Below are 56593 nucleotides of genomic sequence, written 5' to 3'. Positions count from 1 at the left end.
AACCGCCTCAAACAATGGCGTGGCATCGCAACCAGAAGCGACAAAACAGCACGCAGCTACCTCGCAGGCGTGACCCTGGCGTCGACCCTGATCTGGATCAAATCAGGGCTTTAGCAACACGTCCTAGCGCAAAACGATGTCCACCGGGTTCGCTTCCGAGCGCCAAGCTCCTTCTTCGCCCGGCCGCGGCCGGATGACCGGAGCCGTCAGCACGCCCGAACGGTTCGTGCGCTTGTCGCGGAGGATCTCCGTGACCGAGCCAAGATGCCGGGACAGGTCGATGACGTTTTCAGGGGCGGCCAGCAGCAGCTGGAACCCGAATTCGTGCAGCGCCTTGATTCCGGCGCCGGCGAACTCCTCGGATGCCAGCACAAAGGCCTCGTCCATCATCACGGTGCCGTACGTGGTGAAGCCCTGCTCTGCGATGCCCAGCTGGTAGCTCAGTGCGGCGGCCATGATGAAGGCCGTGAAGCGCTGGCGCTCGCCCCCGGACATGGATCCCGTGTCCGCGTGCATAAAGACCTCGGTCTTCTTTGCCCCGCCCTTTTTGCCCGGCCCCGTCCCGGCGACTTCCCGGTGCTCCTTGCACTGAATAAACAGGTGCCCGCGCACGTCCAGCACCTCCGCCCGCCACCGCCGGTCCTCCGGCGCCTGCGATCCCAGCCGCTTGACCAGGGTTTCCAGGGACTTGTAACGGGCGGAGAGTTCCGCGTCGTCGTCCCTTTCCCCGTTGGAGTCACCGGACCTGCCGCTTTCAGGCTTCGCCGGCCGCGTGTGCCGGGCCTTGAGCGCGTTCTGGATGGCGTCCTTGAACTGCTTGGCGGAGGGAGGGAGCGTCTGCTTGATATCCAGCTCCAGGAAGCTGCCCTCGTGGAAGTTGACCTGCGAAAGAATGCCGTTCAGCGGGAGGATACGGCTGGTGATGGAGCGGCGTTCCTCGTCGAGCAGATGCAGCAGCGTGCTGAAGGATTCGTGGGTGCGCTGGTTGAAGAACTGCCGGAATTCCGCTTCCTGGGCGGGCAGCCCGTCGCTGACAATCGCGTGGTAGCGGGTTTCAAACTCCCCGGCAGCACCGATGGTGGTGCCATGGTCGGCCGAGATGGCGCTGCCCCACTCGCGGACGAAGCCTTCGAAGATCCGGGTAAGGCGTTCGGCGGTTGCCTGGCCCCGGGATTCCGCTGTGTGCAGTTCAGCCAGCAGGGCGGTCCGCACCCGGTTGGCGAGGTTGTCCAGCTCATGCATCTCCGTCACATCACCGAAATCGGCAAAGTACGGTTCCAGCGCGGTGACGGTAGCGTCCGACGGCGGCGCCTGGGCCAGGCGGTCCCGCGCAGCTTCCAGCAGGGAATCGGAAGCCGTCAGTTGCCGGTCCAATGCCTTGTACTCGCTCTGCAGGACAGCGGCGGCCTCGGTGCTGGCCTGGTGCTTTTGCCGCACTTCCTCGATGGTGGCGCGGAGCGGCTCGAGATCTGCCTGCGCTGCCAGGGCGTCCTTCAACCGTTGTTCGATCCTGGCAAGCTCGTCGGCCGCAACTGCCGCCGACACCTGTTCCCAAGGGCGGTGATCCTCAGCAATGCGGCGCAGGGCGTCGAGCTGCCGGCTCATCCCCTGGTGCGATTCCTCGCGGGTCTGCGCCAGTTCTGCCGCCTTGGCAACCTCCTGCCGCAGGTCCTCCACCTGGCCGGCAACCAGCTCCAGCTTGGCGGCGTTATCGAACCCGAGGACGTAATCCTGCCGGCTGATAAACCTGTCGTCCTTTTCCACAGTGTGCCGGTTGCGCTTCACCACGCCGCCCAGGCTGAGGCCCCGGTCCAGCACCGCCAGCTCGTCCGGGTCCTCCACGCACGGGTAGGCGAAGTCCAGCGCGATTCGCTCCCGGATCCAGGCCCCCGCCTCGCTCGCCACGCCCGTGGTGAGGATGTCCAGCTTGGTGAGCAGGTCGCCGTCGCGCACGTCCTCCAGCGCCAGCGCGCCCCCGGAAAGCGGCTTGGAAACGTCCACTGCCCGCAGCGCGCCGCGCACGTTGTGGTCGTTGAGGTAGCGCGTCACCGCGGCGAAGTGCTCGCCCGGCACCAGCAGCGTGGTGGCAAGGTTGCGGAGCGCGCGTTCTGCGGCGGGGCGCCACTTCTCCTCCCCCTCTGCGAGATCCATCAATTCACCGGCGAAGGGCATCCGGTCCTCGGGAACACCGGTGGCGGCGGCGATCGCAGCCCGGTTTTCAATGCTCGACGGCGGCAGCAGCGACTTGCGCGTCTTCAGCGAGACGAGCTCCTGCTCGGCCGCGGCCAGTTCCCGCTTCTTCGTTGCGTGGGCGTCGAAGGCTTCAAAGCGAAGGTCCTGCAGGGCTTGGGAATCGTCCTTGAGCTCCGCCGACCTTGCCGCCGCCTGCTCGTGCGCCTGCTCCCAGCCGCCGGCAGTCCACTCAAGCTGGAGGCCGGCGTCGGCCAGCGCCTGGCGTGCCGCTTCCTCCACCTGCTGGCGAAGCTTCAACCCCACCCGGGCGTTTTCCAGTGACTGCTCAATGGCGGAGATGGCGTTGCCGCCCTGGTTGTTGTACTCCGTCTCCAGCTGGCGCAGCTCCTTGGCCAGGCCGTCGCGGACTGCGCGCTCGGCGCCGAGCTCCTTGGCCTTCGCCTGCGCCAGCTCCTTGAAGCGGGCCAGCATCTTCTGGTGGACCGTGACGGCGAGCTGCTGCTTGTACGCCTCGAACTCCTCCCCGGCAAGGTCCCGCAACCGGTTCGCGTCCAGCAGCGCCTGCGCGTACTCCCTGTTCAGTCCGGGCACCGGGGCCAGCTGGTCCCGCTGCTGCCGGACGTCCTCCAGCCGCTGCCGGATGGACATCAGGTTGCTGAACTCCTCGACGACGTCATCCGCCGCCGTGAGGGTAGCCGGGGCATCCAGGACCTGGTCCCGGAAGAACGTGTTGACGCTGCCGCCCAGGCCCTTGCCCGCCTGGATAACGCGCAGGAGCGGAAGGGCCTGGTCCGAGTTGATGCCCAGCAGCCGGCGGAAGCGCTCTGCGAACGCCTTGTGCACATCGAACACCTGGGCGTCCGAAAAAATCGTTTCCAGCGCAGCTTTGGTGAACCGCTTGTCCGCGATGCCCTCGAGCGCCTCCAGGTCCAGCGGCTGGTGGTCAACGAGGTAGAACCGTCCGACGCTCGACTCCGTGCCGTTCTTCGGCAGGTCGAACAGTGCTGACACTGTCACCCGGGTGCCGGCCGCATTGTCGAACGTCAGCGCGACGGCGGACCACGTGGCGCCCGGCCGCTGGAAGGCACTCGCGGACCCCTCCCCCACGGCCTTGTCGCCCACTTTGCCGCGCATGTACGTGAACGTGGTCCGTTTGTCCTCCACGGGCCCGCCTGAGCGCTGGGCAGCGGCCTCGTTGGACCTGGGCCGCGCATCGAAAACCCGGAGCATGGCGTCAAACAGCGTCGACTTGCCCACCCCCGAGTTGCCCGTCAGCAGCGTGCCGTTCCGGTCCACGTGCATCGTGTGGGCTCCGTGGAACGTGCCCCAGTTGACCACCCGCACCAGGGCAAGGCGCATCTGCCCCGGGTTGGTAAGCTCGCCCAAAGGCAGCATGGTTGCAATGCTCACTCGGCATCCTCCGCGTCGGTGGCGTCCTCGGTTTCAACCGGCCCAACCGCCGGTTCCCGGTCCAGCTCTATGAGAGCTTCGGTGCCGGTGGGGTCGGTGGTGGCTGCTGCCAGGGCTTCTATGTGGGCTGGGATGTCGCCGATGTTTTCGAAGGGGAGGGCCAGGGGCAGGGCGTTGGAGATGGTGTAGACGTCGTCAAGGCCCGTGGGCAGGAGGAGTTGGCGGGCCAGGAGCTTGGTGATGGCCCTGGTGACCACGTCCGAGTCACGCAACGCGTCCTGCTGGCCTGCGGGCTGGTAGTGGGTGACCAGGTCGGCGATTTCCTCGCGGGTAATTGTTGGGTCTGTCTGCGCGGTGACGTGCCGGTCCAGCAGCAGGCGCATCCTCAGCAGGACGATGGTTTCCACCCGGCTGAGCGCACGCTGCTGCCGCAGGATGCTGGAGCGCGTGCTGCCGCCGATGGCGTCCGGATCGACCGGGCGCAGGACGGCGATTTTCCGGTCATGGTCCAGCTGCATCGTGAGGAACAGCTCGGAGAGGCGGCTCCGCAGGATGATCTGGTTGTCCAGCAGGACCGTCCAGAGTTTCTCGTCCCGGCCGCCGTCAACGTAGGGGCCCTTGAGGAGCTTCACCAGCGCCTGCCGCACCTTCATGGACAGCACGCCGGTATCGCCGGGGAAGAGGGCGGCACCGTCGACGAAGGTATCGCGCGGGGAGACCGGTCCGGGGTACCCAGCGCCCGATGCCGCCCCCGCCCCTTCGCCGCGCGGCTGATCTTCGAGCAGCTCAGCGCGCGGCTCCGACAGGCCCGATGCCACTCCCTGGGCGGCATCGGGCTCTGGGCTCGTAGCGTTTGAAACCTCAGTCATCTGAATCCTTTGCGAGCGTGACCAGCGGCAGGTAGGCCCTGCGCGTGGTGCCGTCAATCTGTTCGAAGTCCAGGGCATCCACGGCGTCCCGGTCGAAGCCTGCCCCGGCGTGCAGTGCGTGCGAGAGGAGCGCCCGGATGGTGTTGATGTGCTGCTCTTCCGGCGGCAGCTGCTGCCACGCCTCGGAAAGGGTGGAAGCACCGGCCATGGCGGAGCGGATGACCTCCGACTTGGCCTTGGCGGTCCGCGGCGAGCGCACGCGGTCCGAGTCGCTGAAGGCAATGGGGTCGGCAAGTTTTGGCGGTGCGGCGAACTCGTCCGGGTCGAAGAGCTTCACCATGGACAGCGACTCGAACCCCGCATTAAAGAGGACGGGCCCGGGGACCAGCCCCGGCCGTTCCCGTTCGTACGGAAGGGAACGGATCGCCTGCTCAGCTTCGCGGAGCACTTGCCGGAGCCGGACGGACTGGCGGAAGTCATCGCTTTGGACGTAGGTATTGAGGCTTTCGCTGAGCTTGCCGTAAATCCGCTGGATCTGGCTGTGCTGCTGGCGGAGTTCGGCCACCAGGTTTTTCAAGGTTTCCCGGTCCTCGGGCGAGAGGTCGTCCGCAAACTGCCGGCTCAGGACCTCGCCGATCGCGGACCGGAACCTGAGCTGCTGCTGCGGGTCCTCCAAAAACGCCGTGAAAGAACGGAACGTCCTGCCCTCCGGGCTCTGGCGGAGGCGTTTGTCGGCCTCCAGCACCTGCGCCATCGTGGCGCCCTTGGTCAGTGACTCCTCGATGATCTGGTTGCGCAGGCCGCCCACCAGTTCCTCGATCCGGTCACGCATCTTTTTGTAATCGGCGGGCAGGCTCGCGGCGAGGTCCAGGATGTTTCCGGCAGCTTCAACTGCCTCGTCGTCATCCAGCAGGCCGTCGAACTCGCCGGAGCTGATGTCCCGGATGAGCTGCTGGCGCTCTTCGATCTCCTCTTCCAAGGACTCGAGGCGGGCACTCTGGTCCGGATTGGTCTCGTTGGCGAGCTTCTCGACGTCTCCCAGCAGCGTGCCGAGGCGCGAACCGTTAAGGGTGGACCGCTCGCTGGAGAGGCTGTCGAGGAACGCCAGCACACGCGCGGCCGGTTCGGTGACCTCGTAGACGATCTGGCCTGACTGGTTCCGCCGCGTCAGGAACTGCCGGCGCGTCCACTCGTCGCCAAAGGCCTTCCCGTTGGCGCCGCCGCCCAGGCCGGGTTCCTGCCGGCGGAGCTCCTCAAGGAAGGAGTCGACGTCGGCATGGAACTCCTCGAGCGGCAGTTGCGGCCGGGTGCGGGTAAAAGAAGCCTGCAGCACCGCGATCACCCAGGGCGCCGAGCGCGTCAGGGCCCAGGCTGGTCCCTTGGTGAGGAGTTCGAGGTCCCGTAGCCGGGCGCTGATGGCGTCAGCGGATGACCTGGCGGAGCGGGGCACACACTCTCCTTGGGCTGTTTTAGGTGGCGGGGCAGGGGCTCCAAACGGAAAACTGCCAACAACAAGGTTAACGCAGGCGGCCGCGACCGCTCCGTGACCTACTTCGCCGTAGTATCTCGATCCAATATCAAGAGCTCTTTAAGCCCGCTGCGGCCCTGGCTGGGCAGGCCGTCTACCCCTACGCTCATGCTACTGATTTCGACCAAAGCAACGTTTCAGCAGGGGGACTCATGCAGTTCGATTTAAGCGCAGTGGAAACCGCCACCTTGGTATTCGCGGGCACGCTGGTGTTCGCCTTTATCCTGGCCGCCTTCGTCCTCACGGCCGGACTGGTGGCGCTGGTGCTGCTGGGCACGGGAAAGCTCGGGTGGACAGTGGTTTCGAAGTCGCTCCTGGCCGTGGTGCACGGCATCAACGCGGGCTGGGACCGGCTGGTGCACCACGCAGCAGCATTCGACGCCGCCGGAGACTTTCCGGGGCAGTCCTCCCCTAGCACAGGAACCTACCCGCGGGTAATCTTGAGAGACAGCTGAAGGGTTCTCCAACCCGGCGGACCTGGCTACGAAAGCTATCCGGCCAAGGAGATAACCCATGAGCTCCGCCACTGACAGCCCCTCGAAGACCACCCCTGCCAACTCCACCACCAACAGCGCGGCAACAGACGCCCCGGCGGAGGAGACCCCTGTGCCCGCGGGCAAGATCGGCGGGAGCGTCACCGCGGACGAGGCCCGTGCCGTCGCCGAGGCCGCTCGCGAAACCGGCTGGGACCGCCCGAGCTTCGCCAAGGGACTCTACCTGGGCAGTTTCGACCTCAGCCTCGTCCATCCCTGGCCCACTCCTGACCCGGCGGACGTAGAACGGGGTGAAGCGTTTATGGCCCGCCTCTCCGAATACGCGCGGACCATGGACGGCCGGATTATCGAGCGCGAGGCGAAGATCCCTGACGAATACCTTCAGGGCCTGGCGGACCTTGGCGTCTTCGGGATGAAGATTCCGGAGGAATACGGCGGCCTGGGCCTGTCGCTGGTGTACTACGGCCGGGCATTGGCCCTGCTGGGCAGCGTGCACCCCAGCCTCGGCGCCCTGCTTTCGGCGCATCAGTCCATCGGCGTGCCGGAGCCCGTGAAGGTTTTTGGCACTGCCGAGCAGAAGCGGAAATACCTCCCGCGCTGCGCCACGGGCGCCGTCACAGCGTTCCTCCTGACGGAACCTGACGTGGGCAGCGATCCCGCCCGAATGGGCAGCACGGCAACACCCACGGACGACGGCGAGGCCTACCTTCTGGACGGCGTCAAGCTGTGGACCACAAACGGGGTGATCGCCGAACTGGTAGTGGTGATGGCCGTGGTGCCGGCACGCACTGATGCGGACGGCACCAGGCACAAGGGCGGCATCAGCGCCTTTGTGGTGGAGATGGACTCACCGGGCATTACCGTGGAAAACCGGAACTCGTTTATGGGCCTGCGGGGCATCGAGAACGGGGTGACCCGGTTCCATCAGGTGCGCGTCCCGGCGGCCAACAGGTTGGGTAAAGAGGGCCAGGGCCTGAAAATCGCGCTCACTACGTTGAATACCGGCCGGCTTTCCATCCCGGGCCTTTGCGTCGGAGCAGGCCGCTGGAGCCTCAAGATCGCCCGCGAATGGTCCAACGCCCGGACGCAATGGGGCAGGCCGGTGGGCGAGCACGAGGCCGTGGGCAAGAAGATCGCTTTCATCGCCGCCTCCGCCTTCGCCCTGGACGCCGTCTTCGAACTCTCCGCCGAACTTGCCGACGCCGGCCAGAAGGATGTTCGGATCGAGGCCGCCCTTGCGAAGCTCTGGTCGACGGAGATCAGCTGCCGGATAGCCGACGAACTGGTACAGATCCGCGGCGGCCGCGGGTTTGAGACGGCGGAATCGCTGGCGGCGCGCGGTGAACGTGCGGTACCGGCCGAACAGCAGCTGAGGGACCTGCGGATCAACAGGATTTTTGAGGGTTCCTCGGAGATTATGCGCCTGCTGATCGCCCGGGAAGCCGTGGATGCGCACCTTGCTGCCGCGGGTGACCTTGCATCCATGGACGCGAGCCTGTCCGACAAGGCGAAGGCCGCCGTCGGCGCTTCCGGCTTTTACGCCCGCTGGCTGCCCAAGCTGGTGGCGGGCGCGGGCATGGACCCGCGCTCGTACGGAGAGTTTGGCCGCTTGGCCAAGCACCTGCGGTTCGTGGAGCGTTCGTCGCGGCGTCTTGCCCGGCAGACGTTCTATGGCATGGGCCGGTGGCAGGCAAAGCTGGAACGCAAGCAGGCATTCCTGGGCCGGGTGGTGGACATCGGAGCGGAACTGTTCGCCATGACGGCGTGCTGTTCACGGGCGGAGATGCTGCTCCACACTGCGCCGGAAAAGGCCGCGAGCGCCTACGAGCTCGCGGAGGCGTATTGCGAGCAGGCCCGCGTGCGCGTCGACGAGTACTTCGACCAGCTGTGGCGGAACACGGACGACGCCGACCACCGCCTGACCCGAAGGGTCCTCGCCGGTGACCACAGGTGGTTGGAGGCAGGCGTACTGGACCAGTCGGAAGGCACCGGCCCGTGGATCGCGGATGCCTCCCCCGGGGCCTCGCAAAGGGAAAACCTGCACCGTAACTACCGCTGACGCCACCGGTCACAAAATAGTAAGCATCCTTGCTATCTCCGCGGCCCGGTGATTGAGTTGACCCATGAGCAGCTCAACGGACCCAGAGAACCTGCCCCCACGGCGAGCCCGGGAGGACGCTGACCGGAGCGGAAGCTACCGTGCCGCCGCGGCTGATGATGTCACCCGCAGCTACGACCAGCAGCCCGCAGCGGATACCACGCCGACCTCCACCTACAACCGGGTGCCGGCTGGCCACACCGGCTCAGCCGGCGCCTCCGCGGAGCGCGACTATCTTCCCGCGGCCTCGGCACCTGCTGTTGATCCGAACCTGACCGACCGGCAGACCGCCGTCGCCAGGGAGAAGGAACGGTTTGGCGGCATCAAGGTGGGCTCGGCGTTCTTCGGCTGGCTGACCGCCACCGGCATGGCCGTACCGCTGGCGGCCCTCGTGGCAGCAGCCGGGACGGCCGTGGGCCTTGCAACCAACACCGACGTCAACGAGGCAGTGAACCAGGCGGCCCAGAACCAGGGCACCGTTGGCCTGGTGGGGATTATCGTGCTGCTGGTCATCCTGCTCCTCTCCTATTACTGCGGCGGTTACGTCGCCGGACGCATGGCACGTTTCAATGGTGCCAAGCAAGGCTTCATGGTGTGGATCTGGGCGCTGATCGTGGCTGTCCTCGTATCCATCCTGGGCCTTGTGTTCGGGCAGCAGTTCAACGTGCTGGCCAACCTCAACAGCTTCCCGCGCATTCCAATTAATGAAGGGCAGCTGACCACCACGAGCATCATCGCAGCCGTTGTGGTGGCGCTGGTGGCACTGGCAGGTGCCGTGTTGGGCGGGCTGGCAGGCATGCGTTTCCACCGGAAGGTGGACCGGGCAGGCTTCACTCCGGACGAGGACTACGGCGACGAGTAGTCAGGCCAGAACTTCCCCGTCCAGGTAAAACCAGCGGCCGTTTTCCCGCACGAACCTGCTGACCTCGTGGTGTGTACCGCGCTCGCTGCCGTGCCGGAACCAGGCTTTGAACTCCACGGTCCCCTGGACGTCCAGCGGGCCCCCGCGGCTGATGGAGACAATGTCCAGGCGCCGCCACTGCAGGTCCGGATCAAGGTCCAGATTGGCCGGGGCCTTGTCCGGGTGCCAGGTACGCAGCAGGTAGGGCCCGTCCAAGAGGACAAACGCGCTGTAACGGGAGCGCATGAGCTGTTCTGCCGTTGCCGCTTCTGGGGTGCCGGAGTGGAACCGTCTGCAGCACATCGCATACGGCTCGCCGGACAGGCACATGCAGTTCGTGTTGGGTGTGTCCTCCGCCATGGTGCTCCTGTTTCCTGCTTCCGGCCGCGCAGTGCATGCCGTGGTTCCACGTCCGACTATAAGCGCCCCGGCGGCCTGCCCCGTGGGCATAACAGCTTTGAAACAACCCGGGACGCACCGCTCCGGGCGTCGGCATGGCCAAGCAAAAATCCGTATGGTGGAGAAGGAGCTGTTGCTGGCGGAGGGGCGCAGGTGCAAGCTTCACGGCCGGCAGAGAGGAGAGATGACGTGGAAAATCCGGATACGCTCATCCTCAACCTGACCTTTTTGGGGACTGTGGGAATGGCTTTCCTGATGTTCCTGGTCCTCTTCCTGCTGGGGGTCATCACGCTGGTGCTGGCGGGGATCGGCCGGCTTGCAGCCGTCACACTAATGGCCTTGTTCGGCAGGCGCTCCCGCAATGAAAGCGTCCCGCTGGTCCGCCTTGGTGGCCCTTTCAGGACAGGGCCCGACGGCGGCGCTTCAGTTTCCGCTGCGGGTCCCGCCGGCGGGGGCGTGCCCGCCAAAGCCCCGAAAGCCAAGCGCCAGCGCCGGGACTGGCGCTCCGCGCTGAAGCCGGCACACGTGCGTTCGGCGCTGCGCACCGCCGTCGTACGCCACCCCGCGCTGACGGCCGCGCGCCGCGAACCCCCCGTGCTCTCGGAGGACTGGGCCTCCGCCGTTGCTGAGGCGGATGCCAGGGCGATGGCGCGGGCCCGGGCGGCTGCACCGGAAATCAAGCTGTCTGTCCGGGACCTGCCCGATCCCCGGGTGCCGGCCGACAAGGTGGTGGAGGTGGCTCCGCTCGTGGAGTCTGCCCTGGACACCCACGGCCCGGGCAGGGTGCCGCGGTCGTTCAAGAAAACGCAGGCTTCGCGGCCGCTGTCGCCGCTGGACACGGGGTCCCTAGTGTCATTGTCCGGTCCGGCGCAGGCGGTCAAAGGCACCTCTTCGAAAAATTCAACCGCTAAGGGAACCGGCGTCGACCGCCAGGCGTCCACGGGTAACCCACATAAGGGCAGACAGCCCTTACCCTGAGCAACCATCTGGGTTAGCGTGAAACCCATGGAATTCAGATACCTCGGAAACAGCGGCTTCAAAGTCTCGGAAATTACCTTCGGCAACTGGCTCACGCACGGCTCCCAGGTGGAGAACGACGTCGCTTCCCAATGTGTGAGGGCAGCCCTCGATGCAGGCATCAGCACCTTCGACACGGCGGATGTCTACGCCAACACGGCTGCGGAATCCGTCCTTGGCGAAACCCTGAAGGGCGAGCGCCGCGAGTCCCTGGAAATCTTCACGAAGGTCTTTGGCGCCACAGGGCCCAAGGGCAAGAACGATCTCGGCCTGTCCCGCAAGCACATCATGGAATCCATCAACGGCTCACTGCGCAGGCTGCAGACAGACTATGTGGACCTCTACCAGGCGCACCGCTACGACTTTGAAACGCCGCTGGAGGAGACCATGCAGGCGTTCGCGGACATCGTCCGGCAGGGCAAGGCACTATACATCGGCGTCAGCGAGTGGACGGCGGAGCAGCTCCGGGAAGGCCACGCCCTGTCAAAGGAGCTTGGTTTCCAGCTCATCTCCAACCAGCCGCAGTATTCCATGCTGTGGCGCGTCATCGAGGCCGAGGTTGTGCCGGCGTCCGAGGAGTTGGGCGTGTCCCAGATCGTCTGGTCCCCCATGGCGCAGGGCGTCCTCAGCGGCAAGTACCTGCCCGGCCAGCCCGCCCCTGACGGCAGCCGGGCCACGGACCAGAAGGGCGGTGCCAAGATGATCGAACGCTGGATGCGTGACGACGTCCTGGCCGGGGTCCAGGAGCTCAAGCCCATCGCGGAGGAAGCCGGACTCTCCATGCCCCAGCTTGCCGTCGCCTGGGTGCTGCAGAACCCGAACGTCGCTTCGGCCATCATCGGTGCGTCCCGGCCGGAGCAGATCGCGGACAGCGTGGAGGCGGCAGGGGTGCGGCTGGAGCCGGACGTCCTGAAGAAGATCGACGACGCCATCGGCTCCCTTGCCGAACGTGATCCCGCACAGACGAAGTCCCCCTCCAAGCGGGAACACTAGCCGGTGGACCCCAATCCGGAACTGCCGGACCTCGCTGTCACCGGCTCCACCGGCGGCCTGGGCGGAATGGTGGCGCGGCAGCTCGCCGCGGCTGGTTCCGCCCAGCGCCTGCTGGTGCGGGACCCGGCACGCGCGCCCGAGCTGGAGCACGCCGCGGCAGTGGTGTGCACGTACTCGGATTCAGAAGCAGCACGCCAGGCCCTTGACGGCGCCAAGGTGCTGTTTATGGTGTCCGCCGCGGAGGCCGAGGACAGGCTAGACGAACATTTCACGTTCGTTGATGCTGCTGCCGGCGCCGGGGTGGAGCACGTCGTCTACACCTCCATCTACCGCTGCGCACCGGACTCGACCTTCACCCTGGCCCGCGACCACTACGCCACGGAAGAACACATCAAGGCTTCCGGGATCGAGTTCACGTTCCTGCGGAACAACCTCTACCTGGACTTCCTCCCTCTGATGACTGGCGGGGACGGCGTCATTCGCGGACCCGCCGGCGAAGGCACGTTTTCCGGTGTGGCACGGGAGGACATTGCCCGGTGTGCTCTTGCCGTGCTGCGCGACCCCGCCATCCACAAGGGAAGGACCTATAACCTGACCGGCCCGGAGGAGCTCTCCCTGTCGCGGGCTGCCGAGGTGCTGACGGCAGGAACGGGCCGGACCGTTGGCTACCATCCGGAAACGGTGGAGGAGGCCTACTCATCGCGAGCATCCTACGGCGCACCGCAATGGCAACTGGATGCCTGGGTGAGCACCTACACGGCTATCGCGGCCGGCGAGTTGGCGGGGCTGTCTTTTGATGTGCACGGGCTGACCGGCGAGGATCCCCTCAGCCTGGCGGAGTTCCTGACCCGTCCGCAGCTGTAGTTCTCCCCACTGCCGGTGCGGGCCGTTGACGTGCTGCCGCTGGAAACCGTTGACGTGCCGGCGGGGCGGGCGTAAACCTGTGGCAAGGCATCATCCAGCCCTGCACAATCCCCGCCGAGCAGAATCGCAGCGCCATGAAGCAGATCCACGACAACCTGCAGTCCACGCCTCCAGCTGAGGGTTCCGGCGCACCGGCCGCGGTGCCGGCCGGGCCCACTACCGGCCCGCTCACTCCGGAGGAACTTCAGCTGGGCGCCCGGAACCACTCCATGCCCCTGGAAGCGCTACGCCGCGACGTCACTCCGCCGGGACTCCACTACATCCTTACGCACTTCGACATCCCCGACATCGATCCTGCCGCCTGGCACCTCCGGATCAGCGGCGCGGTGGAGCGGGCGCTGGAGCTGAGCATGGCGGCCCTGCGGAAGGATCCCGCCATCACCGTTCCCGTCACGCTGGAGTGCGCAGGCAACGGCCGGTCGCTCCTTTCACCCCGGCCAATGAGCCAGCCCTGGGTCCTTGAAGGAGTGGGCACCGCACACTGGACCGGCGTTCCCCTCGCGTACCTCCTCGGCAAGGCGGGGGTTCTGCAGAACGCCGTGGAAGTGGTCTTCACCGGTGCGGACGCCGGCATACAGGGCGGCGTCCCCCACCACTACGCGCGGAGCCTGCCGATCCGGGAAGCGCTGCGCGCCGACGTCGTACTCGCCTACAAAATGAACGGCAACGAACTGCCGCCCCAGCACGGTTATCCCCTGCGGCTTGTGGTCCCCGGCTGGTATGGCATGGCCAGCGTGAAGTGGCTGGAATCCATCGAGGTGGTCACTGCCCCCTTCGCGGGCTACCAGCAGCAGGTCGCGTACCGCTACCAGGATTCAGCGGACGACGCCGGGACGCCGGTTTCGCGGATCAGGGTACGTTCGCTGATGGTGCCGCCGGGCATCCCGGAATTCTTCACCCGCAAGCGGGTGCTGCCCCGGGGACCCGTGATGCTGCAAGGCCGTGCCTGGTCCGGGCAGGCGGCGGTGACTGCTGTGGAAGTGGGCATCGATGACACATGGCTGCCGGCGCACCTGGAAGAACCCGCGGGAGGATTCGCGTGGCGCAAGTGGACGCTGCCGTGGGTAGCTGACCCGGGCGAGCATGTGCTGGCCTGCCGTGCCACGGATGCCAGCGGCGCCACCCAGCCCCTGGAGCAGAACTGGAACTACCAGGGATTGGGCAACAACATGGTGCAGCGCATTAGCGTAAGGGTTGAGTAGCGGCCGCTATATACGCCGGGCTGCGCAGGCAGGCTTGGTTTCCGGTCGCGATACTTGTCTCCTGTGCCGGGGCGCCGGGGCTATACTCGGTGCCAGCCATGACCAGTCTTCCTTCCTCCCCCGCCAGCGTCCGCATCGATGCGTGGTTGTGGGCCATCCGGGCCTACAAGACCCGCTCCGCGGCTACGGCCGCATGCCGCGCCGGCCATGTGCGGCTGAACGGCAGCCCGGCAAAGGCCTCGGCAACACTGGTCAACGGCGACACCGTGACGATCCGGATGTCCGGTTACGAACGGACCCTCGAAGTGCGCCGGCTGATCAACAAGCGCGTCGGCGCCGAAGCCGCATCCCACTGCTTTACCGACCACACACCGCCGCGGCCCGTTGCCCCGGCGCTGGGCCTGCCGCAGCGTGACCGTGGCGCGGGCCGGCCCACCAAGAAAGACCGGCGCGAGATGGAACGCCTCCGCGGGGCATGATGCCGCCTGCCCGGACTCTGATGGCGGCCTTGCCTAGCCTTTGACCCGTGCGCGCACCAGGTTCGCGAACGGCAGGTGCCCGTACTCCTCGATGAAGGCCGTGTGATATTCGGCTTCGGCCTTGTTCAAGCCTTCGGCGGGCAGTTCCTTCCAGGCGAGCAGCAACTGCCCGGCGTCCTTGAGTTGCCAGAGCAGGCGGCCGTCCCAATGCCCCGGCGGCTTGCCCTGCCCGAAGTCCAGGAACTCCTGGATCTGCCGCCGGAGCCCTCGGTTGCCTTTGCTGCCAGGACCGGCTTTCCCCAGATAGAGCACCGCGGCGGCATCCACCCATTCGGCTGCGAGCGCCGGTTCCGGCAGTGAGGGGTCCTTCTTCTTGAAGACGCCGGCGGTGTTTTTCTTCAGGAATTCCGGCTGGAACCCTTCCGGTGCCATAACGGCGAAGAGGCCCGTACCCTGCGGGACCCGCATAACGTCCAGGTCCTGAAACGACCTGAAGCCCGCAAAGCCGTCATCTTTCAGGCCCTTCCTGGTGAACTGCATCCCTATATTGAACAGCACGCCTTCGGGCTGGGAAGCGGCGGTCCCGCCGTCGACGTCAATTACTGCTCCGCACCAAGGCCCTCAAACGTGCCCACAGAGTAGGAACGGCGGCGTAACGGCGTGGTGCGCCGCAATTTCCCCTGCCCTCCTCCATGCGCGGAAGCGTAGAGTGGCCTAAGACGCCTGATTCTGGACGCCTTGCTGCTGAGGGAGAAATCGTGACGATTGATTGGGACGAAAAGAAAGCCCTGCTACAGGAACCGAACATTGCGAAGGTAACCCAGCTTTGCGACGAACTGATGGAAAAGAAGCCGGGCTCCACCGTCCCCTACATCGACCCGGTGCACGACGAGGATGAATGCCGGATCGTCAGCCTGCAGGTCAGCCCTGGAAAGGGCACCGAATCCGGCTTCGTCTCGCACTACAACGACGACGAAGCGGCCCGCCGGGCCACCCAGATCTATGAACTGGCTGAGCTCGAACCCCGCTACGTGATGCCGTGGAACGCCTATCCGTGGGTACGCGATCCGGGTATGCCGTCGGCGCTGAGCGTGCAGGAAAAGACCGACGGCCTGCGCCCGTTCCGCCAGTTCCTGAAGATCAACTCACGCGTTTCCGCGATCATTGCCCACGGCACTGACGCTTCCACTTTCCTCACGCTGTTCGAGAAGACCTACCATTCATCGCTCAAGAACAGCGGCATCAAGGTCTATAAGGCCTCAGCTCTGGGCGGCCGGGCGTTCGCAGTCTCCGAGGCGAAGCAGGAAGAGCTTCTGGCCAAGAGCGTAGACATCTATAAGGACGCGATGCAGCGGGCAGGCATCCAGCACCTCTGACCCAGTGACGCGACCGGACGTGCTCGACTGGCTGCTCGACTCGGACCCCGCTATTCGCTGGCAGGTCCTGCGCGACCTCACCGACGCGTCGCCAATGGAAATTCAGCGTGAGCGGGAGCGGGTGGCGAACCAGGGCTGGGGCGCCAGACTCCTCGCCCTTCAGGGCACGGACGGGCAGTGGGCGGGTGGTACGTACTGGCCCGCCTACGACGACGACCCGGACAGCCAGCCCTGGACGGCAACCACGTACAGCTTGCTGCTCCTGCGCGACTTCGGCCTGAACCCCTCCGGCCGGGAAGCCCGGCAAGCTATCGCGCTGGTCCGCGCGAACTCCCGTTGGGAGGAAGGCAACCAGCCCTTCTTCGACGGCGAAGTGGAACCGTGCATCAACGGGATGACCGTAGCACTCGGGGCATACTTCGGCGAGAACGTGGACGAAATGGTGGAGCGGCTGACCCGCGAACAACTGGCTGACGGCGGCTGGAACTGCGAGGCCGGGAGAGGCTCCACCCGCTCCTCCTTCCACACCACCATCTGCGTGCTGGACGGACTTCTCGAGCACGAACGGAGTACTGGAGGCACCGTTGAATCCCGGGAGGCGCGGCACCGCGCCGAGGAGTATCTCCTGGATCGCCGGCTGCTGAGGCGGGAGTCCACCAGGGAGCTTATTAGCCGGGACTGGTTGCAGTTCTCCTACCCCACCCGCTGGTTCTACGACGTCCTTCGCGGGCTGGACTATTTCCGTGCCGCCGGCGGCGCCCGCGATAATCGCCTTGAAGAGGCGGTGGAGGTGCTGCGGTCAAAGGAACAACCGGACGGCAGGTGGCTGCTGGAAAACACCCACCCCGGCAAGGTCCACTTCCCGCTGGAGGACGGCGACGGACAACCAAGCCCGTGGAACACCCTCCGCGCCCTGCGCGTACTGCGCTGGTACGAGGGCTCGTGAGGGCATGCGCCGCCCGGCTTAGCCTTCCATCAGCCTCCGGCGGTGCTTCAACTCCTTGACCCACGCCCTGGTGACCATGTCCGGAAACGGTGAACCGCCGTCGTCGTTACCTTTTTGACCGGGCCCCTTCAAGGCACGGAAGGCAGTCCCGGCCTCCAGATCGATGATCAACGGGCCAGACGCCTTCAGCGCAATCTCCAAAACCTGGGCAGCCGCCCGGTCGGTGAGTCCCAGTTCCGTGGCCCACCCCAGGAAGTGGCGGCGCGAAATCCCGGTCCTCTTCCCGCCCATGCTCAAGGCCAGGGTCTTGTCACCGTAAACCACCGTGGAGGGGATGTCGTACACCGGCGCGATGACCCACTCCCCGTGGGGTTGCTGGACCATGGAGACATTCTTTGCATGCAGGTCTCCGTTGCCTGTCAGCCATGCGTAGGCCGCCTGGATCGCCAGGTTCCGAAGGGCGGGAAGCGGTGCTGAGCAGTAGTCCGCGAGCGCATGGCACACCTGGCCGTACCCCACGTTGTACTTGTCCGCCGGGTAGAGCTTCAGCACCTGCGCCCCGTCCTCTACAGCGAGGCGCCGCACACCGTCCGGCCCTGCCTCCGGGAGCGGCACGCGGTCGAAACGCTCCACCAACAGCCCCGGTCGGCCGGCAACATCCCGGATCAGCTGGACGCGGCTCAGCGGAATCCGAAGCCTGGCGGCGTAGCGGAACATGACGTACTCGTTCTCCACCACATGCGGGAACTCCGGCGCGTTGAGCTTCAGGATGAACTGGCGCCCGGTGGTGGCCACCGGCACGGAAATCATTCCGGCGGACAACTTGTCCTGCACACCGGCCAGGGCTACCGGATCAATCAGGTCAGGGTCGCCGAGCAACTGGTCGAAATCGACGGGCCTGCGCGGATCTAGGCGGACCGCGTGATCGTCCGGGTTCAAGGGTTCCCCGTGGCCGACGATCTGGACGTCTCCCACCGGGTTGCCGCCAGCCGCGATCAGAAGGGACAGGTCGTCGTCTGCGCTGGTCTTAATGGATCGACGCAGGGCGTTAAGGCGGCGGCCCTCGGGCAGCAGCCCGGTGAAATAGGGCGGAGCGGCCCCCGCACTGGACAGCGCAGGTTCGCTCGTAAGCGGCAGGGAAGTTGCGACGGCGGGTCCGCCGGCGCTGAGGTAGCCCGCCAGGTAGCTGAACCTGGTACCGCCGTCGTGCCGTTCAAGCCGGGCGGCGAGGACCCCTGCCTTGTAGATATCGGCGATGCGGTGCCTCACGCCTGCTCCCGCAGGTTAGCTGCCGCCGTCCCGTCGTGAAGGGCGGCTGTACGTGTCCGTGTAGTCAACTGCAGCTCCAGACCAAGCGTCCCAAGGAGCGCCAAAAGTGAGTCCAGCTGGACGCTGGGTTTCCCCTGTTCGACGAACCGCACGAAACGCTCCGACACCCCGGCCAGCTGGGCGAGATCGTGCTGCGTCAGATGTAGTGACGCTCGGCGAGTCCTTACTTCCACCGCCAGCACTTCAGAAAATGGTTGGGGCACAGCACTCCCCCCATAGGTACGATCGTGCCGTTGCGGCACTTTCAGCCCATTCTATTGCCGCTCTTCTCTAATCGAAAGGGAGGAACCGGTACGACCGTGCCGGTGGCAGACAAAAACGGAAGAGAAAGGTTCCGACGTTGCGTTGGCCAGCTACTTGCTGCTCGACGCATTTAAGGATGAGGCGGATGTGTACGTTGTATCCACTAACGACTCCGACTTGGTCATGCCCATGCGGATGGTCTCCGATGACCTTCATCGGGCTACGGGCCTGTTATCGCCTATGGAACCTAAACGCTCCAGCAACGAACTCAAGCAGACCAACCCCTCCATTCACCGACAGATCACAGTTGCGGCGCTTGCTGCCTGCCAGTTGCCAGACGTCATCAACGATGGCAAAGGCAAAGTACATCGGCCATCGAAGTGGCGCTTAAATTCCGAAGGCCCCGATCTCTCGGAGCCTTCTAACCAGTAGCCGAAGCATCTGGGGGTGTATCCACACTATAGACAGATCTGTTCGCCTAAGTACAGAAATGCACTCAAACCCCATCAAATACCACCTAGGATCTTCAAATGAGGCGAGACGGGGCGAACGCCGTCATTGAAGCCTACGAGAACGGATACGAGCGCAAGGCCCTGGTGGTCATAGCGACGGGCACGGCAAGCCGGGCACCGTACAACGAGCTCGCACCGTCCGGCCCCGACGTCCTGTTCGAGGATGACCGAGTCATAAAAACCGTTCGGGATCCTCCGCACGATCGAAGACCGCGCACGCGTCAGTTAGTCGCCCCGCATTGACAGCAGCTGTGACCCCTGCCATATTTAAGGCGTGAACCTGTCAGACAGCCGGACAGCAGGACAGCCTGCAGCCCTTCCGCTCGCCCGGCTCAGTGCTGCCGAAGCGGTATTCAATGCAATCCGGCAGGACATCGAGTCGGGACGGCTGGCAGTAGGCAGCAAACTCAGTTCGGAGGCCACGCTTTCCCAGCAGTACGGGGTAAGCCGGTCAGTGATCCGGGAGGCGCTCCGCTCCTGCACTGCCCTCGGCCTCACTGTCACCAAAACGGGCAAGGGAACGTTCGTCGTCGCCAACAAAGTGGCCAACGATCTCACCCTCGGCCAGTACTCAGCCCGGGACCTCACCGAAGCCCGCCCGCACATCGAAGTACCCGCAGCCGGATTGGCCGCGGAACGCCGCAGCGGCGAAGAGCTGGAAACTCTCCGCCACATCGTCGCCGCCATGGCCACCGAAACCGACCCGGAGTCCTGGGTCTCCCTGGACTCGAGCTTCCATTCCGCCATCGCCCGTGCCAGCGGCAACAAGGTATTCGCCAGCGTGGTGGCAGACATCCGTGGCGCCCTTGCGCATCAGTCCGAGACCCTGAACATGGTGGCGGACCGGCAGCACGCCTCAGACATCGAACACCAGGACATCCTGGCCGCCATCGAGGCAGGCTCGGCCGAGGAAGCACGCGCGGCCATGGCACACCACCTGCACGCAGTCGGCGTTGCCCTCGAATCCATCCTGAACAGCTAGCCCCAGCCAACCCCAGCCAAGGAATCCATGCTCTCCCCTGCACTTTCTCCTGCCCTCAGTGCTGCCGCCCTTCCGCGGCACACGCCGTTGGTCACTGCCATCCGCGACGGACTGGTGGAGAGCGTCCACTACGGGTCAGCTATCGCACTCAAAGCTGACGGCACAACAGCGGCGGCCGCGGGCGCTCCCCTCGCGCCGTTTTATCCCCGGTCCTCCCTCAAGCCGCTCCAGGCCGTAGCCATGGTGCGCGCCGGCCTCGAGCTGCCGGCTGACCTGCTCGCCCTGGCCGCGGCAAGCCACTCGGGCGGCGCAAAGCACCGCCAGGGAGCCCTGCGCATCCTGGAACAGTACGGGTTGAGCGTCAGCGACTTCGAAAACAGCAGGGACCTACCCTACGGTGCGGGTGAGCGGGAGGAGTGGCTGCGCAACGGGGGCCGCTCCACCCAGCTCACCCAGAACTGCTCGGGCAAGCATGCCGCGATGGTTGCCACCTGCAAGATCAACGGCTGGCCGGTCAAGGGTTACCTGGACCCGTCCCACCCGCTGCAGCAGTTGGTTGCCAGGACCGTCCTGGACCTGACAGACGAGGCACCACTCGCCGTCAGCACCGACGGCTGCGGCACCCCGCTGTTTGCCCTCACACTGCAGGGCATGGCCCGTGCGTTCGGTGTGATTGCGAAGGCTGCCGCGGACGACGACGGCGGAGCGGCTTCACAAAGTGCGGAAGCCGCCGTCGGACTCGCCATGCAGGGTCACCCGGACATGGTGGCCGGGGAAGGCCGGGACGTCACCGCGCTGATGCGCCTGCTCCCGGGCTCAGTGGCCAAGGACGGCTTCGAAGGCGTGCAGCTGGTGGGCCTGCCGGACGGTGCCGCCGTTGCCGTAAAGATTTCCGACGGCGGCGACCGCGCCAGGATGCCGGCCACGGTCAAGCTCCTCGACGCGCTGGGCTTGGACACCACGCCGCTCACGTCAATAGCAACCGCACCCGTTCTCGGCGGCGGCCACCAGGTGGGCCTGCTGCAGGCTGCCGACTTCCTGCCCCAATCATCAATGTCCATACCCGTCAACGAAGCCCTGTAAGGACCCCATGACCACGATCAACACCGCCGCGCCCGTCCGGTCGGAACACGACCTGCTCGGAGACCGCGACGTCCCCGCCGATGCCTACTGGGGCGTACACACCCTCCGGGCGGTGGAGAACTTCCCCATTACCGGCCAAAAGCTGTCATCCAACATGCACCTGGTCCGGGGCCTGGCGGCAGTAAAGCTCGCCGCCGCCCGCACCAACCGCGAGCTGGGGCTGCTGGACGCCGAACGCTCCGACGCCATAGAGCGGGCGTGCCAGGACATCCTGGACGGCCGGCTCGCCGACCAGTTCGTGGTGGACGTCATCCAGGGCGGCGCCGGAACGTCGTCGAACATGAACGCCAACGAGGTCATCGCCAACCGTGCACTGGAGATCCTGGGCCACCCCAAAGGCGACTACGCCCGCCTGCACCCCAACGACCACGTCAACCTGTCCCAGTCCACGAATGACGTCTACCCCACGGCAGTAAAACTGGGCACCATCTTTGCCGCCCGGGAGCTGCTGGACGCCTTGGCCGAGCTCGAGGAAGCCTGCGCGTCAAAGGCGCTGGAGTTCCGCACGGTGGTCAAAATGGGCCGCACCCAGCTGCAGGACGCCGTGCCCATGACCCTGGGCCAGGAATTCGGCACCTACGCCATCACCATCGGCGAGGACCGGCTCCGCCTTGCCGAAGCCGACCTCCTGATCCACGAAATCAACCTCGGTGCGACAGCCATCGGCACGGGCCTGAACGCACCCCTGGGCTACGCCGAGGCAGCCTGCCGGCACCTCGCGGACATCACCGGCCTCCCGCTGGTCACCGCCCCGGACCTCATCGAAGCAACCCAGGACGTGGGCGCCTTCGTCCACCTCTCGGGAGTGCTGAAGCGGGTAGCCGTGAAGCTCTCCAAGATCTGCAACGACCTCCGCCTGCTCTCCTCCGGGCCGCGTGCCGGTTTCGGCGAGATCAACCTGCCGGCCGTGCAGTCCGGTTCCTCCATCATGCCCGGCAAGATCAACCCGGTGATCCCGGAAGTGGTCTCCCAGGTTGCCTACGAAGTGATTGGCAACGACGTCACCATCACCATGGCCGCCGAAGCCGGGCAGCTCCAGCTCAACGCCTTCGAACCCGTCATCGTCCACAGCCTCCACAAGAGCATCTCCCACCTGGAAGCCGCGTGCCGCACCCTCACGGCCCGCTGCATCCGGGGCATCACTGCCAATACCGAACACCTCCGCCTCACCGTGGAACAGTCCATCGGCCTGGTCACAGCCCTGAATCCCCACCTCGGCTACGCCACCGCAACCGCCATCGCGCAGGAAGCACTCGCCACCGGCAAGGGCGTGGCCGAGCTCGTCCTCGAACACGGACTCCTCACCAGCACCCAACTGCAGGAACTCCTCAGCCCCGAACGCCTCGCCAACCTCAGCAAACCGGTTCCGGCCCCGAAAACGGCATCTTAGAAGGACATCTCCATGACAAATCCCCCCATCACAGACCACACAGTGCCGCCGCAGGCGCATGCTTCTGAGTCGGCGTTGCATGCCGAGGACAAGGGCTACCACAAGAACCTCAAGCCCCGGCAGATCCAGATGATCGCGATCGGCGGTGCGATCGGTACCGGCCTGTTCCTGGGCGCCGGCGGCCGGCTCAACGCCGCGGGCCCGTCCCTGGTCATCGCCTACGCCGTGTGCGGGTTCTTCGCGTTCCTGATCCTGCGGGCCCTGGGCGAACTCGTCCTCCACCGCCCCTCCTCGGGTTCGTTCGTCTCCTACGCCCGGGAATTCTTCGGCGAAAAAGCCGCGTTCGTGTCCGGCTGGTTCTACTGGATCAACTGGGCCACCACCACCATCGTGGACATCACCGCCGCGGCCCTGTACATCGGGTTCGTTCGTCTCCTACGCCCGGGAATTCTTCGGCGAAAAAGCCGCGTTCGTGTCCGGCTGGTTCTACTGGATCAACTGGGCCACCACCACCATCGTGGACATCACCGCCGCGGCCCTGTACATGAACTTCTTCGGCAACTACATCCCCTGGATGGCTGCCGTCCCGCAATGGGCCTGGGCCCTGATCGCCCTCGTCGTGGTCCTGGCCCTGAACCTGGTCTCGGTCAAGGTCTTTGGCGAAATGGAATTCTGGTTCGCCCTGATCAAGGTCGCAGCGCTGGTCGTGTTCCTCATCGTGGGCACCTACTTCGTCATCTTCGGCACCCCCGTGGACGGCCAACAGGTCGGCTTCAGCCTCATCTCCGATAACGGCGGGATCTTCCCCAACGGCCTGCTGCCCATGATCATTCTCATGCAGGGCGTCCTGTTCGCCTACGCCTCCATCGAACTCGTCGGCACCGCCGCCGGCGAAACCGAAAACCCCGAAAAAATCATGCCCAAAGCCATCAACTCCGTGGTCTTCCGCATCGCGGTGTTCTACGTCGGCTCCGTGATCCTCCTGGCCCTGCTGCTGCCCTACACCTCCTACGAAAAAGGCGTCAGCCCCTTCGTCACCTTCTTCGGCTCCATCGGCATCCAGGGCGTGGACGTCATCATGAACCTCGTCGTCCTCACCGCCGCCCTGTCCTCCCTCAACGCCGGGCTCTACTCCACCGGCCGGATCCTGCGCTCCATGTCCGTCAACGGCTCCGCCCCCCGCTTCGCCTCCCGCATGAACAAAGCCGGCGTCCCCTACGGCGGGATCGCCCCTGTCCTCCCTCAACGCCGGGCTCTACTCCACCGGCCGGATCCTGCGCTCCATGTCCGTCAACGGCTCCGCCCCCCGCTTCGCCTCCCGCATGAACAAAGCCGGCGTCCCCTACGGCGGGATCGCGATCACCGCCGGCGTGTCCCTCCTGGGCGTCCCGCTGAACTACCTCGTCCCGGCCGACGCCTTCGAAATCGTCCTCAACGTCGCCTCCGTCGGTATCATCATGACCTGGGCCACCATCGTCCTGTGCCAGATCCAACTCCACCGCTGGGCCAACAAAGGCTGGCTCAAACGCCCCTCCTTCCGCATGATCGGCGCCCCCTACACCGGCTACCTCTCCATCATCTTCCTCGCCGGGGTCCTGATCATGGTCTTCATCGAATCCCCCCTGACCATGCTCGTCACCGCCATCGCCTCCATCCTGATGGTCCTCGGCTGGTACGCCTGCCGCAAACGCATCAACGAGATCGCCCAAACCCGCGAGGGCTACACCGGCACCGCCCCCGTCATCGCCAACCCGCCAGCGGAGACGTTCAGGTAAACCACGCCTTCCGCCACCTAAAACCAGCCACATTCGAACAGCCACATCCGAGCAGCCAAAGAAAGCCCATGACACCGGAAACCCACACAATCGCATCCCCCGCCCAGCCCGCCGCCGTCGTAATTTCCGGTGAAGAACCTCCGCAAGCCGGCCATGCGGAGGTGCCCAGCACAAGAAAAAGCACAGCCCTAAAATCTGCCGGACACGTGATCGTTGATTCTCTGGTGGCCCACGGCGTGGAACGCACGTACGTGGTTCCGGGTGAAAGCTTCCTTGACGTGCTGGACGGACTGCACCACTCGGACGTCGAAACGATCGTCTGCCGGCACGAAGGCGGCGCCGCCTACATGGCGGAGGCCGACGGGAAGATGCACCAGCGGCCCGGCGTCGCGATGGTCACCCGTGGCCCCGGCGCGGCCAACGCCCACGTGGGACTGCACACCGCCTGGCAGGATTCCACTCCCATGCTGCTTTTCGTTGGCCTGATTCCGTTCGCGCACCGGGACCGCGAAGCATTCCAGGAGTTCGATATCAAGGCCTGGTTCGACACCGGCGCCAAGCGGGTTATGGTCCTGGACCATCCCGAGCGGGCGTCCGAGATTGTGGCCGAGGCGATGTTCGCGGCAATGAGCGGACGGCCGGGCCCGGTGGTGGTGGGCCTGCCGGAAGACATCATCCGGCAGCAGATCGACCCGGCATTGCATCCCGCGATTCCCGTGGCGGCGGGCGGCATGAGCAGCACGGACGCCGCAGCCCTCCAGGACGCCTTGGCGCGGTCCAGCAAGCCGCTCTTCGTCACCGGCGGCAACGACTGGACCCAGGCCTCGGCGGACCAGCTGACCGAATGGCTGGAACGGCACCACATCCCGGCAGCAGCAGAGTGGCGGACGCAGGGAACGGTGTCCTTCGACTCGCCGTCCTACGTGGGCCCGATCGGCTACGGCCGCCCCCGCCCCACATATGACCTGTTTGAGGAGACTGACCTGCTGGTATTTGTGGGGACGGTGCCCGGGGACGTGATTACTGACGGGTTCGTCTGCCGGCAGGACTGGAACAAGATGAACTTCCTGGTCACTGTTGACCCCTCGCTTCGCGGCCGCTCCGGCCCTGTTTCCCGGCAGATCCTGGCCAAGCCCGAAGCCTTTATGCGTGACCTTGCCGGTATCGACCTGCCGGTGAAGGAAGAGTGGAAGGCGTGGACGGAGCGGATGCGGGGTGAGCAGGAGCAGTTTGCCGCGCTGCCCCCGGCGGCGCCGTCGGCAGGCAAGGCCAGGATGGATACTTTGATGGCCAACCTCGTGCCGAGGCTGCCCGAGGATGCCATGGTGACCTTCGGGGCCGGTGAACATACCAACTGGGCGCACCGCTACTTCCCCACCCGCCGCTACGCCTCCATGATCAGCGCCCGCAACGGCTCGATGGGCTACTCCGTACCCTCTGCGATTGCAGCATCGCTGGCAGAACCGTCACGCCGCGTGGTCACCATTGCCGGGGACGGGGAGTTCCTGATGAACGGCCAGGAACTGGCCACCGCCGCCCAGTACGGCGCCACGCCCCTGGTCATCGTGATGGACAACCAGGAATACGGCACCATCCGAACCCACCAGGAACGGCACTACCCGGAACGGGTGTCCGGAACCCAGCTGAAGAATCCCGACTTCGGCATGATGGCCAGGGCCTTCGGCGGTTTTGGAATTACTGTGACTGACGACCGGGACGTTCCGGCCGCACTGGATGCCGCCCTTGCCGCCATCGACGATGACGGCGTCTTCGCCCTGGTCCACCTCGTCGTCGAACAGCGTGTGAAGGCCTACTGAGCCCGCGCTCAGAAGTTCAGCCAGGCAGCGCTGGCTGGGCAGCGTCCTGACGCAGCAGCGGACGACGGCGGGAGGCGCCGCCGTCGTCCGCTACGGCTGGGCTGGGGCTGCTACGCCGGCACGTTGTCCCCAACCCTGCCCTGAGGCGTAACGGCGGGGACGCCGTCGCCATCCTGCCTGCTACCCAGTTCTCGATGGGGTCGGGGTCGTCCATGGGCCAGCGGATACGGTAGCGAGGTTCTTGAGAGCTTCCTGCACGGCCGACGGATGAATCGAACGGACCCCTAGAGGTGCACCGCCGGAGTGTCCGACGCCGTACCGCTGAAGGTCTTGCGGTTGATGTCGATCAGCAGCAGGGCCACTGGGACGATGAGGATGGCAACGCCTGCGGCCCAAAGGAAGACCAGGGAGTAGCCCGCCGAGAGTGCAGCGGGCCCCGTTCCCCCGGCCGCCACTGTGGCAGAGGCCGCGAGGGTACTGAAGAGTGCTATGCCCAGCGAGCCGCCCACCTGCTGGGAGGCGTTCACCAAGGCGCTCGCAACGCCGGAATCATCCTTGTCCACACCAAAGAGGGCGAGGTTCTGCATCGGGACAAACACCAGGCCAAGGCCTGCGCCGAGCAGCAGCAGGGCGGGGAGCATATTGACCAGGTAGGTTCCGTCGGCGCTTACCCGGGTGAGCCACAGCATGGCAGCGGCAATCAGGACCGGTCCAAGGGCAGTCGGAATCCTGGCACCCAGCCGGGGCAGGTTCTTTGCGGCGATACCGGCCGTCACCATGAGGACCACCGTCATGGGCAGCGAGGCTACGCCGGCCACGAAGGGCGCAAACCCCAGGACGATCTGGAGGTAGAAGTTGATGAAGAGGATGCCGCCGATCAGCACCGCGCCTGAAAGGAAGGACGCCAGGAACGCCGCTGCCCGGTTGCGCTCAGTGGCCACGCGCAGCGGCAGGAGGGGGTGCTTTGCCTTCTTTTCAACCAGGACAAACAGCACCAGCAGGGCTGCGCCGGCCGCAATAAAACCCCATGCCTCCGGACTTCCCCAGCCGTGCTCAGCATTGGTGAAGCCGTACACGAGGGAGCCCAGACCAAGTGCTGCCAGGATGACGCCGGGCCAATCGTACTTGGTGGATCCTCCGGCTTTGCTTTCCTGGACCTTGGCCCAAACACCGGCCAGCGCGATGGCGGCAATGGGAATGTTAACGAAGAAGCACCAGCGCCAGGAGACGTAATCGGTGAGGTAGCCGCCCAGGAGCACCCCGATAGCGGCACCTACGCCACTGATGGAACCGAAGATGGCAAAGGCCGTTCCACGATCCTTGCCGCCCGGAAAGGATACGGTCAGGAGGGCAAGGGCGGCGGGGGCGAGCAGGGCAGCGAACAGTCCTTGGAGAGCCCGGGCTCCAATCAGCTCCCAGGCTTCCTGCGCGATCCCGCCCAGGAGTGATGCCACGGCGAACCCTGCAGCGGCAGCCATGAACGTGCGCTTCCGGCCCCAGAAGTCGGCGATGCGCCCGCCCAGAAGCAGGAAGGCGCCAAGCGCGAGCGCGTAGGCCGTGACCACCCAGGCGCGGGTGGAATCATTGATGCCCATCTCGCGCTGCAACTGGGGCAGCGCGAGGTTGACGATGGTGCCATCGAGCACCACCATGAGCTGGGCCAGGGCCAGGAAGATCAACGCTCCCCACGGGGCGGTGGACCTGGCCAGGTCCGGGGGCGCGGTTGCCAGTTGCGTAGCCATGCTTGGTTCCGTTTCAGCTGTAGTAATACTTATAAAAGTATAACTACTAGGTACAGCACCATTCGCGAGATTTCCGTCACTCCTTCTCTGCCAGGAAACCTGCCAGCCGCTGCAGTGCGGGGAGGCTGGCCGCCAGCTGCTGCTGCTCGCCGGGGAGCAGCTTCGACGCCGAGGCAGCCAGGACCCCGGCCCAGGAGTTTTCAAGGATCGCCCTGATCCGCTGCGATTCCTCGGTGGGATGCAGGGTGACGTAGCGCTTGTCGCTGGGGTCCCTCAACCGGGTGACCAGGTTGGCGGCCACCAACTCGCGCAGTTGGACGCTGACGTTGCTGAACTGCCGGCCGAGCCTCGCAGCCACCTCCGCCACCGTGATTCCCGGACTAGCCTCCACGACGCGTAGGATGTCAACCGCTCCATTCGGCAGCGGGCGGACGCCGGTATCCTCGTGCGACTTCCGGCGCACATCGGCAGAAATATCCAGCAGCGCTACGGCGAGGGCCCGATGGTCCACGCTCTCCGCTGAATGCCCGCGCCGCTCACTTTCCATTGGCTCATCATAGGCACGGACAGGGAAGCCCCAGCGGCGCCTGCCGCTGGGGCTTCCGGTAACTCGTTCCGCTAGAGCCGGTCCGTGTTGTCCTCGCCCTTGTGGCCCGTTCCGCGCAGGTTCTCCTGGACCTTGCCGAACAGATCCTTGATGGTGGATTCGGCGTTGGTAAGGACATCCACCGGCAGGTAGACCTCGTGCGTGAGCGGCAGGTCGTATTCATCCTTCAGATGCGTGCCGTTGCCCACGCCCTCCAGGGACAGGTAAACCATCGCCTCGGTCCGGGCAATTCCGGAGATTTTGCCGAACACAACGGTGAACTCGTTCGGCTGGAAGCTGATGGTCTGGCCGATGTGGCTGCGGCCAAGGTCACCGGCGGGAAGTGCCTTCTCTTGCTGGCTTCGGGTGTATTCCATAAGTACTCCTCAAGGTCGCCGACATCTACGCCTGCAGTCTAATACGAAAGTAGGGTTCGTCAGGCTGCGGTGGCCGGGGTGATGGTGACACTGAAGCCGAGGCTGTTGAGCTTCTTGATGGCGTTGTTCTTGGCTTTGATCGGGTCCAGGCGGGTGAAGTGGTCGGCGCCGGGATCGGCGTAGCATATCACCGCCGGCGTGTCCCTCCTCGGGGTCCCGCTGAACTACCTCGTCCCGGCCGACGCCTTCGAAATCGTCCTCAACGTCGCCTCCGTCGGCATCATCATGACCTGGGCCACCATCGTCCTGTGCCAGATCCAACTCCACCGCTGGGCCAACAAAGGCTGGCTCAAACGCCCCTCCTTCCGCATGATCGGCGCCCCCTACACCGGCTACCTCTCCATCCTCTTCCTCCTGGGCGTACTGATCATGGTCTTCATCGAATCGCCCCTGACCATGCTCGTCACCGCCATCGCCTCCATCCTGATGGTCCTCGGCTGGTACGCCTGCCGCAAACGCATCCGCGAGATCGCCGAAACCCGCGAGGGCTTCACCGGCCTCTCCCCGGTGGTTGCCAACCCGCCGGCGGAGACGTTCAAGAAGTAATCCCGCTCCACGGAGTACGACGGCGGCACCCCAGGTTCTTGAATTCGGGAACCTGGGGTGCCGCCGTCGTTAGTTGTTGTTCAGCTTTCGCTTAGTGTGATGGTTCCACCACCATCGCCGACCCTCCGCCACGCCTGGCCGGTTCGGCCACAGCAATGACCTTGTTGTCATCGAGGAACTCGATGGCAGTGGCAGCGCCGATCTCCGCGGCTGAGGTACCCGGCGCACCTGCAGCGGCGAAATTGTGGCCGTACCGTGTGGCAAGGTCCTTTCCATACGGCGCGTCGATGAACGCCTGCTCAGCAGTTACATTTGCGGTGTTGCGCTGTGAAGCGCGGGGAGCCGCCAAGGCGTCCTCAACGCTCATGCCGAGGTCGATCCGGTTGATAAGTGTCTGCAGCACCGTGGTGATGATGGTTGAACCGCCCGGGGAACCAAGCGCCAGGAACGGTTCGCCGTCCTCGAGCACGATGGTGGGCGACATGGACGAACGCGGCCGCTTGCCCGGCTCGATGCGGTTGGGGTCGGTTTCGCTGTACACCGGTGAGAAGTCCGTCAGCTCGTTGTTCAGAATGAAGCCGCGGCCGGGAACCACGATGCCGGAGCCGCCGGTCTGCTCGATGGTGAGCGTGTACTCCACCACGTTGCCCCACTTGTCCGAAACCGTGAGGTTGGTGGTGTTGATGTTCTCCGTATCCGAGGCGCCAGTAAGCGCCGCTGGTTTGGCCGGGCACACGCCGTCGTATGACCCCACGTCCCCTGCAGCCACAGGCTTTGTGGCCGCCCGGTGAGGGTCAATGGCGCAGGCGCGTTCCTTGCCGAAGACCGGGTCCAACAATTCCTCCGTGGGGACATCCACGAATGCCGGGTCACCCACGTACTTTCCACGGTCGGCAAACGCGAGCGCGGTGGCCTCAAGGTAGTGATGGAGCACCTTTGGCTTGTCCTCCCGAAGGGACGGCAGGTCAAACACCTCAAGGATGTTCAGTGCCTCGCCCACCGTGGTGCCGCCGCTGCTCGAAGGCGCCATGCCATAGACGTCGTACCCGCGGTACTCAACGTGGGTGGGGTCCTGGTCAAGGGCCTTGTAGTCGTCCAGGTCCTCGGTGGTCATAACGCCCGCAGGTCCGGGCAACGCACTCTGGCCCGGACTGCTGGGGGCATTGCGCACCGTGGACACGATCTCTTCCGCCAGCGGGCCCTCATAAAACTCGTCGACACCCTTGTGCCCCAGGATGCGGTATGTCTCGGCAATGTCCTCGTTCCTGAAAACGGTTCCGACTGCAGGTGCATCGTTATCCGGGCCGGGCAGGAAAAGCTCCCTCGTCGCCTCGAATGGCAGGAAGCGCTCCCTGTTCTCCAGCGTCTGGAGGCGGAAGGTTTCATCCACCACGAAGCCATCCTCCGCCACGTCAATGGCAGGCTCCAAGGCTTCCCCGAGGCTCATGCTGCCCCAGCGGTCCAGCGCCCGCTCCCAGGTTGCCGGCGTACCCGGCACGCCGACCGAGATTCCACTGGTTGCCTGCTTCTTGAAGTCATAAGGCGTCCCTGTGGCGGGGTTGATGAAGGCGTCCCTGGGCATCGCCTGAGGGGCGGTTTCCCGGCCGTCAATGGTTTTGACCTTGCCCGTGTCCGCGTCGTAGAACACAAAGTAGCCGCCGCCGCCGATGCCGGCGCTGTAGGGCTCAGTCACGCCGAGGGTGGCTGCCGCGGCGACAGCGGCGTCAACCGCGTTGCCGCCCTTGCGAAGGACTTCGATGGCCGCCGCCGAGGCGTCCAGGTCAACGGTGCTGACGGCTCCGCCGTACCCCTTCGCGACAGGGGCCTTTTCAGAGTCGTCGGCCTCCCATGAATGGGCAGAGGCCGGGCTTACCAATACTCCGGTCGTCACGCTCATTGCCAGCGCCGCCGTACCGGCAGCTACCCGGCGTCCCAGATGTGGCATGATTGCTCCTGAATGGGTTCGAGTGAGGTGGATCACACGCTACTCCTCGCACCATCTACTCTCAACGGCTGCGCCTACCCCACTTGACGCGCACCAGGCCCGGGTTTATCCTCAGCCCCATCCTGCCGTTTCAACGGCTTGCGAGGAGGACCGTCATGAACAATCCGGAAGCAAAAATTGTTGTAGGTGTGGACGGCTCTGATTCCTCCGTGCAGGCCCTGCGGTTGGCGGCCAAGCTGGCGCCCGCACTCGACGCGCGCATCCATGCGATGGCTTGCTGGAATTTTCCGCAGATCTATGCTGGCTACGTTCCGCCCGACTTCGAGGCCTTTGAAGGAGCCGCAAGGCAAACCTTGGCCGAGGCTCTCGGCAAAGCGTTCGGGCCGGATGCCCCCGTGGAGATTACCCAGGCCATAGTCCGCGGCCCAGCCCCGGCCAAACTGGTCGAAGCCGGCGCCGACGCCGCGCTCCTGGTGGTGGGCCGCCGCGGGCACGGCGGCTTCATTGGTATGCACCTTGGATCGGTGAGCTCAGCATGCGTTTCGCACGCCGCCTGCCCGGTCCTGGTGGTGCATGCCGACAGCAACCACCGCCACCACCATCTCTGGAGAGGCTCCAAGAACAAGGGCGCCGCGAAGCTCTAGCCGCCTTAACCTTCCTGGCGTAACGCAACGCCCCGCCGACTCCGTGCCGGGAGCTGATCCCCTATGCTCAGCAGAGTGCCCCTTGGCGCCGACGCCCGCAGGGGCGGGGTAACGAGCAGTTCAACGACGAACCAACCGGGAGACAGCATGACCAACTGGCGGATCAGGGACTTCCATTCTGCTGACCTCGACGGGATCCTGCATCTCTGGGAAACGCTCAAGTCCCACAACGTCGAACCCGTGTACGCACTGTCCGAGGTCCTCGCATCGTGCGAAAAGGACCATGCCGTGGTGGCGGTGCAGGGCGACCAGGTGGTGGGCGCCGCCGTCGGACGCGCCGCGCACGACCAAGGCTGGATCGTTTTCCTGGCCACGCTGCCTGAATACCGTGGCCGCGGGATTGGCACCTCGCTGCTGGCCGCCGTCGAAAACCGGATGGCCCCGCACGGGCTCAACAAACTCTCCGCGCTTATGCCGGAATCGGAAACCCGGGTGGAGGCATTCCTGGGCCGCGGCTTCGCGCTCAAGAAAAACCTGCGTTACTTCGAGCGGACCATCCCCGTCCAGCGGCAGGAGCTCGGCGCGCTGGGCCAGCTCGGCGGCCGCGTCCTGGCCCGCGACCTCTGGGAAAATGTGGCCGGCATGCGCAAGGAAAAGGAACTGCTGGAACGCCGCCTGGTCCTCCCCCTGGCGGAGGCCGACCTCGCCGACGAATTCGGCGTTGTCCCGCCCCGTGCCGTGGTGCTCTTCGGCCCGCCCGGTACCGGCAAGACCACCTTCGCCAAAGCCATTGCCTCGCGGTTGGAATGGCCCTTCGTGGAGGTGTTCCCTTCCCGGCTTGCCGCGGACCCGCAGGGCCTGGCCGGCGCGCTGCGCGAGACCTTCCTGGAGATCGCAGAGCTGGAACACGCCGTGGTGTTCATCGACGAGGTGGAGGAGATCGCGTCCCAGCGCTCGGGCGAGCCGCCGTCGCCGCTGCAGGGCGTCACCAACGAGCTGCTCAAGATCATCCCGGCCTTCCGCGAACAGCCCGGCCGCCTGCTGGTCTGCGCCACCAACTTCATCCGCGCCCTGGACACCGCCTTCCTGCGCCACGGCCGGTTCGACTACGTCATCCCCATTGGCCTCCCCGACCGGCAGGCGCGCGAGGCCATGTGGCAGCGCTTTATCCCCGCCCCGGTGGTGGATGACGTGGACGTGGAACTGCTGGTGGACAAGACCGAGGGCTTTTCCCCCGCGGACATCGAGTATGCCGCCCGGAGCGCGTCCCAGCGCGCGCTGGAGAAGGCAGTATACGACGACGGCGGGCTCGCTTCCGGCGGCGCACTTTCCGTCCGGGAGGCGGTGCGGAAGGGGCCCTCCACCCAGGATTACCTGGACGCGATTGGTGATACCCGCACCACCGTCAGCGCCGAAGTGCACCAGGACTTCCTCGAGGACATCGACGCCCTGGGCCGCGTGTGAGGCAGTAACGTTTGATGCATGTCCTCCAACCCCCTCCGGCATGCCATGGCGTGCATGGGCGGCCGCGATCCGCATGAAAAGCACCGCGCCGCCACACCGCTTGAACTCTTTTTCGACCTGACCTTCGTGATCGCCTTCGGCGTTGCCGGCAGCCAGTTCGCCCATCAAATTGCCGAGGCGCACTTCGTTGCCGGGCTGATGGGGTTCGCCTTCGCGATGTTCGCCGTCATCTGGGCATGGATTAACTTCACGTGGTTCGCCAGCGCCTACGACACCGACGACTGGATCTTCCGCGTGGTCACGATGATCCAGATCGTTGGCGTCCTGATCCTTGCCATGGGAATCGAGCCCATGTTCCGTTCCCTGGCTGAGGGAAAGCATGTAGACAACGCGGTGATCGTGGGCGGCTACGTGATCATGCGGCTGGCACTGGTTGCCCAGTGGCTTCGGGCGGCCAGGCAGGATCCTGCCCGCCGCGGGACATGCCTGCGCTACGCCAAATACCTGGCGCTGGTGCAGCTCGGTTGGATCGCGGTACTGGTCATCGAGGCGGACGTACCCACCACATTCTTCATGATTGTGCCCTTGATCGTCCTGGAGATGGCCACCCCGTACGCCGCCGAGCGCAAAGCCCGGACCCCGTGGCACGCCCACCATATTGCCGAGCGGTACGGGCTACTGGCCATCATCGCTTTGGGTGAATGCCTCCTTGGTGCGATCGAGACGCTCCGCGCCATCGTGGCCAACCACGGCTGGAGCGTGGACGCCGCGCTGGTTGGCTTCGGCGGCACAGCCCTGGCTTTCGGTATGTGGTGGATTTACTTCATGCTTCCCGCCGGACGCGCTCTGCACCTGCGGCGCCACCGGTCATTCCTGTTCGGCTACGGCCACATCCCCATTTTCGCCGCGATTGCCGCCGCCGGCGCCGGGCTGCATGTCGCAGCATACTTTATCGACGACGAGGCAAACATCAGCGGGGCCGTCGCAGTGGCCAGCATCGCGGTTCCGGTGGCACTGTTCAAGGGTTCGCTGACCTGGCTGTACAGCGTGATGGTAGGCCCGGACCGGATAGTCATCACCATGGCGGCAGGCGTGCTGGCGGCGCTGGCCGCAGCAGTCGGCATGGCGGCAGCAGGAGTTTCGGTCCCGGCCTGCCTGCTGGTGATCGTGCTGGCGCTCGGCATGTCGATCGTCATTGATGAGCGCCGCGGTTCCGACCGGCTGCATGACGCCCTGGAGAAGCTCGAGACTACTGCTCCCCGGCCGTCCTAGCGTCGAAGGCCGCCCCGCCGGCGGCATCCGGTTCCTCGTAGGACAGGTTCTCATAGTCCGTGGTGTCTTCCTCGTCCAGCTGGTTGTCCAGCTCTTCCAGCAGCCACGGATTGACCCGTGCAAGGATCTTCCGGACCTCCTCCACCTCGACGGCGGCGTACAGCACCGGCCGGGCATCGCGGTACTTGGTGACTGGCGGCTTGTCCGGCCATTTCTCCGCCAACGCCTGGACCCTCTCGGGCAGTGAGTTGTGGGCGTTGTCGGCGATCTTGACCAACGCAGCATCATGGTCCTCAGCGATTTCGCGGATCCCGGCCTGGTAGTCATCCGGGTTTTCGTGCAGCCGGTTGGTGACGCGTTCGATAATTTCCACAGCCCGCTCGGACACGCCCATGTCCAGCAGCGCCTGGCGGGTTATTGGAGTGTCTTCGGCGATATCGTGCAGGTACCCGGCGATCCGGATGTCGTCGTCGAAATCCGCGAGGCCATCGCCAACAGCGAGGACATGTTCCCGGTACGGGCGCTTCAGCTTGTCCTTCTGCCGGTTGTGGGCCACCTCGGCGAGCACCTTTGCGGTCTCAACCGTAAATCTGGGCGCCGTGCTCTGCTCCGCGGCATGCTGGTCTGACATGTCCTAAGCCTAGGCTGAAGAGGCGGCCAGGGCTCAACCGGCTAAAACCGGTCTGTTCGCCTACTGCTTGCCGTACTTCCGATGAACAGCCTGCTTGCTCACCCCGAGGCACTGCGCAATGGCTTCCCAGGACAATCCGGCCTGCCGTGCGCTCCGAACAAGCGAGGATTCTGCCCGGCTCACTTCCTTCTGCAGCTCGGCGACGGCGTGCAGCGCCTCTGCCGGCCCCATTCCGTCCATTGATCCCACCAGCGTTTTCATGCGATCCACCTCCATGCGTCAACGTTAGTTGACGAGCTGTCGGGTGTCAACGAAAGCTGACGGCTAGTGGTGGCGCGCACCATCCGGATGAAGCCAACGCTTGGGGCGCGGAACTACACCCCTCGCCACACCCACGGTTCCAGAGGCAGAGTGGACGCATCGAAGGCCCCCAGGGCCTTCTCAAGTGGACCGGCGGGCAGCCCCAGCGATTCGAGCAGCCGGTTCCGTACAGCAGCGGCAGGGCTCCCCGCAGCTGCCAGATCCCGCAGCGTCACCGCGCCGTCCCGCTTTGCCAGCCGGACGCCGTCGGCATTCACCACCAACGGAACATGTGCATATTCCGGAGAAGGAATATTCAGGAGCGCTGCGAGGAACGCCTGCCGTGGAGTGGACGGGAGGAGATCGTCGCCGCGCACCACCTGATCGATACCCTGCTCAGCGTCGTCCACCACCACTGCGAGGTTGTAGGCCGTCACCCCGTCGTTGCGCCGCAGCACAAGGTCGTCCACCACGCCGGTATAGGTGCCGTGCAGCAGGTCGCGAACGGTGTACTGCGCGACGTCGGCGCGCAGCCGGATGGAGGCGGGACGCGTAGAGCGCTTGAACTCAAGTTCTGCGAGGCCGAGGCGCCGGCAGGTCCCGGGGTACGCACCCTGCGGCGCGTGCGGAGCGGACGGTGCCTCCTGGATTTCGCGCCGCGTGCAGAAACACTCGTACGTCAGCCCGGCAGCCTCCAAGCGGGAAATCGCGTCGGCGTAGTAGGGGCCGCGGGCAGTCTGGCGCACCACGTCGCCGTCCCACGTAATACCGATAGCCTCCAGGTCCCGCAATTGGTCCGCTTCAGCACCGGCGCGTGCGCGGTCCAGGTCTTCCACCCGGAGCAGGAACTTCCGGCCCGTGGACCGGGCGAACAGCCAGGCAAGGATTGCCGTCCGCAGGTTCCCTACATGGAGGTCACCGGAGGGGCTGGGGGCAAAGCGGCCTGCGGAGGTCATGGGTCAACCCTATGCGGGAAGGGCATGTGCCGGGACAGCACAAGAGCCCCTCAGCTACTGACGTCGGAAGATCCGACGTCGGTAGCTCAGGGGCTCTTGCAGGTGTTTGCAGAATGACCGTGGTGTGAACAAGTGTCAATCAGCGGCGGCCTCCTTGCGGGAAGCGGTGTCCAGTTTCCGGGTGGTGTGCCGGGAGCCTGTGAGCCTGAGGGAATCAGCGGTAGCTTTTGCCTTCGTTGCCACTATTTGAGCATAAAACAGGCAGGGTGGACCAACAGGCACTGTTTCCATTGATCAGTTTGACCAACGGTTTATGGCAAGCAGGATGCGGATTGATCGATATGCTTCCATTTCTGCCCAGCGGCCTATCCCACCGGTGCGGGCACTGGGGCAGCGGGTGGCTCAGCCTTGGTCCGCCGTTTCCCGAAACGCAGGTACAGGGACGGCAGGATGAAAAGGTTGAGGAGCGTTGAGGACACCAGCCCGCCAACGATGACTACAGCCATGGGATGTTCGATCTCATGACCGGGGATCGTGCCCATGATGATCAGCGGCACCAGCGCCAGCCCGGTGGCGAGCGTCGTCATCAGGATGGGAGAGAGCCGTTCCCCCGCGCCCCGCAGCACCAGTTCGGGCCCGAACTTTTCATTTTCGTATTTTTCAAGGTGCTGGCAATGGCTGATGAGGAGGATGCCGTTGCGCGCCGCGATGCCCATAACCGTCAGGAACCCTACGATCGAGCCGAGGGAGAGAACGCCGCCGCTCAGGTAGGCCGCAATCATTCCGCCGACGAGCGCAACAGGAAGCGTAAACATGATCAGCGCAGCCAGGCGCCAGCTGCGGAAAGATGCCTGGAGCAGCAGGAAAATGACCAGGAGAGCACCCGCGGCAAAGATCATGAGCTGGCGGGTGGCGGCTTCGCGTTCCGCGAACTCCCCAAGGACCTCGGCATGGTAGCCGGCGGGGAATTCCATCTCGGCGAGCTCTTCCTGCAGTTTCGTCACCAAGGTACCCAGTTCACCATCCGACGAGGCATTGGCACTGATGTCGATCCTGCGCGAATTGTTGTTCCGGTCAATGACGCTCGGAGTGGCGTTGACGCTTATGTCCGCCACGTCGGACAGCCGGATCTGAGCCCCGGACGGAGTTTGGATCGGCAGGTTCCCGATACTTGTAACGTCAGAGCGGATCTCCGGTGGGCTCCAGATGCGCACATCATAGACTTTCCCTTCGCGCCACAGGTCGCCCACTTCCTCGCTGGCCACCATTGCTGCCGCGGCCCGTCGGACGTCGCCGGGCTTGACGCCATAGCGCTTGGCCGCTTCGAGATTGACTTTCACGTCCAACTGCGGGATGTCGACCTGCAGCGAAACGTGCTCCTCCACGGCTTCGTCGATACCCCCCATCACCTCCTCGACTTCCTTGGCCAGCTCACGCAGAGTTTCGAGATCATCGCCGTAGACCCGGACTACCACCGCGTTGCCTTGACCCGTGAGCACCTCGCGGATCCGCTCCTTCAAGTAGGTCTGCACGTCGCGGTAGATCCCTGGGTAACCGTCCACTACCTCTTGCACGGCAGCCAGCGTCTTGTCGTAGTCGGCCGCAGGATCCACACTGATCCAGTTCTCGCCGAAGTTCACCCCCACAACCTCATCTGCGGCATTCGCCTGCCCGATGTGGGAACCGCAATTCAGCACTCCCTCCACGGCCAGCAATTCCTTGCAGGCACGTTCGCTGATGCGCACCTCCTCCGCCAGGGCAGTGCCCGGTTGGGTAACCCAGTGCATAAGGAAGTCCCGTTCCTTGAACGAAGGCAGCAATGCCTGGCCCAGCAACGGGGCCACCAGGACGCCGGCGAGAGTCAGGGCGGTGAAAGCCAGGTAGCCGGGCCCTGGACGCCGGACAACCCGGGACATCAGTTTGTGGTAGCCGCGCTTGAGGACCCGGACCAATGGCGGGTCCCGCGGATCCAACGGGGCCTTGCGCAGGAAGATGAGCGCGAGGGCTGGCGTGACGGTGAGTGCCACCAGCATTGAGGCGAAGACCGCCAGCGTGTAGGCGCTGGCCAGCGGACGGAAGAAAGCCCCGGTGAGCCCTTCGAGGAAGAAGATGGGTACCGCGGCCACCACGATGATGAGGGTTGCATACACGATTGGTCCGCGGACCTCCATGGAAGCTTCCAGCACAACGGATGCCGTGGACTGGCCGCTTGCGTTTAACCGATGCTGCCTCAACCGCCGGATGATGTTTTCGATATCGATGATGGCGTCATCCACCACCACGCCCACCGCGATGACCAGGCCGGCCAGCACCATGGTGTTCACGGTGCTGCCGGTCATCATGATGACCACGCCCGCTGTAACGAGGGACAAAGGGATGGCGATCAGGCTGATGAGGGCCGTCCGCCACTGGAAAAGGAAGGCCCCCAGCACCATCATGACCAACACGATGCCCAGCAGCATTGCCACGCTCAGGTTCTCCAGCGACTGCTCTATGAAGGTCGCCGGCCTGAAAATGGTGGTGTCGACGTCGATCCCCGCCATCGCCGGAGCCATCTGCTTCAGAGCCTCCTCCACCCCCCTGGTCACTTCGAGGGTGTTGCCCCAGGGCAACTTCTCCACGATGAGCATCAGGCCCTCGCCGTCATTGATGACGGCGTCACCGACGAGGGGGTTGTGGTCCATCACGACGTCGGCCACGTCGCCCAGCCGCAGGGGGTTCCCGTCTCGTTCCAGGATGGTGATCTTGGCCAGGTCCTCAGGAGTGCGGATGGACAGGACGTGTGAGATGCCAAGCCGTTGGTTCGGGGTGTCAACAAAACCGCCGGCGCCTACCAGGTTGCCTGTTGAATGCTTCAGCAGGCCGGCGTGCATTGCGTCGTTGGTAGTAGACATCACCTGCTCAAGGGACACCTTTTCGGCCAGCAGCCGGTCAGGCTTAACACGCACCTGGAGTGTTTCCTTCCGCTCACCCCAGATGGCAACGTTGGCCACGCCCGGGACGGAAAGCAGCTGCGCCCGGAGCTCGTAGTGGGTCAACATGGACATCTCGATCAGGCTCCGCTCCTTCGAGGACAGCCCGATTTTCATGACCCTGCTCGTGGACGACAAAGGCTGCATCATCTCCGGCGGCCTGGCCCAGCTGGGCAGGGTCGGCGTGACCGTTGCAACCCGTTCCGAGACCAACTGCCGCGCCTTCAGCAGATCAGTCCCCGGGTCGAAAATCATCAGGACCGACGAGAGCTGGGAAACCGATTTTGACCTCAGCTCGTCCAGGCCCTCCACGCCGTTGAGTGCTTCCTCGAGTGGAACGGTGATGAGTTCCTCTACCTCCGCGGCGGTCAAGCCCAGGGCGGCGGTCTGGATTTCCACGCGGGGCGGCGCGAACTCCGGGAACACGTCCACCGATGCCGAGCTGATCTGCACGGCGCCAACCATCATGATCCCGACGGCGAGCGCCACCACGATCGAGCGGAACTTCAGACTGAAGCCAATGAGCCTGCGCATGGCGTATCAGTGCGCCGTATCCAACTCAGCACCCAGCAGTTCGGCCGCACCGACAGTCACGATCGGGGTTCCAGGCTGGGGCCCGCTGGCCAACTTTACGGTCGGAGCCTCGATCCGTTCAACCGAGACGGGCGCCCGCACGAACACCAACGGCTCCGGGTTGGTGTAAACCCAAGTGCCGCCGCTGGCGTCGTAGATCAGGGCCGAGTAGGGAACGTGGAGTTTACCCTCAATGTTCTCCACGGCGCCTGTAGCCAGTCCCAACCGTTCTGTGGCTTTTTGGGTCAAGGTGATGCGGCTGACGTCCTGCCCTTCAACCTCCTCAAGGATGGCCGCTTCCAGCCCGGTGGCGGCGGGCGCCGTCTCAGGGGCTTTCCCGCACGCGGTCACAGTGCCACCTATCAGGCAAGCCATAACCATGGCCCCGGACAGGTGGCGCTTCCAAGGCACGTTTGCAGTCGTCATGACATTTCCGTTCTTACAGGGAGCCCCGCAACGTCGGCGGGGCCTTGTGGCTTCAGGTGGCCCTCCGGTGCGCCGGCGCCAAATACGAGCAGGAGGGTTGGCAGGACCATCAGGACAAACAGGGCGTGGCTCACTAAACCACCCCAGAGCACGATGGCCAGAGGCAGGACAGTTTCCCTGCCAACAACTCCCCCCAGTACCACCAGGGGGATAAGGAATGCGGCGCTGATAACGGCAGCAACCAGAAGCGGCACCAACCGTTCCTGGGCGGCTAGCCAAATCGAGGCACGTGAACCGTCCCGTTCCGGGGCTTCCTCCCGCGCCTCCACAGTTGCAGGATTGTTGGCCGCGTCCGGCGATTGGGCGCGCCGGACCAGCAGGATGGAGTCCCGCACGGCCATCCCCAACAGAGCCGCGAAAGCCAGGAGAGTCACCAGGGAACCGATGCCGCCCGAGAGGAACGCAGCCAAAACGCCGCCGGCAAGGGCGAACGGCAAGGCCAGGAATACGACCAGTGCCACCCGCCAGCTTCCCAATGCAGTCTGGAGGAGTACCAAAATGCCGATCAGCACGGCTCCGGCAACGGCCCAGGCCAGCCGCAGAGTGTCCTCCTGCTGGATGTACTGGGACGGCACTTGCGCGTGATATTCCGCGGGAAATTTGAGGTTAGCCAGCCCGCGGGTGACATCCGATGAAATGTCTTCAAGTGACCTGCCATCCACCTTGGCAACAACATCCATGTAGCGGGAGGTATCGATGTGGGTGATGACCGCCTCGTTCGGTGCTACCCGGACGCCGGCCACATCTCCGAGCCGGACGTGACCGCCGCCCGGCTTGTCGATCAGCAGCTCCTGCACGCTGGTAAGGCTTGAGTTGGTGGCCGGCGCGCCCTTCACCACCACTTGAAACACCTTCTGCTGTTCGAAGAGGTAGCCGACATCGACGCCCTGCAAAAGGATGGCTGCTGCACGCCGTACGTCACCGGGCTTAATGCCGGCCTGCTGGGCCTTGGCCAGGTCAACTTCGATTTCCGCGATGGGCTGGAGTTCCGGGAGGGACAACTGCGGGTCTACCAGGCCTGCGGTGGTTGACATCATCTCCCTGACGTCTTCCGCCGTTTCACGCAGGACCCGGGAATCCGCTCCGAAGACCCTCACCGAAAACTCGTGTTCTGATTGGCTGCGCTCGGCTTCGAGGCGGTTCTGGCCGTAGGAGAGCACGCTGCCGCTGATACCCGGGTAGCCGGAAACTACTTCATTCACAGCATCGGTCACACTTGAGTAGTCGGCGTCCGGCTCCATGGTTACCCAAAGTTCCCCTGAATTTACGCCAACCACACGGTCGGAGGTGATGGCGCGGCCCACGTGCCCGCCCACGCTGGCCACTCCGGGTACGTTCTTCAACTCGTTGCTGGCAAGGGCGGATACCCGGTTCATTTCACTGTTCGACGTTCCCGCAAGCCCATCCCACTGAACCAGCAGAATCCGATCCTGCAGGGCCGTCACCGAGGGCTGCCCAGCGGCGAGCGCCGGTATCCCTGCCACCGCACCCACCGCAACCAGAGCCACTGCAGCCAATGCCCAACGAGTGTTGGCTGTGCACCAGTCCAGCGCTTTCCGGGAGCCCTCCCGGATATTACCGGGAAGCTGCGGCGAGCGCTCCTCGCCCCCCATGAAGGTAAGGGCCAAAGCCGGGGTCAGGAGCCAGGCGACGAGCAGAGCGACGGCCAGCGCCAGCAGGAAGGACAGGACAAGGGGAACAAAGAGGGCCCGGTTCAACCCGGCCAGGAACAGCACGGGCAGCAGAGCGAGCGCCATGGTAAGTCCGGCGAAAATGATTGCATTGCGGGTCTGCTGGAGGGCGGCGGTAATGAGAGCCATTCGTGGCTCCGCGTTCACCTCTGCCTCCGCCGGGCCGCCGTCCATGCTCCCGCCGTCCGCGGCGTCAGGGGAAGTTGCAGCCGCGGCCCGCCGGCCGGTACCCGCGGCGGAAAGCTCCCGTCGCCGTCGTAACCCATTCAGGTCGGTCACCAGGTCGGTCACCACCACAACCAAAGCCAGAACCAGCCCGGCGAAGACCATGACGTTCAGCCCGATTCCGAGCACGAACAGCATGAGCAAAGCTGCCGCGGTGGATACTGTCAGGACAATCAGCCCTACGAGGGCCATTCGCCAGGACTTGAAGAAGAGTCCCAGGAGGAGGGCTGCCAGCAACAGGCCGACCAGTAAGCCAGTACCCAGGTTCTGCACTGCGGATTCAAGGAAAGTCGCAGGCCGGTAGACGCTTGTGTCCACGTTGATTCCTGAAAGGCCTGGCTTCAGGTCCTCCAGTGCCGCTTCAAGCGCTGCCGTGATCTCAGCCGTATTGGTTTCGGGAAACTTCTCGATGACCAGCATGAGGGCGGGATCCTCATCCGCCACTGCGTCGCCGATGAGCGGCTGATGGTTTTCCCTGACTGTGGCGACATCACCCAGTACCAGCGGAGTGCCTGTCACGTTTTCGACACTGACCTGCGCCAGGTCGCTGGGGGTGGTGATCGGCAGGACATGCTGGATGCCTATGCGCTGGTTACCAGTCTCCAGGAAACCGCCCGATCCCGGTGTTGAGGACTCAAGGAATGACAACGGGGACACCCACACCGCGTTGCCCGTCGTCCGGATGACCTGGTTAAGCGTGACCCCCCGGGCCTGAAGCACTGCGGGGTCCACTTCGACCTGCATCTGCTGCTCACGCTGCCCCCAGATGGAAAGGTTGGCAACACCGGGAACACCCATCAGGCGGGGCTTGATGTTCCAGCGGGCCAGGACGGACATTTCGATGAGCGGAACGTCGGTGGATGACAGGCGCACCATCATGACGCGGCTGGTGGAAGACTTCGGCTGCATCAGAACCGGGGGCGTTGAGACCCGCGGCAGGGAGCTGGCCTTGACCAACCGCTCGGCCACGAGCTGCCGCGCCCTGGGCAAGTCGGTGCCGGGTTCGAAGAGCAACTGGATGGAGGAAAGGCCCGGAACCGACTGGGACCTGATTTCATCGAGAAATGCGACGCCGTTAAGAAGGTCCACTTCCATAGGCGAGGTAATAAACTGTTCAACTTCAAGCGCGGACAGTCCCAAGGCTTCAGTCTGGATTTCAACTTGGGCGGGCTCGAATTCAGGCAGGGCGTCTACTGAGGACCTGGGAATGTACCAGAACCCCATCGCTATTATTCCTGCAGCCAATGCCAGGATCAGCAGCCGGAATTGGAAACTCCATCGTGCAAACAAACCGGTCATCGCTCATCCCAAGTGCAGGTGGTGGCCTCATTGCCAGTGCTCTAAGCTTCCCCCGGCGCAGGATCGGCAAACAGTCCCCAGATTAGTTAGGCGGATCCCCAAAATAGGGGGTTTTCACCTTTAGGAAGGGGGCCATTCACCTATACACCGGGGCGCGAGACGGCGCATACTGTGGCATAACGGGAACCGTGTACTTAATGCGCAACGATGCGCGTATGAACCGGTGATTGGGGATAATGGCAATGACGGCAGAAGCTGTTGACGGCGGCGTAGCCCAAACGACTGTCCTCGTAATTGATGACCACACCTCATTTGCGGAATTGCTGACATTGGCATTCGACCGTGAACCCGACCTTCAGGGTTTGGGTCATGCCAGGAACGCATCGGTCGGCCTCCATATGTGCCGGGCCCTTCAGCCCGACGTCGTAGTCATAGGCTGCGGCCAGTTGGAAGGCCGGGGCCCCGCAATTGCTGCAGAAATTGTTGCTGCCTTGCCGGGAATACGGGTGGTGATGCTGGCCAGCGAGCCCACGAGACAGGGCCTGGCACAGGCGGCTGTTGCCGGTGCCTCCGCGTTCCTGGCCAGGGACACGCCCCTTACCAAGCTCATTGCCACTGTCCGGCATTCGCATGCCGGCATCATCGAAGTCGATCCGCAGATCCTGGCGGCTTTCGGAGAACAGGCGCCGCCACCAGGCCCTGTGTCAACCGTGCCCTTGTTGACTAAGCGGCAGATGGAAGTGCTGCGGCTGATGGCTGAGGGTAAGGATGTGCGGTCGAACGCCAAGACCCTTGGTATATCCCAGAACACCTGCAGGGGCTATGTAAAGGCCATCCACTCCCGGCTTGGAGTCCATTCGCAGCTCGAGGCCGTAGTGATTGCCCGCCAGCTGGGCCTCGTGGCACCCGGGTAATGTGGCCTCCGGCTAATACAGTTGGCCCAGCTGACTTTGTCCGCTCCTGAACCGGGGTAACGGTGTTGAATCCTGAAGGGAAGGACGGGCCGTGCAGGAACTGGACGCCACCGATAAGCGCATCTTGCAGGGCCTGGATGAAGATCCGCGCGTCCCCATCATGGTCCTGGCACAGCGGCTGGGCCTGGCCCGCGGTACGGTGCAGAGCAGGCTGGAACGGATGACGGCATCGGGAGCCCTGCGCCCCAACAGCAGCAGGGTGCTTCCCGCCGCGCTGGGACGCGGAGTGGCCGCTGCCGTAAGCGCCGAACTGGACCAGAGCCACCTCAACGAGGCCATTGCCGCGCTGCGCGACATTCCCGAGGTGCTCGAATGCCACGCGCCGGCAGGGGACACCGACCTGCTGATCCGCGTGGTCGCGACAAGCCCGGACGACCTCTACCGTGTCTCGGAGGAAATCAGGCTTTGCCCGGGAATTGTGCGGACCTCCACCAGCATGTTCCTCCGCGAGGTCATCCCCTACCGAACCACCGGCCTGCTCAACAACTGACAGCTTAGACCGGCGGACCCGCGTTGGACTTCAGGTTCTTCATCACCAGGGTGGAGGTAAGCCGTTCCACGCCCGGCAGGGACGTGAGTTCGGCGTCGTAAAAGCGCTGGTAGGCGGGCAGGTCCTCAGCGATGACCTTCAGCAGGTAATCGGGCGAACCGAAAAGCCGCTGGGCTTCCACGATGTTCGGGTTGTCTGCGACCCGGTTTTCGAAGACCTCCATGGTGGAGCGGTCCACCTGCCGTAAGGTCACGAACACGATCGCCTCGAACCCCAGCCCCACGGCCGATGGATCGATGTCCGCCCGATAGCCCCGGATGACGCCCGACTGCTCCAGATCGCGCAGCCGCCGGTGGCAAGGGGCAACGGTCAAACCGACCTTGCCGGCAAGTGCGGTGGCGGTGATTCGGCCGTCCTCTTTCAGGTGGCGCAAAATACTTCGGTCAATGTGGTCAACCACGCAAGAATCTTACCGCCGACGCCGTGGTGCGAGCGAAAAGGGACAGCACTTCCGGGGCAAAAGTATCTAAGGTTTCTCCTGACGGACCACTTGGCAGGAGAAACAATGAACGCGGAGCTGTTTTTAGCCTTTGTGCTGGTGGCCGGGGCCCTGGCCTGCACGCCCGGGGTGGACTGGGCGTATTCCATCGCCGCGGGCCTGAGGCAGCGCAGCTTTGTGCCCGCGGTAGCAGGGCTGTGCAGCGGATACGTCCTCCACACAGCCTTACTGGTGGCGGGACTTGCCGCCCTGCTCACGGGAATGCCCGGCGTCCTTGGCTGGATTACGCTGGCCGGCGCGGGGTACCTGATGTGGCTGGGCGTGAGCACACTTCGTTCCTGGCGCGCCGCCAGCTTCTCGGCCAGGGCCGGCAATGACGGCAGCACCCGGCTCCGCACCTTCCTGCAGGGCATGGGAACCAGCGGCATCAACCCTAAGGGCCTGCTCTTCTATGTGGCGCTCGTTCCCCAGTTCGTGAGCGCGGAGGCGTCCCTGCCTGTCCCGGTGCAGTCGGGCCTGCTGGGCCTGACGTTCGTGCTGCTCGCAGGGCTCGTGTACACCGCCGTCGCCCTGTTGTCCCGTACCCTGCTGCAGAGCAGGCCGGGAGCCGCCCGGATGGTAACGCTGGCCAGCGGGATGATTATGGTGGCGCTTGGCGCCGCACTGCTCGGCGAACAGCTCCTGCCGATGTTTTTCGGAGCCCGGTTCGCGGGGAGCTAGCAAGAGCGTACCTACTCGTCGCTGAGCTTCTTCCAATCCTGTTCCCAGATCCGGCGCATCTCCTCGTCCTTGCGGATGGGAACCGGCGCTGCGATTTCCCGCTGCGGCACCGGGTCCTCGTGCCGCCGTCCCCAGTCGCGCGGATTGAGTGACCTGCGGCTGGAATCAAGAAGCAGCAGTGCCCGGTCCGTGAGGGCGTCGTTGCGCAGGGTGAGGTGGGTCTTCCGTCGCCGCAGGACCTCTGCAAGCGCCTGGTTCGCCGCATCCAGCCGGCCCTCCCGCCGCAGGGCCCGGGCACGCACCAGCAACAGGGCGGCAGAAAGGTCGTCCGCGTTGAGCAGCCCGTCGGTCCAGTCGATCACCGTCCGGCTCCGGCCCAGGGCCAGGGCGAGCGAGCAGCGCGCCAAGGCCATGGGGAGCGACGGCGGCAGCCCGGTCAGGGCGTCCAGCGCCGCCTCGGTGCGCCCCGTCTCCCGCAGTGCGTGCGCCAGTGCCAGGAACACCGACTCCTCGCTGAACAGGACAGGGATCTCCACGCGTTCGGCCAGCTCGATGCGGGTGACGATCCTGGTGAGGTAGGTGGACGAATAGCGGTTGGCTTCGTCTTCATTCCTGGTGGTCAGCCCGCGCTGGAGGAGCTCGGAAGCGCGCAGGTAGCCGCCCTGTTTGTAGACCAACAGCCCGGACATGAGGTAGCAAAGGCCGGCCCATCCGGGGTAGGCGCGAGCCAGCGTGATCAGCTGTTCGGGCTGGCGGCTCGTGAAGACTGCCTCGTGCACCGCCTTGGCCGGCTTGGGCAGCATCCGCTTCAGCCGCGGAACCTCCCCGTCCACAGAGAGCAGCGCCGGGTTACGGCCGCCCAGCACGCCGGTGAGCAGACCACCCACTCCCCCGGCAAGGTCATGGACGGGCGTGCGCAGCTGGGGCTGGCCGAAGGGCGTGAGGTCGCGCCTGTCCCAATAGATCGGTGCAGTATCCCCGGCGGTCATCTTTCCATGCTAACCGGGACTTCTGACAGCCGGGGAAGGCCCGTGAAGACGGCGGCGCAGGGACGGAACGGCCTGCCGGCCCTTGCCCGGTCACGATATTTCCGGAAGGGTAGTAACCACCCTTAGCAGTTTCCTCATCAGAAAAGGAGAATGCCGTGCAAATCGACAAGTCCCAGATCCTCGAGCTCCTCAGGAACCAGGGAGACAATGACAAGGCAGCCCAGGCCGAGTCCGAGCTGCCGGACCAGGTGGACACCGAGCAGCATGCCGGGCTCCTGTCCAAGCTGGGCATCAACCCCGCCGATCTGCTGGGGAAGCTTCCCGGTGGGCTTGGGGACAAACTGGGAGGACTGGGCCTCTAGCTCAGGGCCTTTCCATAAACCACTCAGTGAAGGCGGAAGCCCGGCCTGACTCATCGAGGCGCAGGACCCAGAGGTTGTCATAGGTGGGGCGCTCGCCCGAATAGGTGGTGACGCCCTGGATAAAGGCAGTGTCGCCGTCCGTACCCAGCAGCTCCCAGCTGAAGGTCCAGTCGTCGGGTTCATCGCGCGCTGCGAGCCAGCCGTCGACGATTCCATCCTGCCGCTGCCACGCCTGCGGGTCATGGGGCCGCGTCTCGTACCGTGCATCCTCGGTAAAGAGTGCACGGATGTCCTCGGACTTATTGCTGGTCCATGCGGCCTCGTACTTTTCCATCCACGCGGACACGTGCTCACGTGCTGTAGTTCGCTTGGTCATGCTGCCGTTCTACGCCCCGGTGCGTCCGGCCCGCAAGCGCTTCAGCCGTTGGCGGCGGCGATCCACACGCCCAGCACCCACGTGCTGGCGGCGAGGCACGCCAGCCCGAACTCGGCGAGCATGCCCAGCCCGGTTGCTTTGAGGGCAGCCCAGCTGGAGGTCGCCGCTGTACTGATGTTCCGGGTCCGGAGGAACTCGCTGAGCAAAAGGCCGGCAGCGAAACCGACGAAGAGCCCCACGACGGGAATGATAAACATGCCCACGACGCCCGTGACCAGCGCGGTTGCGATGCTCCTGCTGGGTATGGCGTGTTCCTTGAGCTTCCTGCCCGTGAGGACTGCGCTCGCGGCCATGCCCGCAACCACGAACACCATGGCAATGGCGAATACAACCCAGCCCGCAGTGCCTGCTCCGCCCCAGATGGCCCATGCCAGCAGGCCTGCCCCGATCAGGATGCTGCCCGGAAGCACCGGGATAACGGTGCCTGCCACGCCTACCAGAATTGCCAGGCCGCACAGCACGGTCACCACGGTCTCGGAGTTCATGGACCCAGTCTATGGTTGGCCCAGCCCAGCCAACGACGGCGGTGCCTCCCGCGCAGGGGAGGCGCCGTCGTCGTAATTTACGCAAGGAAAGGAGGCTACTCCGCTTCCACGGCGGCTGCGACAGCGGCGGTGACGGCCGGGGCTACCCGGGGGTCCAGCGGGCTGGGCACGATGTAGTCGGCCGCGAGGTCCTCCGCCGCGAGCTCCGCGATGGCATACGCAGCCGCAAGCTTCATGGCAGGGGTGATACGGCGCGCCCCGGCGTCCAGTGCTCCGCGGAAGATACCCGGAAAGGCCAGCACGTTGTTGATCTGGTTCGGGAAGTCGCTCCGGCCGGTGGCAACCACAGCAGCGTACTTCACGGCGACCTCGGGCAGCACCTCGGGGTCCGGGTTGGAGAGGGCGAAAACGATGGCGTCCTGGTTCATCAGGGCGAGGTGTTCCTCGTCCAGCTTCGAGGAGGAGACACCAATGAAGACGTCCGCCCCGGCCAGGGCCTCGGCAGGGCCGCCTTCGAGGCTGCGGGGGTTGCTGCGGCCGGCGATGTCGGCCTTCTTGCTGGCCTGGTCCGCGGCCAGATCGGTCCGGGTGCTGTTGATGATGCCACGGGAGTCCAGCAGGACCACGTCGGTGATGCCGGCTGCCAGCAGGATTTCGGCGACGGCGATGCCTGCCGCGCCGGCCCCGGAGACCACCACGCGCAGGGTTTCCAGCCCGCGGCCGGTCACCTTGGCGGCGTTGGTCAGCGCGGCGAGGGCAACGACGGCGGTGCCGTGCTGGTCATCGTGCATCACGGGGCAGTCCAGCGCCTCGATGAGCTTTTCCTCAAGCTCGAAGCAGCGGGGAGCGGAGATGTCCTCGAGGTTCACAGCGCCGAAGCTGGGGCGCAGGCGGACGAGGGTTTCCACGATTTCGTCCACATCCGTGGTGTTGAGCACCAGCGGGATCGAGTCCAGGTCGCCGAAGGTCTTGAAGAGTGCGGACTTGCCCTCCATCACGGGCAGGGAGGCACTGGCGCCGATGTTGCCCAGGCCAAGGACCGCGGTGCCGTCGCTCACGACGACCACCAGGCGCTCGGCCCACGTGAGGGTGCGGGCGAGTTCGGGCTTGGCGTGGATGGCGCGGCTGACCTCGGCCACACCGGGGGTGTAGGCGATGGACAGGTCGCGCTTGTTGGACAGCGGGACCGTGCTGGCGATGGAGAGCTTGCCGCCCTGGTGGGCTTCGAAGATCTCGGCTTCGCTCAGCGCGGTGGCTGCGGAATTGTCAGTGGCTGCAATTGCGTCAATGGACACGTCGTTGTCTCCTGGTGCTCGCCGTGGGCACACGGCACGTGGGGCCCAGGCCCAAACAGGCCTAAGGCGGAGTGGTGCGGCGGAAACCCAGGGGTGGCGGGTCTGGAAGGAGCGTCGGGGATGCGCCCTGCTGCTCCGTTGGACCATGGTAGGCAGCGGCGTGAGGGGCTTGTGCGCGATTTGACTGCCGGAACTCGTGCCAAAACGGTTCCGCAACGGCTTTCGTGACCCACGTCACGGTAATAAGGCCGATTTAAGGGCTTATTGGTCTAGACCGATTACGCGCTTTGATGGAGTGTGTAGCTGCCTTCCGCGGCTGGAGCGAGCCGTGCACAGGCCTTTTTAAGGTCCTCCTCGGCCTCGAAGAGTGAAAGGCGGCGGTTTCGGACGGACTGGACCAGACCAGTGACCGTCAGCAGGAGCACCTTGGCCGCCGTGGCGTCGCCGCAGGCATTGGCCACCACTTTTTCACTCAGCGCGTCGATTTCGTGCAGGAGGGCTGTGGTGTCCCTGTCCGGAAGGTAGACGCCGCGGCTCAAGCACTGTTCAACCGCGGGCTGCATAACGCGCATGTGGAAGATCTCCATCACCAGCCCGCCCAACGCCCTCCCCCGGAACCGCGCCGCAGTATTCCGCCCGGCAACCTGCAGCTCCCCAAGCTGGTGGCGGTAGAGCGCCAGCATCAGATGGGTGCTGGTGGGGAAGTACCGGAACAGGGTGCCCAGGGGTACATCGGCCTTCGCCGCCACCTCGGGCAGTTCCACTGCGTCCAGGCCCTTCCGGGCAAAGCCGCCGGCGGCCTCAAGGATGCGCGAATAGCGCAGGCGCTGGCGTGGAGCTGAGGGCATGGCAGCCATGGGCGGATGGTCTGGAAAAGTCTCAGGCATCAGTATTCCGGGGTTGTGTTTGACGGTGCAGCAGCCGGGAGCGTCCCCATCCCGGACCGCCTGCAATCCGGTTCAACTATACGGCACAGTACTGTGCCGTAATTAGTCAGCCTGCCTTAGCTTCCGGGGTTTCAGCCGGTTAGCGGACGCCCTTGATCTTGACGACAAACACCGCACCCAGGAGGCCCATGACAGCCGCAGTGATGAACAGCGTGAAGTACCCCCCGAAGTGCGTTACCGCGAGGAACGCGAGGCCGGTCGCGAACACCTGCGGCAGCGAGGCGGCCACGTTAATGACCCCCATATCCTTGCCACGGTCGGCGGCCTGCGGCAGCACCTGCGTCAGCAGCGCAAAGTCAACGGCCTGGTAGGCGCCGAACCCCACGCCGAGGATGGCGGCGCCAACCAGGGCGCCAGTCCATACTGGGAAAAACGCCATAGTGAGGCCCGCGAGGGCAATGAGGGCTGAGGATCCGATCACAAACGGCTTTCGCCGGCCCAGCCGGTCGCTCCACGGCCCCGCGATCACCGCAGTAACCATCACCAACGCCGCATAAATGCCGGTCAGGATCAGGACTCCCAGCGCCGGGTTCTCAAGCTTGAGGACGTCCGCAAGGAAAAAGATCAGGTACACAATGGTCAGCTGATTGCAGACGTTCACCAGGAAGCGGGTGAGCCAGGCCCAGGCGAAGTCCGGGTGGCGGGCCGGGCTGATCCAGAAGCCGCGGAGGAAGCTGCGCCACGAGAAAGGCGGGCGGAGCGCCCCCGGCAGCGGCGGGTCATTCCGGTGGAACAGGTACGGCAGCACGGAGAACAGCAGGGCGGCAGCACACAGGGCGTACCCCACCATGTAGTTTCCCGACACCACCGCCCCGAAGACTGAGCCCAGGAGGATGCCCGCTGTTTGGCCCAGAGCCGCAAGTCCACCCACTCCGCCGCGCTGCAGCACCGGCACCCGGTCCGGGATGGCGGCGGTGATGGCCGCATAGGCCGCGTTGGCGCCCAGCTGGACCAGGCACCAGAACAGGACCATCATGGCAACAGCCGTGGCCCCGGACAACGCCAGCAATGCTGCCGTGGCCAGGACGGCACCGCCCAGTACCCAGGGGGCACGCCGGCCGAAACCCGAGACCGTCCGGTCAGAGAGCGCACCGAACAGTGGATTGGCCACCAGGGATACGGCGGCACCGCACCCAAGTACGAGGGAGGCGATGGCTTCCTTGTTTGTTTCGTCGATGCCAATGGCCTGCTCGGCGATAAAGATGTTGATGGGCCCGAAGAACGCGGCGTTGATGCCAACGTTGACCAGCACCAGCCCCGTGACCCACCGCGCGGTGACCTTCGCCGTCGGCTCGGCGAGCGCCGCCGTCGGACCGTCCTGCCCGGCGTCGTGCTCCAGCGGAGCGGGCGTATCGGACAGACTCATGATGTACTCCCCCGCTGCGGCTGATTGGCTAGGGAATCAGACTATCGTGGGCTTTACCGTGCCGCCGCTGCCAGAGGGCGCGCGGCGACCACTGACGGCAGCCCGGGCATCAAGGAGAACCACATGAGCGCAGCGTCCACTCCGGCGGAGAGCACCGCCGTCAACACCGCAGACCTCTACGACGAGCGCGGCGAGGAACTGGCCTCGATATCACTGCAGTTCCAGTCCCTGGGCGGCCGTTCACACTTCAGCGGACAGGCGCGCACTATCCGCTGCTTCCAGGACAACGCGCTGGTGAAGTCCACCCTGGCAACCCCGGGCAACGGCAACGTGCTGGTGGTGGACGGCGGCGGCTCGCTGGGCACAGCCCTGATGGGGGACATGATCGCCGAAAGCGCCGTGGCAAACGGGTGGGCCGGCGTCGTCATCAACGGAGCAATCCGCGACCGTGAAGCGATCGCCGGGCTGGACCTCGGGGTGAAGGCCCTGGGCAGCAACCCGCGGAAGAGTGCCAAGGCTGGCGCCGGCGAGGTGGATGTGGACCTGGTGGTCGACGGCGTGACCATCCGGACCGGGACCATGATCTGGTGCGACCCGGATGGCATCCTCGTGGAGCGCTAGCCCCGCCAGCAGAAAGTTCTGGTCCCGGGGAATAGACCTGCGCGTAACATAGTTACTGAAAGCAACTATCCGCGCCTGATTTCTTCCCCTGGAGCACCCATGCCCAAACCCGCTGCCGCGCGCGCCGCAGGAGACACCCTGACCCCGCGCCAAATCGTCACCGTGATGGTGGGCCTGATGCTGGGCATGTTCCTGGCATCGCTGGACCAGACAATTGTGTCCACGTCCATCTACACCATCGCGAATGACCTGGACGGGCTCTCGCTCCAAGCCTGGGCCACCACCGCCTACCTCATTACGTCCACGGTGAGCACCCCGCTGTACGGCAAGCTCAGCGACATCTTCGGCCGCCGCCCGCTGTACCTGACCGCCATCGTCATCTTCCTGGCGGGATCGCTCTACGCAGGCTCGGTCCACTCCATGACCGAACTGGCCCTTGCCCGCGGCGTCCAAGGCCTTGGCGCTGGCGGCTTGCTGGCCCTCGCCCTGACCATCATCGGCGACATCGTCTCACTGAAGGACCGCGCCAAGTACCAGGGCTACTTCATGTCCGTGTTCGGCGTCTCCTCGGTGCTTGGCCCCGTAGTGGGGGGCGCTTTCGCCGGTTCCGCCAACATCCTGGGGTTCGAGGGCTGGCGCTGGGTGTTCTTTATCAACCTGCCCATCGGCCTGGCCGCACTGGCAGTGGTGTTCCTGTTCCTGCACCTGCCGGTGAAGCACGTGAAGCAGAAGATCGACTACTGGGGCGCAGCGGCTATCACCCTGGCGATCGTGCCGCTGTTGCTGGTGGCGGAGCAGGGGCGCAGTTGGGGCTGGGCATCCCTGAACTCCTTCCTCTGCTATGGCCTGGGCGTGGTGGGCATTGTCTGGTTCCTGCTAGCGGAAAAGCGTGCCGGCGACTACGCGCTGATCCCGCTGCGGCTCTTCCGGAACGCAACCTTTGGCCTGTCGTCGCTGCTGAACTTCATCATCGGCATCGGCATGTTCGGGGCCATCGCCATGCTCCCGATGTACCTGCAGCTGGTCAAGGGCCTTACCCCCACCGAGGCCGGCCTGATGATGATCACCTTCACCGTCGGCATCCTCACCGGCTCCATCACGGCGGGCCGCACCATCTCGGCGTCCGGCACCTACAGGATCTTCCCCATCATGGGCACGGCCATCCTCACCGCCGCTGCCCTGGTAATGGGGCTGTCCCTGGGCGTGGACACCGGCCTCTGGGTCCCGGGGGTGATCGCGGTGTTCTTCGGCATGGGTCTGGGCTTCTGCATGCAGCCGCTCACCCTTGCCATGCAGGTGTCCGTGCCGCGCCGCGACATGGGCGTGGGCACCTCCTCCGCCGCGTTCTTCCGGTCCATGGGCGGCGCAGTGGGCACCGCCGTCTTCATTTCCATGCTGTTCAGCCTGGCCGCCACCCGGATCGCCGACACCATGAAGTCCGCGATGGGACGTGCCGAGTACCAGGCAGTCCTTCAGGATCCCGCGGTGGCCGGAGACCCGGCCAACGCCAAGCTGTACGAGTTCTTCCGGGACGGAGCCTCCAACGAATCCCTCAACGACACCAGCTGGCTTCACACCGCCAACAGCACGCTGACCCGCCCCATTACCGAGGGCTTCGCCTATGCCATCGACGCCGTGATGCTCACGGCGGCCGTGCTCACCGGCATCGCATTCCTGATCAGCTTCGCGCTGCCCAACAAGAAGCTCACGGACTCCAAGGCGGTTCCGCAGGAGCCGGCCGCGGTTCACTAACCGCCCTGCCCTGCACCATGTGACGACGACGGCGGGCGCCTCCCGCCGTCGTCGTCCTCTGTTTCGGGGCAAGCAGGCTCCTGGCACCCCTCGACTGGAACAGTCCGCGGTGGCGTGGAACACTGTGTAGCGCGTGTGCGCCGGCCAGGTGGCCGGTTCCGCAGCCGACGACGTCCGCACCGCATCCACCCGAACCCAAACCAAGGGAGAACCATGCCCACTGCCCAGGAGCAGACAACAGCCAAGATACCGCGGCGGGTGATCTGGCTGGCGCTCGCAGGTGCGGTGGGCGGATTCCTGTTCGGCTTCGACTCGTCCGTGGTAAACGGCGCGGTGGATGCCATGAAGGACGAGTTTGCGCTGTCCGAGGCTGTCACAGGCTTCGCCGTGGCCATCGCCCTGCTGGGCTGTGCTGCAGGCGCGTACCTGGCCGGAAAAGTCGCCGACCGGTACGGACGCATCCCCGCCATGAAGCTGGGCGCACTGCTCTTCCTGGTCAGCGCCCTCGGCACCGGCTTCGCCTTCAGTGTCTGGGACCTGATCTTCTGGCGCCTGGTGGGCGGGCTCGGCATCGGCCTTGCCTCGGTCATCGCCCCTGCATACATCTCCGAGATTTCGCCGCGCAAGGTCCGCGGCCGGCTGGCGTCACTGCAGCAGCTCGCCATCACCACAGGCATTTTTGCGGCGCTGCTCTCGGACGCGCTGTTTGCCACCAGCGCCGGCGGCGCCGACCAGGCCTTCTGGCTGGGGATCGAGGCCTGGCGCTGGATGTTCCTTGCCGCCGCCCTGCCGGCAGTGGTTTACGGCTGGGTGGCCTACACCCTTCCGGAGTCGCCGCGGTTCCTTGTGTTCCTGGGCAAGGAAGACGAAGCACGCGACGTCTTTGACTCGATCGCACCGGCCGAGGACACCGACCGGCACATTCGCGAAATTCGTGAAGCGATCGAAGAGGACAAGCTGGCCGGCCAGAAAGGCTCGCTCCGCGGCAAGACCTTCGGCCTGCAGGCGGTTGTCTGGGTGGGCATCGTCCTGTCCGTGCTGCAGCAGTTCGTGGGCATCAACGTGATCTTTTACTACTCCACCACGCTGTGGAAGGCGGTGGGCTTCCAGGAAAAGGATTCGCTCACGATCTCCGTGGCCACCTCCGTCACCAACATCCTGGTAACCCTCGTGGCCATCGCACTGGTGGACCGCATCGGCCGCCGACCCATCCTGCTGGCGGGCTCGGTGGGTATGGCTGTGTCCCTGGCTGCCATGGCCCTGGCATTCGCCTCCGCCGTTGGATCCGGCACCGAGATTTCTTTGCCCGGAGCCTGGGGTCCGGTGGCCCTCGTGGCGGCCAACGTGTTTGTGGTCAGCTTCGGCGCGTCCTGGGGCCCGCTGGTGTGGGTGCTCCTGGGCGAGATCTTCCCGTCCCGGATCCGTGCCCGCGCCCTTGGCCTTGCCGCCGCTGCGCAGTGGGTGGCGAACTTTGCCATCACGCTCAGCTTCCCGGTCATGGCCGCCGGTTCGCTCCCGCTGACGTACGCCATGTACGCACTGTTCGCGGCGGCGTCGTTCTTCTTTGTGATGTTAAAGGTGCCGGAGACCAACGGGATGTCCCTGGAGCAGGCGGAGACGCTGTTTGTGGCGAAAGGCTCCGCCAAGGGCTAGACGCTCTCTCACCTAATGGGGGTTTTTACGGAACGCTCTCTCACCTAACGGGGGTTTTTACGGAACGCTCTCTCACCTTTGGCAGCCCCGCAGACTGTCAAGCTGTGTGGAGTCATTGGGTTGGTTGTTTTGTTGTTGCCGGTAGGTTGATGCCGGCGTGGCTGGCGGGGGTTGGTGTGCTGGGGCGCTGGTGGAAGCGTGCGGGGTTTTTGTCG

General features: G+C 65.0%; 51 protein-coding genes and 4 pseudogenes. 31 read left to right on the top strand and 24 right to left on the bottom strand.

Annotation, left to right across the window (positions count from 1 at the left end):
* Positions 1–114 (top strand): annotated as a pseudogene (locus M8J71_RS07795) (IS5-like element ISMt1 family transposase); the annotation flags it as partial.
* A gap of 9 nt (positions 115–123) precedes the next feature.
* On the opposite strand, the gene M8J71_RS07790 reads toward M8J71_RS07795, so the two are convergent.
* The 3 genes from M8J71_RS07790 to M8J71_RS07780 are packed head-to-tail and all read right to left on the bottom strand — an operon-like array spanning position 124 to position 5922.
* A complete protein-coding gene (locus M8J71_RS07790; RefSeq protein WP_256247370.1) occupies positions 124–3603 on the bottom strand; it encodes an ATP-binding protein in 3480 nt (1159 codons plus the stop codon).
* Positions 3600–4472 carry a DUF4194 domain-containing protein gene (locus M8J71_RS07785; protein ID WP_256247369.1) on the bottom strand — a complete coding sequence of 291 codons (873 nt, stop codon included), beginning with the start codon at positions 4470–4472 and terminating at the stop codon, positions 3600–3602. The genes M8J71_RS07790 and M8J71_RS07785 overlap by 4 nt, the downstream gene beginning before the upstream one ends.
* A complete protein-coding gene (locus M8J71_RS07780; RefSeq protein ID WP_256247368.1) occupies positions 4465–5922 on the bottom strand; it encodes a DUF3375 family protein in 1458 nt (485 codons plus the stop codon). Before M8J71_RS07780 ends, M8J71_RS07785 begins: the two co-directional genes overlap by 8 nt.
* 230 nt (positions 5923–6152) lie before the next feature.
* Between M8J71_RS07780 and M8J71_RS07775 the strand changes: the two genes are divergently transcribed.
* From M8J71_RS07775 to M8J71_RS07765, 3 genes are all read left to right on the top strand, one after another.
* Positions 6153–6455, top strand: coding sequence for a hypothetical protein (locus tag M8J71_RS07775; RefSeq protein ID WP_163166401.1), 303 nt, complete (start codon positions 6153–6155; stop codon positions 6453–6455).
* A gap of 58 nt (positions 6456–6513) precedes the next feature.
* The gene (locus M8J71_RS07770) at positions 6514–8553 is read left to right on the top strand and encodes an acyl-CoA dehydrogenase family protein (protein ID WP_256247367.1); all 2040 of its coding nucleotides are present in this window, start codon (positions 6514–6516) and stop codon (positions 8551–8553) included.
* A gap of 64 nt (positions 8554–8617) precedes the next feature.
* Positions 8618–9454 carry a hypothetical protein gene (locus tag M8J71_RS07765; RefSeq protein ID WP_256247366.1) on the top strand — a complete coding sequence of 279 codons (837 nt, stop codon included), beginning with the start codon at positions 8618–8620 and terminating at the stop codon, positions 9452–9454.
* Here the strand turns inward: M8J71_RS07765 and M8J71_RS07760 are convergent, their stop codons facing one another.
* Positions 9455–9853 (bottom strand): YchJ family protein, encoded by a 399-nt coding sequence (locus M8J71_RS07760; RefSeq protein ID WP_256247365.1) that lies wholly within the window; start codon positions 9851–9853, stop codon positions 9455–9457.
* A gap of 228 nt (positions 9854–10081) precedes the next feature.
* On the opposite strand from M8J71_RS07760, the gene M8J71_RS07755 reads away from it, so the two are divergent.
* The 5 genes from M8J71_RS07755 to M8J71_RS07735 all read left to right on the top strand — a co-directional run bounded on the left by M8J71_RS07755 (position 10082) and on the right by M8J71_RS07735 (position 14507).
* Complete coding sequence (locus tag M8J71_RS07755; RefSeq protein WP_256247364.1) at positions 10082–10870, top strand: hypothetical protein; 789 nt, start codon at positions 10082–10084, stop codon at positions 10868–10870.
* Positions 10871–10897: 27 nt separating this feature from the next.
* Entirely contained in the window at positions 10898–11902 is a 1005-nt protein-coding gene (locus tag M8J71_RS07750) for an aldo/keto reductase family protein (protein ID WP_256247363.1), read from the top strand.
* A 3-nt stretch (positions 11903–11905) separates the two neighbouring features.
* The gene (locus M8J71_RS07745) at positions 11906–12766 is read left to right on the top strand and encodes an SDR family oxidoreductase (protein WP_256247362.1); all 861 of its coding nucleotides are present in this window, start codon (positions 11906–11908) and stop codon (positions 12764–12766) included.
* A gap of 134 nt (positions 12767–12900) precedes the next feature.
* Complete coding sequence (locus tag M8J71_RS07740; RefSeq protein WP_256247361.1) at positions 12901–14028, top strand: sulfite oxidase; 1128 nt, start codon at positions 12901–12903, stop codon at positions 14026–14028.
* 98 nt (positions 14029–14126) lie between these two features.
* Positions 14127–14507 carry an RNA-binding S4 domain-containing protein gene (locus M8J71_RS07735; RefSeq protein ID WP_256247360.1) on the top strand — a complete coding sequence of 127 codons (381 nt, stop codon included), beginning with the start codon at positions 14127–14129 and terminating at the stop codon, positions 14505–14507.
* A 33-nt stretch (positions 14508–14540) separates the two neighbouring features.
* Here the strand turns inward: M8J71_RS07735 and M8J71_RS07730 are convergent, their stop codons facing one another.
* Positions 14541–15047 (bottom strand): hypothetical protein, encoded by a 507-nt coding sequence (locus M8J71_RS07730; RefSeq protein WP_256247359.1) that lies wholly within the window; start codon positions 15045–15047, stop codon positions 14541–14543.
* A gap of 218 nt (positions 15048–15265) precedes the next feature.
* On the opposite strand from M8J71_RS07730, the gene M8J71_RS07725 reads away from it, so the two are divergent.
* Together M8J71_RS07725 and M8J71_RS07720 are read left to right on the top strand one after the other, a co-directional pair.
* The gene (locus M8J71_RS07725) at positions 15266–15883 is read left to right on the top strand and encodes a uracil-DNA glycosylase (protein WP_256247358.1); all 618 of its coding nucleotides are present in this window, start codon (positions 15266–15268) and stop codon (positions 15881–15883) included.
* Between the two features lie 4 nt (positions 15884–15887).
* Positions 15888–16829, top strand: a complete 942-nt coding sequence (locus M8J71_RS07720; RefSeq protein WP_256247357.1) for a hypothetical protein — start codon at positions 15888–15890, stop codon at positions 16827–16829.
* An 18-nt stretch (positions 16830–16847) separates the two neighbouring features.
* Here M8J71_RS07720 and M8J71_RS07715 read toward each other — a convergent pair whose 3' ends face one another.
* Positions 16848–18098 carry a type II toxin-antitoxin system HipA family toxin gene (locus tag M8J71_RS07715; protein ID WP_256247356.1) on the bottom strand — a complete coding sequence of 417 codons (1251 nt, stop codon included), beginning with the start codon at positions 18096–18098 and terminating at the stop codon, positions 16848–16850.
* The gene (locus M8J71_RS07710; protein ID WP_256247390.1) at positions 18095–18331 is read right to left on the bottom strand and encodes a type II toxin-antitoxin system Y4mF family antitoxin; all 237 of its coding nucleotides are present in this window, start codon (positions 18329–18331) and stop codon (positions 18095–18097) included. The genes M8J71_RS07715 and M8J71_RS07710 overlap by 4 nt, the downstream gene beginning before the upstream one ends.
* 172 nt (positions 18332–18503) lie before the next feature.
* On the opposite strand from M8J71_RS07710, the gene M8J71_RS07705 reads away from it, so the two are divergent.
* The 8 genes and pseudogenes from M8J71_RS07705 (at position 18504) to M8J71_RS07665 (ending at position 26020) form a co-directional block, all read left to right on the top strand.
* Entirely contained in the window at positions 18504–18833 is a 330-nt protein-coding gene (locus M8J71_RS07705) for a hypothetical protein (protein ID WP_256247355.1), read from the top strand.
* Between the two features lie 98 nt (positions 18834–18931).
* On the top strand, positions 18932–19156 hold the full coding sequence (locus M8J71_RS07700) for a hypothetical protein (protein WP_256247354.1): 225 nt from the start codon (positions 18932–18934) through the stop codon (positions 19154–19156).
* A gap of 31 nt (positions 19157–19187) precedes the next feature.
* Positions 19188–19895, top strand: a complete 708-nt coding sequence (locus M8J71_RS07695; protein ID WP_256247353.1) for a FadR/GntR family transcriptional regulator — start codon at positions 19188–19190, stop codon at positions 19893–19895.
* Positions 19896–19922: 27 nt separating this feature from the next.
* Entirely contained in the window at positions 19923–20978 is a 1056-nt protein-coding gene (locus M8J71_RS07690) for an asparaginase (protein WP_256247352.1), read from the top strand.
* 7 nt (positions 20979–20985) lie between these two features.
* Complete coding sequence (locus tag M8J71_RS07685) at positions 20986–22428, top strand: aspartate ammonia-lyase (RefSeq protein ID WP_256247351.1); 1443 nt, start codon at positions 20986–20988, stop codon at positions 22426–22428.
* A gap of 12 nt (positions 22429–22440) precedes the next feature.
* A pseudogene (locus M8J71_RS23790) lies at positions 22441–22821 on the top strand (amino acid permease); the annotation flags it as partial.
* Between the two features lie 22 nt (positions 22822–22843).
* Positions 22844–24203 (top strand): annotated as a pseudogene (locus M8J71_RS23605) (amino acid permease); the annotation flags it as partial.
* A gap of 68 nt (positions 24204–24271) precedes the next feature.
* Positions 24272–26020 carry a thiamine pyrophosphate-dependent enzyme gene (locus M8J71_RS07665; RefSeq protein ID WP_256247350.1) on the top strand — a complete coding sequence of 583 codons (1749 nt, stop codon included), beginning with the start codon at positions 24272–24274 and terminating at the stop codon, positions 26018–26020.
* A gap of 284 nt (positions 26021–26304) precedes the next feature.
* Here the strand turns inward: M8J71_RS07665 and M8J71_RS07660 are convergent, their stop codons facing one another.
* From M8J71_RS07660 to M8J71_RS07650, 3 genes are all read right to left on the bottom strand, one after another.
* Positions 26305–27762 carry an MFS transporter gene (locus M8J71_RS07660; RefSeq protein ID WP_256247349.1) on the bottom strand — a complete coding sequence of 486 codons (1458 nt, stop codon included), beginning with the start codon at positions 27760–27762 and terminating at the stop codon, positions 26305–26307.
* A gap of 76 nt (positions 27763–27838) precedes the next feature.
* Positions 27839–28309 carry a MarR family winged helix-turn-helix transcriptional regulator gene (locus M8J71_RS07655; RefSeq protein WP_256247348.1) on the bottom strand — a complete coding sequence of 157 codons (471 nt, stop codon included), beginning with the start codon at positions 28307–28309 and terminating at the stop codon, positions 27839–27841.
* Between the two features lie 71 nt (positions 28310–28380).
* The gene (locus tag M8J71_RS07650) at positions 28381–28725 is read right to left on the bottom strand and encodes a hypothetical protein (protein WP_256247347.1); all 345 of its coding nucleotides are present in this window, start codon (positions 28723–28725) and stop codon (positions 28381–28383) included.
* An 81-nt stretch (positions 28726–28806) separates the two neighbouring features.
* Between M8J71_RS07650 and M8J71_RS23600 the strand changes: the two genes are divergently transcribed.
* Positions 28807–28908, top strand: a complete 102-nt coding sequence (locus M8J71_RS23600) for a hypothetical protein (RefSeq protein WP_350224076.1) — start codon at positions 28807–28809, stop codon at positions 28906–28908.
* A gap of 3 nt (positions 28909–28911) precedes the next feature.
* Positions 28912–29331: pseudogene (locus tag M8J71_RS07640) on the top strand (amino acid permease); the annotation flags it as partial.
* Positions 29332–29422: 91 nt separating this feature from the next.
* Here M8J71_RS07640 and ggt read toward each other — a convergent pair.
* A complete protein-coding gene (ggt, locus tag M8J71_RS07635; RefSeq protein ID WP_256247344.1) occupies positions 29423–31276 on the bottom strand; it encodes a gamma-glutamyltransferase in 1854 nt (617 codons plus the stop codon).
* Between the two features lie 155 nt (positions 31277–31431).
* On the opposite strand from ggt, the gene M8J71_RS07630 reads away from it, so the two are divergent.
* The 3 genes from M8J71_RS07630 to M8J71_RS07620 all read left to right on the top strand — a co-directional run bounded on the left by M8J71_RS07630 (position 31432) and on the right by M8J71_RS07620 (position 34656).
* Positions 31432–31920, top strand: coding sequence for a universal stress protein (locus M8J71_RS07630; RefSeq protein ID WP_256247343.1), 489 nt, complete (start codon positions 31432–31434; stop codon positions 31918–31920).
* A 147-nt stretch (positions 31921–32067) separates the two neighbouring features.
* Positions 32068–33384 carry an ATP-binding protein gene (locus M8J71_RS07625; protein WP_256247342.1) on the top strand — a complete coding sequence of 439 codons (1317 nt, stop codon included), beginning with the start codon at positions 32068–32070 and terminating at the stop codon, positions 33382–33384.
* Between the two features lie 18 nt (positions 33385–33402).
* A complete protein-coding gene (locus M8J71_RS07620) occupies positions 33403–34656 on the top strand; it encodes a low temperature requirement protein A (RefSeq protein WP_256247341.1) in 1254 nt (417 codons plus the stop codon).
* On the opposite strand, the gene M8J71_RS07615 is transcribed toward M8J71_RS07620, so the two are convergent.
* The 6 genes from M8J71_RS07615 to M8J71_RS07590 all read right to left on the bottom strand — a co-directional run bounded on the left by M8J71_RS07615 (position 34634) and on the right by M8J71_RS07590 (position 43789).
* The gene (locus M8J71_RS07615; protein ID WP_256247340.1) at positions 34634–35287 is read right to left on the bottom strand and encodes an HD domain-containing protein; all 654 of its coding nucleotides are present in this window, start codon (positions 35285–35287) and stop codon (positions 34634–34636) included. The two genes, M8J71_RS07620 and M8J71_RS07615, sit on opposite strands and share 23 nt — an antisense overlap.
* A 60-nt stretch (positions 35288–35347) precedes the next feature.
* Entirely contained in the window at positions 35348–35548 is a 201-nt protein-coding gene (locus tag M8J71_RS07610) for an AsnC family protein (protein WP_374114820.1), read from the bottom strand.
* A gap of 113 nt (positions 35549–35661) precedes the next feature.
* Complete coding sequence (gluQRS, locus tag M8J71_RS07605; RefSeq protein ID WP_256247338.1) at positions 35662–36543, bottom strand: tRNA glutamyl-Q(34) synthetase GluQRS; 882 nt, start codon at positions 36541–36543, stop codon at positions 35662–35664.
* A 365-nt stretch (positions 36544–36908) separates the two neighbouring features.
* Positions 36909–40049 carry an efflux RND transporter permease subunit gene (locus M8J71_RS07600; RefSeq protein ID WP_256247337.1) on the bottom strand — a complete coding sequence of 1047 codons (3141 nt, stop codon included), beginning with the start codon at positions 40047–40049 and terminating at the stop codon, positions 36909–36911.
* Positions 40050–40055: 6 nt separating this feature from the next.
* Positions 40056–40514, bottom strand: a complete 459-nt coding sequence (locus M8J71_RS07595) for a hypothetical protein (protein WP_256247336.1) — start codon at positions 40512–40514, stop codon at positions 40056–40058.
* Positions 40511–43789 carry an efflux RND transporter permease subunit gene (locus tag M8J71_RS07590; RefSeq protein WP_256247335.1) on the bottom strand — a complete coding sequence of 1093 codons (3279 nt, stop codon included), beginning with the start codon at positions 43787–43789 and terminating at the stop codon, positions 40511–40513. Before M8J71_RS07590 ends, M8J71_RS07595 begins: the two co-directional genes overlap by 4 nt.
* 242 nt (positions 43790–44031) lie before the next feature.
* Here M8J71_RS07590 and M8J71_RS07585 point away from each other — a divergent pair, with 242 nt between their 5' ends.
* Both M8J71_RS07585 and M8J71_RS07580 read left to right on the top strand, forming a co-directional pair.
* On the top strand, positions 44032–44703 hold the full coding sequence (locus M8J71_RS07585) for a response regulator transcription factor (RefSeq protein WP_256247334.1): 672 nt from the start codon (positions 44032–44034) through the stop codon (positions 44701–44703).
* A gap of 91 nt (positions 44704–44794) precedes the next feature.
* Positions 44795–45253, top strand: coding sequence for an Lrp/AsnC family transcriptional regulator (locus M8J71_RS07580; RefSeq protein WP_256247333.1), 459 nt, complete (start codon positions 44795–44797; stop codon positions 45251–45253).
* Positions 45254–45257: 4 nt separating this feature from the next.
* Here the strand turns inward: M8J71_RS07580 and M8J71_RS07575 are convergent, their stop codons facing one another.
* Positions 45258–45713 carry an Lrp/AsnC family transcriptional regulator gene (locus M8J71_RS07575; RefSeq protein ID WP_256247332.1) on the bottom strand — a complete coding sequence of 152 codons (456 nt, stop codon included), beginning with the start codon at positions 45711–45713 and terminating at the stop codon, positions 45258–45260.
* A gap of 105 nt (positions 45714–45818) precedes the next feature.
* On the opposite strand from M8J71_RS07575, the gene M8J71_RS07570 reads away from it, so the two are divergent.
* Positions 45819–46472, top strand: coding sequence for a LysE family translocator (locus tag M8J71_RS07570; RefSeq protein ID WP_256247331.1), 654 nt, complete (start codon positions 45819–45821; stop codon positions 46470–46472).
* Positions 46473–46483: 11 nt separating this feature from the next.
* On the opposite strand, the gene M8J71_RS07565 is transcribed toward M8J71_RS07570, so the two are convergent.
* Complete coding sequence (locus tag M8J71_RS07565) at positions 46484–47461, bottom strand: hypothetical protein (protein ID WP_256247330.1); 978 nt, start codon at positions 47459–47461, stop codon at positions 46484–46486.
* 155 nt (positions 47462–47616) lie between these two features.
* Between M8J71_RS07565 and M8J71_RS07560 the strand changes: the two genes are divergently transcribed.
* Positions 47617–47823 carry a hypothetical protein gene (locus tag M8J71_RS07560; RefSeq protein ID WP_256247329.1) on the top strand — a complete coding sequence of 69 codons (207 nt, stop codon included), beginning with the start codon at positions 47617–47619 and terminating at the stop codon, positions 47821–47823.
* A gap of 1 nt (position 47824) precedes the next feature.
* Here the strand turns inward: M8J71_RS07560 and M8J71_RS07555 are convergent, their stop codons facing one another.
* From M8J71_RS07555 to M8J71_RS07535, 5 genes are all read right to left on the bottom strand, one after another.
* Complete coding sequence (locus tag M8J71_RS07555) at positions 47825–48199, bottom strand: nuclear transport factor 2 family protein (RefSeq protein ID WP_256247328.1); 375 nt, start codon at positions 48197–48199, stop codon at positions 47825–47827.
* Between the two features lie 41 nt (positions 48200–48240).
* A complete protein-coding gene (locus M8J71_RS07550; RefSeq protein WP_256247327.1) occupies positions 48241–48744 on the bottom strand; it encodes a DUF456 domain-containing protein in 504 nt (167 codons plus the stop codon).
* 95 nt (positions 48745–48839) lie between these two features.
* Positions 48840–50039, bottom strand: a complete 1200-nt coding sequence (locus tag M8J71_RS07545; RefSeq protein ID WP_256247326.1) for an NAD(P)-dependent malic enzyme — start codon at positions 50037–50039, stop codon at positions 48840–48842.
* A gap of 278 nt (positions 50040–50317) precedes the next feature.
* The gene (locus tag M8J71_RS07540; RefSeq protein WP_256247325.1) at positions 50318–50926 is read right to left on the bottom strand and encodes a TetR/AcrR family transcriptional regulator; all 609 of its coding nucleotides are present in this window, start codon (positions 50924–50926) and stop codon (positions 50318–50320) included.
* A 139-nt stretch (positions 50927–51065) separates the two neighbouring features.
* Entirely contained in the window at positions 51066–52352 is a 1287-nt protein-coding gene (locus M8J71_RS07535; protein ID WP_256247324.1) for an MFS transporter, read from the bottom strand.
* Positions 52353–52475: 123 nt separating this feature from the next.
* On the opposite strand from M8J71_RS07535, the gene rraA reads away from it, so the two are divergent.
* The 3 genes from rraA to M8J71_RS07520 all read left to right on the top strand — a co-directional run bounded on the left by rraA (position 52476) and on the right by M8J71_RS07520 (position 56378).
* Entirely contained in the window at positions 52476–52973 is a 498-nt protein-coding gene (gene rraA, locus M8J71_RS07530; protein ID WP_256247323.1) for a ribonuclease E activity regulator RraA, read from the top strand.
* 99 nt (positions 52974–53072) lie between these two features.
* Positions 53073–54725, top strand: coding sequence for an MDR family MFS transporter (locus M8J71_RS07525; RefSeq protein ID WP_256247322.1), 1653 nt, complete (start codon positions 53073–53075; stop codon positions 54723–54725).
* 213 nt (positions 54726–54938) lie between these two features.
* Positions 54939–56378 (top strand): sugar porter family MFS transporter, encoded by a 1440-nt coding sequence (locus M8J71_RS07520; RefSeq protein ID WP_256247321.1) that lies wholly within the window; start codon positions 54939–54941, stop codon positions 56376–56378.
* Positions 56379–56593 lie beyond the last annotated feature (215 nt).

The sequence above is a fragment of the Pseudarthrobacter sp. R1 genome, assembly GCF_024494415.1.
Classification (GTDB): Bacteria; Actinomycetota; Actinomycetes; order Actinomycetales; family Micrococcaceae; genus Arthrobacter.
This window is presented reverse-complemented; position numbering and strand designations above follow the sequence as displayed.

Bases quoted from the DNA above. Each gene is read 5' to 3' on its own strand.
- M8J71_RS07785 (WP_256247369.1), bottom strand. From the start codon at position 4,472: ATGACTGAGGTTTCAAACGCTACGAGCCCAGAGCCCGATGCCGCCCAG.
- M8J71_RS07775 (WP_163166401.1), top strand. From the start codon at position 6,153: ATGCAGTTCGATTTAAGCGCAGTGGAAACCGCCACCTTGGTATTCGCG.
- M8J71_RS07770 (WP_256247367.1), top strand. From the start codon at position 6,514: ATGAGCTCCGCCACTGACAGCCCCTCGAAGACCACCCCTGCCAACTCC.
- M8J71_RS07765 (WP_256247366.1), top strand. From the start codon at position 8,618: ATGAGCAGCTCAACGGACCCAGAGAACCTGCCCCCACGGCGAGCCCGG.
- M8J71_RS07760 (WP_256247365.1), bottom strand. From the start codon at position 9,853: ATGGCGGAGGACACACCCAACACGAACTGCATGTGCCTGTCCGGCGAG.
- M8J71_RS07750 (WP_256247363.1), top strand. From the start codon at position 10,898: ATGGAATTCAGATACCTCGGAAACAGCGGCTTCAAAGTCTCGGAAATT.
- M8J71_RS07740 (WP_256247361.1), top strand. From the start codon at position 12,901: ATGAAGCAGATCCACGACAACCTGCAGTCCACGCCTCCAGCTGAGGGT.
- M8J71_RS07735 (WP_256247360.1), top strand. From the start codon at position 14,127: ATGACCAGTCTTCCTTCCTCCCCCGCCAGCGTCCGCATCGATGCGTGG.
- M8J71_RS07730 (WP_256247359.1), bottom strand. From the start codon at position 15,047: ATGCAGTTCACCAGGAAGGGCCTGAAAGATGACGGCTTTGCGGGCTTC.
- M8J71_RS07700 (WP_256247354.1), top strand. From the start codon at position 18,932: ATGAGGCGAGACGGGGCGAACGCCGTCATTGAAGCCTACGAGAACGGA.
- M8J71_RS07690 (WP_256247352.1), top strand. From the start codon at position 19,923: ATGCTCTCCCCTGCACTTTCTCCTGCCCTCAGTGCTGCCGCCCTTCCG.
- M8J71_RS07685 (WP_256247351.1), top strand. From the start codon at position 20,986: ATGACCACGATCAACACCGCCGCGCCCGTCCGGTCGGAACACGACCTG.
- M8J71_RS07665 (WP_256247350.1), top strand. From the start codon at position 24,272: ATGACACCGGAAACCCACACAATCGCATCCCCCGCCCAGCCCGCCGCC.
- M8J71_RS07660 (WP_256247349.1), bottom strand. From the start codon at position 27,762: ATGGCTACGCAACTGGCAACCGCGCCCCCGGACCTGGCCAGGTCCACC.
- M8J71_RS07655 (WP_256247348.1), bottom strand. From the start codon at position 28,309: ATGGAAAGTGAGCGGCGCGGGCATTCAGCGGAGAGCGTGGACCATCGG.
- M8J71_RS07650 (WP_256247347.1), bottom strand. From the start codon at position 28,725: ATGGAATACACCCGAAGCCAGCAAGAGAAGGCACTTCCCGCCGGTGAC.
- M8J71_RS23600 (WP_350224076.1), top strand. From the start codon at position 28,807: ATGGTGACACTGAAGCCGAGGCTGTTGAGCTTCTTGATGGCGTTGTTC.
- ggt (WP_256247344.1), bottom strand. From the start codon at position 31,276: ATGCCACATCTGGGACGCCGGGTAGCTGCCGGTACGGCGGCGCTGGCA.
- M8J71_RS07630 (WP_256247343.1), top strand. From the start codon at position 31,432: ATGAACAATCCGGAAGCAAAAATTGTTGTAGGTGTGGACGGCTCTGAT.
- M8J71_RS07625 (WP_256247342.1), top strand. From the start codon at position 32,068: ATGACCAACTGGCGGATCAGGGACTTCCATTCTGCTGACCTCGACGGG.
- M8J71_RS07620 (WP_256247341.1), top strand. From the start codon at position 33,403: ATGTCCTCCAACCCCCTCCGGCATGCCATGGCGTGCATGGGCGGCCGC.
- M8J71_RS07615 (WP_256247340.1), bottom strand. From the start codon at position 35,287: ATGTCAGACCAGCATGCCGCGGAGCAGAGCACGGCGCCCAGATTTACG.
- M8J71_RS07610 (WP_374114820.1), bottom strand. From the start codon at position 35,548: ATGAAAACGCTGGTGGGATCAATGGACGGAATGGGGCCGGCAGAGGCG.
- gluQRS (WP_256247338.1), bottom strand. From the start codon at position 36,543: ATGACCTCCGCAGGCCGCTTTGCCCCCAGCCCCTCCGGTGACCTCCAT.
- M8J71_RS07600 (WP_256247337.1), bottom strand. From the start codon at position 40,049: ATGCGCAGGCTCATTGGCTTCAGTCTGAAGTTCCGCTCGATCGTGGTG.
- M8J71_RS07595 (WP_256247336.1), bottom strand. From the start codon at position 40,514: ATGACGACTGCAAACGTGCCTTGGAAGCGCCACCTGTCCGGGGCCATG.
- M8J71_RS07590 (WP_256247335.1), bottom strand. From the start codon at position 43,789: ATGACCGGTTTGTTTGCACGATGGAGTTTCCAATTCCGGCTGCTGATC.
- M8J71_RS07585 (WP_256247334.1), top strand. From the start codon at position 44,032: ATGACGGCAGAAGCTGTTGACGGCGGCGTAGCCCAAACGACTGTCCTC.
- M8J71_RS07570 (WP_256247331.1), top strand. From the start codon at position 45,819: ATGAACGCGGAGCTGTTTTTAGCCTTTGTGCTGGTGGCCGGGGCCCTG.
- M8J71_RS07565 (WP_256247330.1), bottom strand. From the start codon at position 47,461: ATGACCGCCGGGGATACTGCACCGATCTATTGGGACAGGCGCGACCTC.
- M8J71_RS07555 (WP_256247328.1), bottom strand. From the start codon at position 48,199: ATGACCAAGCGAACTACAGCACGTGAGCACGTGTCCGCGTGGATGGAA.
- M8J71_RS07550 (WP_256247327.1), bottom strand. From the start codon at position 48,744: ATGAACTCCGAGACCGTGGTGACCGTGCTGTGCGGCCTGGCAATTCTG.
- M8J71_RS07540 (WP_256247325.1), bottom strand. From the start codon at position 50,926: ATGCCTGAGACTTTTCCAGACCATCCGCCCATGGCTGCCATGCCCTCA.
- M8J71_RS07535 (WP_256247324.1), bottom strand. From the start codon at position 52,352: ATGAGTCTGTCCGATACGCCCGCTCCGCTGGAGCACGACGCCGGGCAG.
- rraA (WP_256247323.1), top strand. From the start codon at position 52,476: ATGAGCGCAGCGTCCACTCCGGCGGAGAGCACCGCCGTCAACACCGCA.
- M8J71_RS07525 (WP_256247322.1), top strand. From the start codon at position 53,073: ATGCCCAAACCCGCTGCCGCGCGCGCCGCAGGAGACACCCTGACCCCG.
- M8J71_RS07520 (WP_256247321.1), top strand. From the start codon at position 54,939: ATGCCCACTGCCCAGGAGCAGACAACAGCCAAGATACCGCGGCGGGTG.